The 40,910-nt window shown below is 42.3% G+C and carries 38 protein-coding genes and 1 other annotated feature; of the genes, 3 read left to right on the top strand and 35 right to left on the bottom strand.

The features are described 5' to 3' along the window. Window positions 1-441: 441 nt before the first annotated feature. The 28 genes from VK080_RS06615 to VK080_RS06750 form a co-directional block, all read right to left on the bottom strand. Window positions 442-1,344: an RluA family pseudouridine synthase gene (locus tag VK080_RS06615; protein ID WP_324223983.1), complete on the bottom strand. Its 903-nt coding sequence runs from the start codon at window positions 1,342-1,344 to the stop codon at window positions 442-444. After that, a complete protein-coding gene (lspA, locus tag VK080_RS06620; RefSeq protein WP_324223984.1) occupies window positions 1,319-1,807 on the bottom strand; it encodes a signal peptidase II in 489 nt (162 codons plus the stop codon). Before lspA ends, VK080_RS06615 begins: the two co-directional genes overlap by 26 nt. A 121-nt stretch (window positions 1,808-1,928) precedes the next feature. Beyond that, a complete protein-coding gene (gene ileS, locus VK080_RS06625) occupies window positions 1,929-4,685 on the bottom strand; it encodes an isoleucine--tRNA ligase (protein ID WP_324223985.1) in 2,757 nt (918 codons plus the stop codon). 69 nt (window positions 4,686-4,754) lie between these two features. Continuing rightward, window positions 4,755-4,985 (bottom strand) — a binding site (T-box leader). Between the two features lie 46 nt (window positions 4,986-5,031). Beyond that, on the bottom strand, window positions 5,032-5,547 hold the full coding sequence (locus tag VK080_RS06630; protein WP_324223986.1) for a DivIVA domain-containing protein: 516 nt from the start codon (window positions 5,545-5,547) through the stop codon (window positions 5,032-5,034). A 110-nt stretch (window positions 5,548-5,657) separates the two neighbouring features. Next, window positions 5,658-6,434, bottom strand: a complete 777-nt coding sequence (locus VK080_RS06635; RefSeq protein WP_324223987.1) for an RNA-binding protein — start codon at window positions 6,432-6,434, stop codon at window positions 5,658-5,660. A gap of 14 nt (window positions 6,435-6,448) precedes the next feature. Continuing rightward, a complete protein-coding gene (locus tag VK080_RS06640; protein WP_324223988.1) occupies window positions 6,449-6,712 on the bottom strand; it encodes a YggT family protein in 264 nt (87 codons plus the stop codon). Between the two features lie 5 nt (window positions 6,713-6,717). Beyond that, window positions 6,718-7,149, bottom strand: coding sequence for a cell division protein SepF (locus tag VK080_RS06645; protein ID WP_324223989.1), 432 nt, complete (start codon window positions 7,147-7,149; stop codon window positions 6,718-6,720). A gap of 15 nt (window positions 7,150-7,164) precedes the next feature. Further along, complete coding sequence (locus VK080_RS06650) at window positions 7,165-7,836, bottom strand: YggS family pyridoxal phosphate-dependent enzyme (RefSeq protein ID WP_324223990.1); 672 nt, start codon at window positions 7,834-7,836, stop codon at window positions 7,165-7,167. A gap of 24 nt (window positions 7,837-7,860) precedes the next feature. Then, complete coding sequence (gene pgeF / locus VK080_RS06655) at window positions 7,861-8,670, bottom strand: peptidoglycan editing factor PgeF (RefSeq protein WP_324223991.1); 810 nt, start codon at window positions 8,668-8,670, stop codon at window positions 7,861-7,863. Window positions 8,671-8,726: 56 nt separating this feature from the next. Then, on the bottom strand, window positions 8,727-9,026 hold the full coding sequence (locus tag VK080_RS06660) for a YlmC/YmxH family sporulation protein (RefSeq protein WP_414672224.1): 300 nt from the start codon (window positions 9,024-9,026) through the stop codon (window positions 8,727-8,729). Between the two features lie 184 nt (window positions 9,027-9,210). After that, window positions 9,211-9,990: an RNA polymerase sporulation sigma factor SigG gene (sigG, locus tag VK080_RS06665; RefSeq protein ID WP_324223992.1), complete on the bottom strand. Its 780-nt coding sequence runs from the start codon at window positions 9,988-9,990 to the stop codon at window positions 9,211-9,213. 121 nt (window positions 9,991-10,111) lie between these two features. Then, window positions 10,112-10,831, bottom strand: coding sequence for an RNA polymerase sporulation sigma factor SigE (sigE, locus tag VK080_RS06670; RefSeq protein ID WP_324223993.1), 720 nt, complete (start codon window positions 10,829-10,831; stop codon window positions 10,112-10,114). A 75-nt stretch (window positions 10,832-10,906) separates the two neighbouring features. Further along, window positions 10,907-11,827: a sigma-E processing peptidase SpoIIGA gene (spoIIGA, locus tag VK080_RS06675; protein WP_324223994.1), complete on the bottom strand. Its 921-nt coding sequence runs from the start codon at window positions 11,825-11,827 to the stop codon at window positions 10,907-10,909. Window positions 11,828-12,314: 487 nt separating this feature from the next. Further along, complete coding sequence (gene ftsZ / locus VK080_RS06680; RefSeq protein WP_324223995.1) at window positions 12,315-13,454, bottom strand: cell division protein FtsZ; 1,140 nt, start codon at window positions 13,452-13,454, stop codon at window positions 12,315-12,317. Between the two features lie 105 nt (window positions 13,455-13,559). After that, window positions 13,560-14,840, bottom strand: coding sequence for a cell division protein FtsA (gene ftsA, locus VK080_RS06685; RefSeq protein ID WP_324223996.1), 1,281 nt, complete (start codon window positions 14,838-14,840; stop codon window positions 13,560-13,562). A gap of 193 nt (window positions 14,841-15,033) precedes the next feature. Continuing rightward, window positions 15,034-15,834: a cell division protein FtsQ/DivIB gene (locus VK080_RS06690; RefSeq protein WP_324223997.1), complete on the bottom strand. Its 801-nt coding sequence runs from the start codon at window positions 15,832-15,834 to the stop codon at window positions 15,034-15,036. 287 nt (window positions 15,835-16,121) lie between these two features. Further along, complete coding sequence (gene spoVE / locus VK080_RS06695; RefSeq protein WP_414672225.1) at window positions 16,122-17,222, bottom strand: stage V sporulation protein E; 1,101 nt, start codon at window positions 17,220-17,222, stop codon at window positions 16,122-16,124. A 116-nt stretch (window positions 17,223-17,338) separates the two neighbouring features. Then, entirely contained in the window at window positions 17,339-18,688 is a 1,350-nt protein-coding gene (gene murD, locus VK080_RS06700; RefSeq protein WP_324223999.1) for a UDP-N-acetylmuramoyl-L-alanine--D-glutamate ligase, read from the bottom strand. After that, complete coding sequence (gene mraY, locus VK080_RS06705; protein ID WP_414672226.1) at window positions 18,685-19,665, bottom strand: phospho-N-acetylmuramoyl-pentapeptide-transferase; 981 nt, start codon at window positions 19,663-19,665, stop codon at window positions 18,685-18,687. The genes murD and mraY overlap by 4 nt, the downstream gene beginning before the upstream one ends. 39 nt (window positions 19,666-19,704) lie before the next feature. Next, entirely contained in the window at window positions 19,705-21,078 is a 1,374-nt protein-coding gene (locus VK080_RS06710) for a UDP-N-acetylmuramoyl-tripeptide--D-alanyl-D-alanine ligase (RefSeq protein ID WP_324224001.1), read from the bottom strand. Beyond that, on the bottom strand, window positions 21,075-22,547 hold the full coding sequence (locus VK080_RS06715; protein ID WP_324224002.1) for a UDP-N-acetylmuramoyl-L-alanyl-D-glutamate--2,6-diaminopimelate ligase: 1,473 nt from the start codon (window positions 22,545-22,547) through the stop codon (window positions 21,075-21,077). The genes VK080_RS06710 and VK080_RS06715 overlap by 4 nt, the downstream gene beginning before the upstream one ends. Window positions 22,548-22,690: 143 nt before the next feature. Further along, window positions 22,691-24,625, bottom strand: a complete 1,935-nt coding sequence (locus VK080_RS06720) for a stage V sporulation protein D (protein ID WP_324224003.1) — start codon at window positions 24,623-24,625, stop codon at window positions 22,691-22,693. Window positions 24,626-24,770: 145 nt separating this feature from the next. Further along, the gene (locus VK080_RS06725; protein ID WP_414672227.1) at window positions 24,771-26,984 is read right to left on the bottom strand and encodes a penicillin-binding protein; all 2,214 of its coding nucleotides are present in this window, start codon (window positions 26,982-26,984) and stop codon (window positions 24,771-24,773) included. 16 nt (window positions 26,985-27,000) lie between these two features. Beyond that, window positions 27,001-27,375 carry a cell division protein FtsL gene (gene ftsL / locus VK080_RS06730; protein ID WP_324224005.1) on the bottom strand — a complete coding sequence of 125 codons (375 nt, stop codon included), beginning with the start codon at window positions 27,373-27,375 and terminating at the stop codon, window positions 27,001-27,003. Beyond that, window positions 27,372-28,352: a 16S rRNA (cytosine(1402)-N(4))-methyltransferase RsmH gene (gene rsmH, locus VK080_RS06735; protein WP_324224006.1), complete on the bottom strand. Its 981-nt coding sequence runs from the start codon at window positions 28,350-28,352 to the stop codon at window positions 27,372-27,374. The genes ftsL and rsmH overlap by 4 nt, the downstream gene beginning before the upstream one ends. Before the next feature lie 24 nt (window positions 28,353-28,376). Beyond that, the gene (gene mraZ / locus VK080_RS06740; RefSeq protein ID WP_324224007.1) at window positions 28,377-28,808 is read right to left on the bottom strand and encodes a division/cell wall cluster transcriptional repressor MraZ; all 432 of its coding nucleotides are present in this window, start codon (window positions 28,806-28,808) and stop codon (window positions 28,377-28,379) included. Window positions 28,809-29,097: 289 nt separating this feature from the next. After that, window positions 29,098-30,723 (bottom strand): bacillithiol biosynthesis cysteine-adding enzyme BshC, encoded by a 1,626-nt coding sequence (gene bshC / locus VK080_RS06745; RefSeq protein ID WP_324224008.1) that lies wholly within the window; start codon window positions 30,721-30,723, stop codon window positions 29,098-29,100. A 116-nt stretch (window positions 30,724-30,839) separates the two neighbouring features. Beyond that, complete coding sequence (locus VK080_RS06750; protein ID WP_324224009.1) at window positions 30,840-31,184, bottom strand: DUF3397 domain-containing protein; 345 nt, start codon at window positions 31,182-31,184, stop codon at window positions 30,840-30,842. A 212-nt stretch (window positions 31,185-31,396) separates the two neighbouring features. Between VK080_RS06750 and VK080_RS06755 the strand changes: the two genes are divergently transcribed. Then, a complete protein-coding gene (locus VK080_RS06755; RefSeq protein WP_324224019.1) occupies window positions 31,397-31,873 on the top strand; it encodes an N-acetyltransferase in 477 nt (158 codons plus the stop codon). Between the two features lie 136 nt (window positions 31,874-32,009). Here VK080_RS06755 and VK080_RS06760 read toward each other — a convergent pair whose 3' ends face one another. The 4 genes from VK080_RS06760 to VK080_RS06775 form a co-directional block, all read right to left on the bottom strand. Then, window positions 32,010-32,501, bottom strand: coding sequence for an RsfA family transcriptional regulator (locus VK080_RS06760; RefSeq protein ID WP_324224010.1), 492 nt, complete (start codon window positions 32,499-32,501; stop codon window positions 32,010-32,012). 84 nt (window positions 32,502-32,585) lie between these two features. Then, window positions 32,586-33,356, bottom strand: coding sequence for an enoyl-CoA hydratase/isomerase family protein (locus tag VK080_RS06765; RefSeq protein WP_324224011.1), 771 nt, complete (start codon window positions 33,354-33,356; stop codon window positions 32,586-32,588). 109 nt (window positions 33,357-33,465) lie between these two features. Next, a complete protein-coding gene (gene rpmF, locus VK080_RS06770) occupies window positions 33,466-33,642 on the bottom strand; it encodes a 50S ribosomal protein L32 (protein ID WP_135108195.1) in 177 nt (58 codons plus the stop codon). A 37-nt stretch (window positions 33,643-33,679) separates the two neighbouring features. Next, entirely contained in the window at window positions 33,680-34,207 is a 528-nt protein-coding gene (locus tag VK080_RS06775; protein WP_324224012.1) for a YceD family protein, read from the bottom strand. 495 nt (window positions 34,208-34,702) lie between these two features. Between VK080_RS06775 and VK080_RS06780 the strand changes: the two genes are divergently transcribed. Then, a complete protein-coding gene (locus VK080_RS06780) occupies window positions 34,703-35,914 on the top strand; it encodes a nucleotidyltransferase (RefSeq protein ID WP_324224013.1) in 1,212 nt (403 codons plus the stop codon). 149 nt (window positions 35,915-36,063) lie between these two features. On the opposite strand, the gene VK080_RS06785 is transcribed toward VK080_RS06780, so the two are convergent. Further along, window positions 36,064-37,086 carry a SepM family pheromone-processing serine protease gene (locus tag VK080_RS06785; protein WP_324224014.1) on the bottom strand — a complete coding sequence of 341 codons (1,023 nt, stop codon included), beginning with the start codon at window positions 37,084-37,086 and terminating at the stop codon, window positions 36,064-36,066. Between the two features lie 268 nt (window positions 37,087-37,354). Here VK080_RS06785 and ylbJ point away from each other — a divergent pair, with 268 nt between their 5' ends. Further along, window positions 37,355-38,569 (top strand): sporulation integral membrane protein YlbJ, encoded by a 1,215-nt coding sequence (ylbJ, locus tag VK080_RS06790; protein ID WP_324224015.1) that lies wholly within the window; start codon window positions 37,355-37,357, stop codon window positions 38,567-38,569. A gap of 599 nt (window positions 38,570-39,168) precedes the next feature. Here ylbJ and coaD read toward each other — a convergent pair. After that, the gene (coaD, locus tag VK080_RS06795) at window positions 39,169-39,648 is read right to left on the bottom strand and encodes a pantetheine-phosphate adenylyltransferase (protein WP_324224016.1); all 480 of its coding nucleotides are present in this window, start codon (window positions 39,646-39,648) and stop codon (window positions 39,169-39,171) included. 18 nt (window positions 39,649-39,666) lie between these two features. Continuing rightward, on the bottom strand, window positions 39,667-40,218 hold the full coding sequence (gene rsmD, locus VK080_RS06800) for a 16S rRNA (guanine(966)-N(2))-methyltransferase RsmD (RefSeq protein ID WP_324224017.1): 552 nt from the start codon (window positions 40,216-40,218) through the stop codon (window positions 39,667-39,669). Window positions 40,219-40,910 lie beyond the last annotated feature (692 nt).

Raw genomic sequence — 40,910 nt, forward strand, 5'->3', positions numbered from 1 at the left:
CAAAGAAATTAAAAAAATTTTAGGAGAGACTAAAATAAGCTGATTTACACTACAAGTTTGTGACATAAGAAAACAGCCTGAAACCCAAGCTATATACGGGTTCAAGGCTGTTTTTTCTTCCTTTTAACTGCAAAAGTCAAGATATTTATTTGAGATAATTATGACAAAGTTCCCATCACCTGTCAATGCTTTTTCAGCACATTCTGTAAAAATTCTTTATGCCTATCCTTCCCTATGCAAAACATGGTAAAATAAAAAGAACAGTTAAAGAAAATGGGATGATAATATATTTTTAAGAATTAACTGTCTCTGTTTCTTCCTTCAATCACTGAAGACATGAAAATAGTCAAAAAAAGTGGGATCAGTTTCCGCTTTTCTTCATTTTCAAATGTGCTTCAAAGTACTAATCTTTTAGCCTGCTTAAAATGTGAGACATCGCAATTAGCGCTCAAGTTGTGCCAGCAGTTCCTGAAAATAGGACGGCGCTTCAACTTCAAACTGCAGCTGTTCATTCGTTGTCGGATGAATAAAAGACAATGATTTCGCGTGCAGTGCCTGTCCTCCAACATCCAGCGTTTTCCGTTGTCCATATTTCGGATCACCGACAATCGGAAAGCCGATATATTTCATATGAACACGGATTTGATGCGTACGGCCTGTTTCAAGCTCACATTCCACATGGGTGAAACCCCTGTAACGATTTAGGACACGAAAATGCGTAACAGCATGCCTTCCGTTATTGACAACACCCATCTTTTTCCGGTCGTTTGGATCTCTTCCGATTGGGGCATCAATCAAGCCTGTTTCATGCTGAATCAAACCATGGACAATGGCTTCATACCGCCGATCAATATCTTTTGTACGCAGCTGTTCAGCAAGACTGATATGCGTCTGATCATTTTTGGCGACAATCAATAAACCGCTCGTATCTTTATCAATGCGGTGGACAATGCCCGGCCGCTCCTCGCTGTTCACATGTGACAAACTTTCACAATGGTGGAGCAGTGCATTCACAAGGGTACCATGCTGATGGCCTGCTGACGGGTGGACAACCATTCCCTTTGGCTTATTGACAACCAAAAGATCGGAATCCTCATATACCACTGACAATGGGATATTTTCCGGTTCAATCGTTAACGTTTCCGGTTCGGGCACTGTCCATTCGACAACATCACCGGTATGACATTTGTAATTGGCTTTTACCCGTTGTCCGTTGACATGGACATGACCATCTGCTATCCACGCTTGAATCTCTGAACGTGATGCATCAGTCATCATGCCGGAGATCAATTTATCAATACGTGTATTCGCTTCAGTTTCAGTTACGCTGTGCTGTTGTGTCATTTTGCCGCTTTTCCTTTCGTTCATCAATGATGGTCATAATGATTACGATAATCACGCCCACTACCAGAGCTGAATCCGCTATATTAAATATCGGATAGTCATACCTGAATATCATGAAGTCAAAAAAGTCTATCACTTCTTTCCGGAACAGACGGTCAATGAAATTCCCTATTGCACCGCCGAGAATCAAACTGAGAGCAATTGCCAGCATTTTACGCTCTCTGGCATATTTTTGCATGAAATATATTAAGCCTACTACAACAATGGCTGTGACGACGTAAAAAAAGCCCATCTGCCCCTGGAGAATTCCCCATGCTGCCCCACTATTACGGTGTGACGTTAAATAGAAAAAATTCTCGATAACCGTTATTTGTTCACCAAGTTCCATTGTTTTGACGACCACCCACTTGGTCAGCTGATCGACCGCAATCACGAATATTGCCAATATGTAATACAAAAACATTTCAGTTCCTCCATTTGTCTTATCCCTTTACATTTTAAAGGTTCCTTCAGCATTTTACCATAAATAAGAGAAAAGCGCCTTCTCCCTTGAATGACTTCAAAAGGAATAGGCGCCTTTTGCTTTATGCGCTATAATGCACTTTTACGATATCGGCACACCGTGAACATAAATCCGGATGCGCTTTATCGTCGCCAACGGTTTCAGAAACCGTCCAGCACCGTGCACATGTTTCACCGGGATGTTTTTCCACTAGAACATCGACATACCGGTATTCATTGGCATCAGATGCTTCATTTGTTATATCAGCCTCAGATACGATGAACAGCTGATGGACGTTGGAAATGCCGTTTAAAACTTCTGCTGTCTGATCATCTTTAGGAACAACAGTTAATTTGGCCTCCAGTGATTTGCCAATAATTTTTTCTTCCCTTGCTTCTTCTAATGCTTTCAGGACATCATCACGGACATTCATGAAATGATCCCATTTTTCATACAAGGTATCAAATCCGGTGATCTCTCTTGGTTCCGGAATATCGGTCAGCTGCACACTTTCTTCGCGGACACCGGGGATGTATTCCCACATCTCATCTGTCGTATGCGGGATAATTGGCGTTAAGAGTTTTACCAATGTCGTCACAATTTCATAGTAAGCTGTCTGGATACTTCTGCGGCGGTGGCTATCCGCTGCCTCAATATACAATATATCTTTGGCATAATCGAGATAGAATGAACTCAAATCAACTGCACAGAAGTTATGAATTTGCGAATAGATTGGTGAATACTCATAAATATCATAGCTGTCCCGGACGTTCTTCAATAATTTCTGCAGCCGGTGCAGCATATAACGGTCAGCTTCTTCCATATCCGCCTCAGGAACGGTGTCTTTTGCCGGATCAAAATCAGCCAAATTGCCAAGCATAAACCGAACCGTGTTGCGGATTTTACGATAAGCTTCGGAAATTTGTTTCAAAATCTCCTGGGAAATCCGCACATCTGCCTGATAATCAACCGACGATACCCATAGACGCAGAATATCAATTCCAAGTTGTTTTTGAATTTTTAACGGATCCATAACATTGCCGAGTGATTTACTCATTTTACGGCCATTGCCATCCAATGTGAACCCGTGGCTGACAATCGCTTCAAATGGTGCCTTGCCGGTAACCGCTACTGCTGTAGAGATGGATGAATTGAACCAGCCGCGGTACTGATCGCTTCCTTCAAGATAAACATCAGCCGGACGCTTATGATCCTCTCTTCCCATTAAGACAGCTTCATGAGACGAACCGGAATCAAACCAGACGTCCATGATATCCGTTTCTTTCGTGAATTTACCATTAGGGCTATGTTCAGACGTAAATCCTTCAGGCAAAAGATCTTTGGCTTCCCGTTCAAACCAGACGTTCGAACCGTATTCAGCAAATAGTTTGGAAACGTGTTCGATGGTTTTGTCATTGATGATCGGTGTACCGTCTTCAGCATAAAAAACAGGTATCGGCACACCCCATGTCCGCTGACGGGAAATACACCAGTCTTCGCGGTCCCGCACCATGTTGTGCAACCGCGTTTCCCCCCATGACGGATACCAGTTGATGCGCTTAATCTCATCCAGGATATCCTGACGAAAATCCTTGATGGAAGCAAACCATTGTGAGGTTGCCCGGAAGATCGTCGGCTTTTTCGTACGCCAGTCATGCGGATACGAATGTGTAATAAATGACAGCTTCAGAAGCGATCCGACCTCTTCCAACTTTTCAGTGATCGCTTTATTAGCTTTGTCATAAAACTGTCCTTCAAAGCCTGGTGCCTCATCTGTGAAATACCCCTGTTCATCAACTGGAGAAAGTGGCTCAAGGCCATACACACGTGACATGTAGAAATCATCTTCCCCGTGTCCCGGTGACGTGTGTACACAGCCGGTTCCCGCATCTGTCGTCACATGCTCACCAAGCATCACAAGCGAGTCACGATCATAAAACGGATGTTTGGCAACAACTTTATTCGCTTCCTCCCCCTTGAATGTTTTGATGACTTCCGGGTTTTCCCATTCCAGCTCTTCGGTAATTGTTTCCAGTAGTTCATGAGCAATCACATATTTCTCACCATTGACAGCCACAACCGCATATTCCAATTCGGGATGCATGGCAATACCAAGGTTTGCCGGAATCGTCCATGGTGTTGTCGTCCAGATGATGATTTTTTCATCGCCATCAAGTACATCCTTGCCATCTTTAACGTCAAACGCCACATAAATGGAAGGTGAACGCTTATCATAATATTCGATTTCCGCTTCAGCCAGCGCAGATTCAGACGAAGGTGACCAATAAACTGGTTTCAGCCCTCTGTAAATGTATCCTTTTTTGGCCATTTCACCGAATACCCTGATTTGGGCTGCTTCATAGTCCTTTGACAGCGTAATATACGGATTATTCCAATCACCGCGGACACCAAACTTTTTAAACTGTGAACGCTGATTGTCGAGCTGTCCCATCGCATATTCAGCGCATTTTTGCCTGAACTCGGCAATGCTCATTTTTTTGCGGTCTACTTTTTTCTTTTTGGTTAGTGCAGTCTCCACTGGCAGGCCATGAGTATCCCACCCGGGAACATATGGTGCATGGTAGCCGCTCATAGATTTATACCGTGTAATAAAATCCTTCAAAATTTTGTTCAATGCATGCCCGATATGCAAATCACCATTCGCATACGGCGGTCCGTCATGCAGGATGAACAGCGGACGTCCTTTTGTACGTTCAAGATCCTTCTCATAAATTCGATTGTCATCCCATTTTTTTTGCCGTTCAGGTTCTTTATTCGGCAAATTCCCGCGCATCGGGAACTTCGTCTTTGGCATCAATAATGTTTCTTTATAATCCAATCTTTTTCCTCCTTGTCTTTAAAAGTTGAGCATTCATAAAGCCGAAACCAAAAAAGCCTTCCCATCCCCAAAAGGGACGAGAAGACTCGCGGTACCACCCTTATAAATTTAAAAATCGTCCTTCGATCCATTTTAAATTCACTCGAGATTCGTAACGTGAATGAACCGTCCATTCCTACTTACGTGTTCAGAATGGATACTCGGGAGTGATGTTCAGAATGTTACACTGCATCAGGCTTCCACCAGTTCCTGACTCGCTGGACAGCGACACACTCATACTGTCTCCGTCATCGTATAGATATTTATATAAAAAGATTATATGTAAAATACGAAAAGACGTCAAGGCCTATGCCTTTGTTTCCGCGTAGTCGGGCAAGTCTTCCGCTTCCCCGTCATCCTCCTCATCAAATAAATCGTCCCAGTCACCGGCATCAATGACATCAAGCTGGGCTTCCACAAGCATTTTCAAGCGTGTGCGGAACACTTTTGCCTGTTTCTTCAACTCTTCAATATCCATCTCAATTCTGCGGGATTTGTTCAAAGCTTCATTCACAATCCTGTCTGCATTTTTCTCGGCTTCCTTAATGATTAATTTGGATTCTTTCTGCGCATTTCCTTTCAATTCTTCGGCCGTTTCCTGTGCAATCAGAATTGAGTTATTCAATGTACTTTCAATATCAGTAAAATGCCCCAGCTTTTCATTTAACTGGTCAACTTTTTCCTGCAAATCTTTTTTCTCACGGATGGTCATTTCATAATCTTTGATAACCTGGTCCAAAAATTCATTAACCTCATCCTCATCATACCCGCGAAAACTTCTTGTAAATTCCTTATTGTGAATATCCAGCGGTGTTAATGACACACAGGCCACCTCCTCAAGTGGTTTTATCTGATTTAACTTTAAAAATGATATAAGTCCATATTATATATTATTTTGACAAAAAAACCACAAATCCTGCAAATTTATTTATATTATTTTAATCGGGCTGTTGTGATGCTGATGTTATCCTTTTTTGTCCGGCCGTTGATTCCAATCAGTTTACTTCTTCCTTTTCCTCTCACGGAGAGCATGTCACCGGCTTCCAGAATCAATTTGCGGTCGTCCGTCACTTTATAGTTTACTTTAACCAGGCCCTTTGTGATCATGTCAGCTGCATCTTTTCGGGATAAATTGTATATAGCTTTGATAACGGTATCCAGCCGGAGTGAAGATACAACCTGATTTGACTCATCCCAATTCATCTCTTTTTCCACAACAGATGAAAGCGGCTGTTCTTCCAGGCTGATCTTTGCTTTTTTAATGGCGGTCAGATTTGTAAGCACATATGGTGCAACTTCCTCTGCCATGATCATTTGGATCAGCCCATCTTCAGCCATGACATCGCCCAGTTTTTGCCGTTTAATCCCCAAGGACAAAAAAGCACCCATCACATCACGATGGCCGAGAGACACAAACTTGTCATGATAGGACCCTTGCAGTAAAGTAAGCTGAAAAGCGTCTTCCGTAACGTCTTCGTACATTGGCGCAATAATCACCCGCTGTCTTTCAGCATGTTTGCTGCCGCCAAATTTGCAAACCTTTAAATCTTCCATACTTGTCCTGGCAAGCGTTTCAACAATTTCCTGTTCTCTTGGGTCAAGGAAATCCGTCATTTTCGTTTGATAGTTTTTTTCAACACGATCAATCCATGACAATGCCTGGTCAATAAATGGGTGTTCATTTTTTCTATAATGCTGGTAAATTTCCATGTGTGTCTCCCCCGCTAAAACCAGCTGAACAGAACCGGCAATCCAAACGCTCTGGCAAAGTACAGAACAAAAATGGCTACAATCGGGGAGATGTCAAGCATACCTATCGGTGGTATAATCCGCCGGAATGGTTCAAGATATGGTTCGCAAATTTTGGCCAAAAAGACACCAAATGACGATTCACGCGCCCCCGGAAACCAGGACATGAATATATAGATGATCAAGGCAAAGCTGTAGAGCTCCAATGCCAGATATAATAAACTAAGTAGTGATTGCATGTTGGCTACCATCCTTTACTGTAATCGTCTTCTTCAACAAGTGATTCTGTTATGGAACCCGATACATCGACATTATCCGCTGTACATAGAAATGTCCCGGCACCGAGTTTTTGAATATCGCCGTTTATCGCATACACTGTGCCACTCAAAAAATCGACAATGCGTTTGGCCTGCTGATGATCAAGCCGTTGCAAATTAATGACGACTGCCCGTTTATTGACGACATTATCGGCAATCTCCTGTGCCTCACTATAACTGCGAGGTTCATATAACACGACTTTTGACGTCGGTCCCTGCATGCTTGTTAAACTGACAACATTCCCATTACCGTTCTTTTGGTTGACAGGTTCATAATCATTGATTTCTTCCTGCTGCTCAACATACTCATAGTCGTCTTCCATTGTGAAAAAGGTTTTGATTTTGTTTTTAATACTCATCTTTTCACCCCGTTATTAGGATCCAACCAGATCAGTGCCGATTCGGATATGTGTTGCACCCTCCTCTACAGCAATCTGATAGTCATTGCTCATGCCCATTGATAAGCCATCACATGGAGCATAATCCAACTGTTCAGCTTTTACGTTCTCCCTTAATGAGGCCAATTGCCTGAAAATACCACGAAGCCGGTTTTCATCATCAATATGCGGTGCCATGGTCATCAGTCCTGCCACACGGATGTTTTCAAACTCTTTCAGCTCTTTAATGAACGGAAGCGTCTCATCAGGGGCAAGGCCATGTTTCGTTTCCTCACCGCTCACATTCACCTGGACAAAACAATCAACCGGTTTTGCTGCCCGCTTATTGATTTCCTTGGCAAGCGACATCCGGTCAAGGGAATGAATCGCATCAACTTTACCGACGACTTCTTTGACTTTTCTTGACTGCAATGTTCCGATAAAATGCCATGATGCTCTATCTTGTATGTATTCGTGCTTTTCCAGGAAGCCTTCCAGACGATTTTCGCCAAGATTTTTGATTCCTGCATGAATCGCTTCTTCTGTCCGATCTATTGTAACATATTTCGTAACAGCAATGATGGTTATTTCGTCGGGATTTCGATTACTGTTTTTACAAGCTTGTTCAATATTTTGTCTGATACGGTGCAAATTTTCTGCGACATCCATTATATCCTCCGTCCTCCCCATCCATTATTTTCCGTAACCTATATAGCCGAGCATTCTGCCTGTTTTACCCTGATCACGCCGGTGTGAAAAAAATAAGTCTTCGTCACGGAATGTGCAATAATTTGTTATGTCTATATTATGACGTAAAACGCCCTGTTGTAAAAGGATTTCTGCGTTTAATTCCTTTAAATCAAGCAAAAAACGGTTATTTCCCTTAGGTGTCACTACCTTTTCGAAAAATTCGTCAGGGATATGGTTCACAACGCGTTCATCCACCTCATAGGCATCACGGGATATGCTCGGACCGATTGCCACAAGTAAATCAGCCGGATCTGCACCGGCCGATTGTAATGTTTCAACCATCTTTCGCCCAATTTGATGAACAGTCCCTTTCCACCCGGCATGCGCAATCCCAATATACCCGGTTTTTGGATCAGCGAAATAGACGGGAACACAATCGGCAAAAAATGCGGTGCACAATATACCTTTTTGATTGGTCATAAGCCCGTCAATTTGTTTAAGCGTCGTATCGTATCGTGTTGAACCTTTCCCTTTATCATCATTGGTCACCATATGAACGTTCGTCTGATGTGTCTGTTCTCCAGATACCCAGGATTCCAGTGGAACGTGAACGATTTCCGTCAGTTTCCGTCTATTGGCAATTACATTTTCTGAATGATCCAATACATGTAAGCCGAGGTTCAATGTGTTAAAAGGAGCTGCAGAAATCCCGCCATTCCTCGTAGTGAAACCTGCTTTCATACCAGGAATCAGCTGTTCCCATTTTGTTAAAGCTAAACTCGATTCTGTCACTTGCTGAAATGGTTCGGTCATCCGTTTTCCTCCTAATCAGCATCGTGTGCTAGTTTTATTCTATCATATTTAAGCCATTATTCGAGCAATTTCTGTTCTGTATAAAGGGAAGGAGTTTTCACTTCTTTGACCAATATGACATCCGTACCAATCACCTCAATATAATTCCAGGGAATAATAAGTTCATCAGATTTTCCGAAAAAACCCGACTTTTTCTCTTTTGCCATGATAACCAGCGCTGTAATTCTTCCGTTATCCCCGTCGATTTCCAAATCGGAAATATGACCTAACCGTTTGCCGTCATTCATCACAATAACTTCTTTTATTTGCAGCTCGGATAATGTTACCACATGTCTCACCTGCCTCTTATTAGACATGTATATGCATCCGGGTGGTGATAATATTATGTTTCCACTTTTTATTGCGCATAAATCCAGCCTGTGAAGGTACAGGCTGATGAGCATTCGTTGTATCATCCCCAACAAAAAACGGTGCCAAAAGCACTTGGCACCGTTTTTACATATTGACAATTCAGTTGTTCCTAGTCTTCCCCACATTGTTTTACTCGAACATTTCTTTGTTCATTTGGTCAATGGCTGCTTTTTCAAGACGAGACACCTGGGCCTGAGATATACCGATTTCATCAGCCACTTCCATTTGGGTTTTCCCTTGAAAAAAGCGTTTATTCAAGATGTTTTTTTCACGTTCGTTCAGCTGATACATCCCTTCTTTCAGCGATAGCTTATCAACCCAAAGTGAGTCCTTATCTTTATCATCGCTCAATTGATCCATGACATAGATCGGATCACCGCCATCATTATAAATAGGCTCAAACAGCGACACAGGGTCCTGAATCGCATCCATTGCAAAAACAATGTCGGAATGGTCCACATCCATCTCCTCTGCTATTTCCATTGCTGTCGGTTCTTTGGACGTTCTACTGATTAATTTCTCCCTGACTTGAAGGGCTTTATAAGCAGTATCACGCAAAGACCTTGATACCCTGATAGGATTGTTGTCCCTTAGATATCGTCTGATTTCACCTATGATCATCGGCACAGCATAGGTGGAAAACTTTACATTATGTCCTAAATCAAAATTATCAATCGATTTCATAAGTCCAATACAGCCTACCTGAAATAAATCATCACCATATTCCCCCCGGTTATTAAAGCGCTGAATGACACTCAATACAAGGCGCAAATTGCCGTTCACCAATTCTTCACGTGCTGATAGATCACCATCCTGCATCTTCTTGAATAATTCACGCATTTCATCGTTTTTCAGTACAGGTAATTTTGACGTATCAACGCCACAAATTTCAACTTTATGTTTTGTCATATTCTACCCTCCCAGTTGGAGATGCTGTTCATGAGCAGTATCTCCCCATAGGAGGGTTTTTATGCAATACCAAAAGGTTTATAAATGGCCTCATAATGGCTGTAAATCATGCCGGAGTATGTCAAACCATTTTATTAAATTCTTTTTGCAGCCGTCTTATAATTTTTTTCTCCAGCCTGGAAATATAAGATTGTGAAATACCAAGCATATCCGCAACGTTTTTTTGCGTTTTCGCTTCCTGGCCAACGAGACCAAAGCGAAGTTCCATTATCTGTTTTTCCCTTGGATTCAGCTGTGAAAGTGCGTTTTTAAGTAAATGTTTATCAACACTGGTTTCGATATCTCTTGTTATAATATCTTCATCTGTGCCCAGTACATCTGACAGCAATAATTCGTTACCGTCCCAATCAATATTCAGTGGTTCATCGAAGGAAATTTCAGATTTCAACTTATTATTTCTTCTCAAGTACATTAATATTTCATTTTCGATACATCTTGAAGCGTATGTAGCGAGTTTTATTTTCTTTTCAGGGTTAAAGGTGTTGACTGCTTTAATCAGTCCGATTGTACCAATGCTGATCAGGTCTTCAATATTAATCCCGGTATTTTCAAACTTCCGGGCGATATAGACAACCAGACGCAAGTTTCGTTCAATTAGCATTGCTCTGGCTGACTTATCGCCCTCCGGAAGAAGCTCCAGCAGGCGTTTTTCTTCTTCTTTGGATAAAGGCGGCGGAAGTGCTTCACTGCCGCCTATGTAATAAATTTCATCGGTTTTAAGTCCAAGTTTAAATAGTATTTTATACCACCATAAACGTATACGAAGTCTAATTAGTTTCAAAACAAGTCGCTCCTTTTCGTGATTTTTGATATATATGAATTTTTTACCTGACGTCGTAAATCACCTGAGATCCACTCAAGCTGAAACTGATGAGGCCCTTTTTATAATTTGCGGATGCAGCAGACAACGATAAGATTGATCCTTTGTCAGCTCAGCAAATTGAATCCCCACCAGCACTTTACTTGTTACAATTTCTTTCTCGTCATAAACTATTGTGATATCGTCCGGCTTAACAGCCAGCATAAATGAACGGCTGCCTCCAACACCCTGATATGGCACAATTTGAATTCGCTTTTCCCACTCATGGGGGAGTTCTCCAAAATCAAGGGTGTCATGGACATGCTTCAGCTCCTTCCAATCCGTTTCTGTAAACCATTGTTTTAAAAAATATTCGTCACAGATAATGACCGGTTTTTTTGTCAATGGGTCTGTCAGCTGATTGCCACTGTCAATGTAACCTGTCGTTGAATGACTGATGTTCTGAAACTTAATGATGACCTCACATAGTTGGTCATAACGAATTTTCTCAATAGCGTGCCTGTCCATGCGTGTTTTGGTAAAATACCAGCTTAACGGGAAACCTATCATGACAAACAACCAGCTGACAGGATCGCCATAACCGCTGTTGAATGTAAGAATTCCATTATCAGACAGGCCTACTGGATTCTGGAATAGAAAATGTATCGCGATCAATCCACCCCCTATCGAAAACGTTATAAAATAAAATAAAAGCAATAATTTCATCATCCGATAGATTGAATAAATTTTGAAGCTGCATAAAATAATAACAACTGAATATACCAGCTTACCTGGCAATGTATCCACTGGCGAATCGGGATAATAAATGGTAATCGGAACCAATAATGAAGCTATGAAGGCACCAAAAATAATCCTGCGTTTTCTTGTGCTGTCTTTGGCAAGTACCTGTGTAAGCATTAGCAGCATCATATCCAGAAAGAAATTCAACAGCCAGACAGCATCAAGATAGATCGTCACATTGTTCTTCCTTTCCTGTTTCTTTAACTTCAAATTGATTAAAAAGACAAATTTTAAGGCATTTTCAGTTTCCCGTTCTTTTGATCTTTCTTTTGAAAGCCTGTTACTAGGAAGTATAGTAGGATTGAAGAGAAAAGTCTGTCACTTCATGAAAACCGAATGGGGCTAATTTTAACGACTTGTCGGCTAATTTGTCACAATGTCAGGGAACATAAGAAAATCAGCTTTTCTAACAGAATCAAGCCCAAAATAAAAAAGAGCAACCAGATTAAATCTGACTGCTCGTTTCATATTTTCCCCGCATGTAATAGTCAGTAACCCGCCAAAAAACGGCGGGTTACTGACCAAAACCCGATACGGTTCGGGCTGCAGGATACAGGTCACAAAGGCATTGCAACACATCGCCCGAGTTTTTAGACTTTGTACCTCTTCTTCAGTGGAAAAAGAAAAAACATCCCTCTGAATGAAGTTTCACTTTAGTATTCACTTAACGGTTACGGTTGCGGTTCCGTAAAAAGGTCGGAATATCCAATTCATCCTCCTGTATATTCGGCCGGTTCTGTTTATTTTGTCCTTGCTCGCGCTGAGGCTGAGAATCTTCCACCGGCCTGGTCGCTGCATGCTGGTTATGATTGATTACCGGGCGCTGACGCGGCTGTTTATCCTCTTTTTGACTTTCATCAAATCCGGTTGCAATCACCGTTACAATAATTTCGTCTTTTAAGTTTTCGTTAATGACCGAACCGAAGATAACATTCACTTCATTATCCGCAGCTGAGGTGACCAAATCTGCTGACTCCTGAACTTCATAAAGACTTAAGTTGGCACCTCCGGTAATGTTCATCAGTATGCCATGAGCGCCATCAATGGACGTTTCAAGGAGTGGTGAAGAAATAGCTTTTTTGGCTGCTTCTGCTGCGCGATTTTCACCAGTGGCAATACCGATTCCCATTAAGGCGGATCCTTTATCAAACATAATTGTTTTCACATCCGCAAAGTCCACGTTGATTAAACCGGGCTTGGCAATCAGGTCCGAGATACCCTGTACACCTTGACGCAATACATTGTCAGCTTCACGGAAAGCCTCCAGCATTGGTGTATTCTTATCGACAATTTCCAGAAGACGGTCGTTAGGTATAACAATCAATGTGTCCACACTTGTTTTTAATGAATCAATCCCCGATACTGCCTGGGTCGATCTTTTTTTGCCTTCAAATGTGAAAGGACGTGTCACAACACCTACCGTCAGTGCACCAAGTTCTTTGGCAATCTGCGCAATAACAGGTGCAGCACCCGTACCTGTACCGCCGCCCATGCCAGCTGTCACAAAAACCATATCGGCACCCTGCAGTGCCTCTTCCAATTGTTCTTTATTCTCTTCAGCGGCTTTCCTGCCAACTTCCGGGTTTGCACCGGCACCTAATCCACGTGTTAATTTACCGCCGATTTGCAGTTTCGTTTCTGCTTTTGATAGATTCAAAGCTTGTGCATCTGTGTTGACAGCAATGAACTCAACACCTTCAACGCCATGTTCAATCATACGATTGACAGCATTGCTGCCGCCACCGCCCACGCCAATTACTTTTATTGTTGCCAGCTGGTCCATATTCGTTTCAAACTCTAACATACATCCGTTCCTCCTAATATGCAGAATTACAACGCATCAATACGATCCTCTTGTGGTCGGTTATACCCGAAAACACATCAATAATCTGTAAAACACGCCATTTGACTAATCAAAGAAATATTTAAATAAATTTGCAATTCCGGATTCTTTTTTCTTTTTCTTAGCCGGTGCATCCGAGTCTCCCGATTTCTTGGTACGTTTAGGTTTCACTTCACCCGGATTGGCTGCTACTGAGGGTAAAAGTTCTTTTCCCTGTATTTTCGCATTACGATAGGCAAATTGCAAGATACCGACACCAGCAGTAAACTGTGGCTCTCTGACACCTATGTAATCAGGAATGGCGACACGGACATTCGACTGGAATAAGTCCTGCGCAAGTTCCATAACGCCCGGCATTTTCATTGTACCGCCTGTCAAAACATATCCGCCGGGTAATTGCTGATAGCCCATCCGTCGGACTTCACGCTCTGCATATGCATAGATTTCTTCGAGTCTTGCTTCAATCATGTCAGCTATTTGCAGTTGATTATATGTTTCTCTATGGTTACTGCCGATGATTGATACGTCAAACGTTTCATCTTCCTGAGCATCATTATAGAAAGCATGACCATAATTCAGCTTAATATCTTCTGCTTCTTCAGTTGAAGTCCTTACGCCAATGGACAAGTCCTTCGTGATGTTGTCACCACCCAATGGAATGGTACTCGTCCCGGCCAAATGATCATTTTCAAAAACAGAAACGGTTGTGGAACCTCCTCCAACATCGATTAATGTCACACCAAGGTTTTTCTCATCATCGGATAATGCAACGGTTCCGGCCGCCAGAGACTGCAAACAAATATCCGAAATTTGGAGACCCGCAAGTTCCACACACTTCAGCATGTTATGCAAAACAGTTTTAGTACACGTAATAATGGTTCCTTCCATTTCCAGTCTTACACCTATCATACCACGAGGGTCAGTTATCTCATCAAGCCCATCAACAATAAACTGTTTTGGTATGACATCAATGATTTCACGTTCCGGTGGAATGGAAACGACTTGTGCACCATCGATCACCCGTTTAACATCTTCATCACCAATTTCCCGGTTGTTACTCTGAACTGCCACAACGCCATGACAGGCCTGCAATTGTATATGATTCCCGTTAACACCCACCACGACACTGTCAATTTGCATGCCAACCATTCTTTCCGCCTGCTCCACTGCATTTCGTATCGACTGAACAGTCTGGTCAATATCAACTATTGCACCTTTTTTCATACCATTCGATTTTGCAGTACCGACCCCTATTATATTCAGAGAGTCGTATAATACTTCTCCAATAATCACTTTAATCTTTGATGTACCTATATCAAGACTTACTAGTATTTCGCTGTTGTTCAAGGAAAGGCACCTCCGATAAGAAGCATCTGATATATAACGTTTGCTATGATCAGATGGTTTTTCTATTCTATAAAGAAAAAGCTACAATCTACTATTTTAAAAGAATCAGCACAAAAATAAAATATTTATTAATTAATTCGATAAAAAAACAATGAAATCCTTTTCTTTTCATCATTTTTGTTTAAAAATTTGCTCACTGTTGATTTTCATTGCTGGATTCCTCTTCGCCGGTATCTCCTTCTTCTTCGCCGGTGAATTCCTCAAAATAGGCGCCGGCCCCGATATGTATGATTCCCTTACTTTCCGGATCCAGCTGTGAAACGATTGACGGATAAATCCCCATGTTTTCAGAAAAATTTCGGATCGTCCCGTCAACCATGTAACCATCATTCATATACAGCACAATTTTACGCTCATTCTCATCACTCGGCTTCCAATGAATTTCTGATATCAGTTCCAAAATGCTTGTCGGCAGATTTTTCAGTTCTTGTGTCATTTGGTTTAAATAATCTTTATCGGAAAAACCAATAAGTAATGGCGCGTCACCGCTGACGTTTTGCTGTTCCATATCTTTAAGAACATTGCCATTTCCCAAAACGGGATAGTAACGTTCATTTTGCATGACATAGCCCACATGATTGAATTCGGTAACATCAATATTTATCGTCCACGGAAGCTTCCGATTCACTTCAGCCTGCTGAATGACCGGATTTTCACTGATAGCCCGACTTGCTTCCGTTGCATCAACTGTCCATATATTCTTATCTTTGGCAATGCCGCTTTGCTCAATCACCTTGTCATCCGGTACGAATGAATTACCGGAAACCACAATTGTTTTCACATGACTTAACGGTGATTGAAGATAAACGATTATGGCGATTAAACAGAAAAATATAGAAAGGTAAAAGATGAGGCGGCGATTAGCCTTCTTTTTACGTTCTTGTTTTAACGTCGGTATACGGTCTTCAATTGAAACGACATTCTTTTTCCCCATTTCTATTTCTTCCTTTATCTCATTGTAAAGTGCTTAGAAATACGCGGTATTAGCCTCGTCTCCCGGAATTCAGTGGTCAGTATCAGAAGTGAGAATCGAAGAAATCGGCGAACCAGCAGATTTCAATATTGAAATGACACCACGAAATTCATGCTCTCTAAGCTGAGAAGAAGAAAACGGCACCTTGCCATGCCGTTTCTCGACTGTTATTTCGAATTATATCATACATTTTGTTTGAATACGTAGTAAACTTGTACCAGATTCAATAAATTTTTGACCGATCAGCTTTAAAGTCTTGAATACCTGCTGATATTCAGCAAAATACCCGCTGAAAAAAGCGTTAATGTTAATGAAGAACCGCCGTAACTCAGAAATGGCAATGTAATGCCTGTAACCGGGATCAATCCAATGACAACACTGATATTGATCATAACCTGAATGGTCAGCATGGATACAATACCAAGAGCCAATAACCGTCCATAGGTATCAGGCGCCTCAAGTGCCACTTTAATACCACGCCAGAACAGCAGTGCAAACAGGCCGATCACAAAGGTGCCGCCCAAAAATCCGAGTTCCTCCCCCACAATAGCAAAAATAAAGTCATTTTGCGGTTCCGGCAAGTAAAAATATTTCTGAATACTCTCACCCAAACCAAGCCCCATCAGTCCACCAGGTCCGATTGCATACAATGACTGGATAATCTGGAAACCATCCCCCAACGGGTCTTCCCATGGGTTGATGAATGCCGTGATACGGCTGATCCGATATGGTGCTGACAATATAAGCAGAAGAAATCCGATAACACCAATGACACCAAGTCCAAAAAAATGCAGCAGTCTGGCTCCGGCTGCATAAATCATGACCATACACGTACCCACCAGCACAACGCCCGTGCCCAGGTCAGGCTGCAGCATGATAAGTCCAAAGGCTGTAAATACCAACACAAGTGATGGGACGAAACCTTTTTTAAGGGACGTTATATACTTTTGTTGGGCAGATAGATAAACGGCCAAAAAGATGATTAATCCAAGTTTCATAAATTCAGACGGCTGAATACTGAAGGCTCCAACGCCAATCCAGCTTTGGGCTCCGCCTCGTTCCATACCGATTCCCGGAACAAGTACCGCCAGTAATAACAGAAAACAGGCTAATAAAATGATTTTACTGTGTTTTTTCCATGTGCTGTACGGAATCGCCATAAAAAAGAACATTCCGATTACACCGACGCCACAAAACAATAACTGGCGTTTAAGGTAAAAAAATTGGTCCGCATACTTGTATTCGGACCACACGTATGAAGAACTGTAAACCATAACAGCACCGATCAACAAGAGCAGCAGTATAACGACCAGCAGCGTGTAGTCCGGTGTATAGCGAGTTCTGAACAATTTTCGCAACAAAACAACACCCCGTTTCCGGATGAATTGGAATAGGGGCTTTAACATCTCCGACTTATGTCTCTGACCTCTGATTTCCGGTATCTGACATCTGTTTATACAAGCCCCTACAATAATGTATGCACAGCTTGTATAAACATGTCCCCTCTCTCTTCAAAAGTCTGGTACTGATCCCAGCTGGCACAAGCGGGGGATAGCAATACGACATCACCTGCTTCAGACAGATCGTATGCCTGCTGGACAGCGTCATCCATTTTATCCGCCATTTTTATAAAAGGCACACCTGCTTCAAGTGCCACCCGTTTCAGTTTCTCTTTCGTTTCGCCGATCAGGACGATGCCTTTCACTTGTTCCAGATACGGCTTTAAGTCATCAAATTCATTTCCACGGTCAAGCCCCCCGGCAAGCAGGATAACAGGCTGGTTAAAAGAGGCCAATGCTTTTTGGGCGGCAAGTATATTAGTAGCTTTGGAATCATTATAAAATAAACGGCCGTGAACGTTGCTGACGAATTGAAGCCGGTGGCGGACAGCTGTAAAGGTCCTGAGTACATGACAAATCCCTTGATTAGTGGCCCCACTCAGCTTTGCAGCACAAATGGCAGCGAGAATGTTCTCCAGGTTATGATCACCTGTCAGCACAATTTCTGCTTTATCAATAATTTTTTCATTCTTGAAGTAGATGCTCATGTCATCTGCCCAAGCACCGTTTTTGACCTGTTTGTTTAACGAAAAGGGAATTTTGACCGAGTTTGCGGTTGTGACGGATTCTGCCACGGTCGGGTCATCCGCGTTATAGACCAGGTAATCGTCTGCAGTCTGGTTGGCAAAAATATTGCATTTTGCCTTTTTATAATTCTCAAATGTTTTGTGATAATCAAGATGCGCCCGGAAAATATTTAACAAAACAGCTATATTGGGTTTAAATGTTTGAACACCCATCAATTGAAATGAGGATAATTCCAGGACCATTTTTTCATTTTTTACCAATGATTGGGCAACCTCAGTCGCTACATAGCCAATATTCCCCGCCACCTTCACTTTCCTGTCGCTCGCTTTCAACATCTCGGTCGTTAATGTCGTTGTCGTTGTTTTCCCATTGGAGCCGGTTATTCCAATCATGCCTGTATCCGAAAGACTGCCGGCAAGTTCTATCTCGGTAATAACCGGTATATCACGCCTGCATGCTTCCTTCAGTAAGGGGGTATCGTAAGGAATTCCAGGATTTTTGATGATGATTTCCACCCCGTCCAATACGGACAAGGGATGAGAACCGGTTACGACTTCAGCACCCATTGATTTTAACTCATCAACAATCGCATCATCATCATTGGCATTTTTGTCATTCACACGAACTTTTCTGCCGTTTTGCAATAAAAGCCTGGCAGCAGCGGTGCCACTTTTTGCCAGACCTAACACAAGTACATGTACATACGGAAAATTTGCCAGTTCTTTCAAGCTATCCACACCTCTATATAAATACCGAGCGCCGCAAAAATCAGACCTACAAGCCAAAAAGTAGTCACAACTCGCCATTCAGACCACCCAAGCAGCTCGTAATGATGATGAAGCGGGCTCATTTTAAAAATTCGTTTACCCGTTGTTTTAAACGAAATGACCTGAATAATGACCGAAAGTGTTTCAATGACAAAAACACCGCCAATAATCACAAGCATAATTTCAAGCTTTGTTAAAATTGCAATTGCTGCAATGGATCCACCCAATGCAAGCGATCCTGTATCCCCCATAAATACTTTCGCGGGATGGGCATTAAACACAAGAAATCCCAATAATGCACCTACAACCGCCAAAGAAAAGATGGTGATGTCATTTTGCGGAAATCCATACCACGCTAAAATACCAAATGCCCCAAACGCTATGGCTGCAGTCCCGGCAAGGAGTCCATCAAGTCCATCTGTCAAATTCACGGCATTGGATGCACCGACCAGCATAAAAATGGTGAGCAGTGCATAGCCCCAACCAAGCTCCCACTGAATGGAAGTGCCTGGAATTTGAATATAGGTGGCATAATCGTTCAAGTGTAAAATAAAATAAAAGACAAATGCAATCAGTAATTGGCCTGCCATTTTCTGTTTTGATGTCAGGCCGAGATTCCGTTTCATGGCCACTTTGATGAAGTCATCCAAAAAGCCCAACAACCCGTATCCGACCAGTACAAAAATCAGCAGCCACAATTCATAGCCAATTGGACCATCGCTATATTTGTTCACCATGATAACGGCGGTAATGGCAACACTGATCACAATCATGACTCCGCCCATGGTTGGGGTTCCCGTTTTCTTGATATGTGACTGCGGACCTTCATCACGAATACTTTGCCCAAACTTTAAACGTCGTAAAAAAGGGATGAAAATGGGTGATAGAAGGACGGTAATCAGAAATGCTATGGCGATTGTCATGATTAATACGTACATATTCACTGTTTCTCCTCCTCTTGCAGTAACCGTCCATGTTTAATACGTTGGATCAACCACTTGATTAACTAATGATTCAAACTGCATCCCTCTGGAAGCTTTGAATAAGATTAACGTGCCTTCTAAAGTATATTCCGCCAAAGCAGCCATGAGTGTTTCTTTTGCTGTAAAATGGCGGCAGTCAATTGTCGGATGGCTCCTCTTAACAGCTGATGAAATCTCTCTTGCATCTCTACCCAATGTGAAAACGGCAGCTACAGATTCATCAATGCTGTCGGCAACCGATTGGTGAAGCGATTTTGAGTTTTTGCCCAGCTCAAATACATCACCCAGAACGAGTACTTTCTGCCTGAAGCCCTCCAAATGTCTCACAGCATTAATACTTGCCTTCATAGACGTCGGTGAAGCATTATATGCATCATTAATAACAGCTGAACCGTTTATGCCGTTTATTAGCTCAAATCGCATCGAAGTCAGTTTCAGCTGTGTCAGTGCCTGTTTCACCTTATTTTTTTCGATTCCAAGCAATCCGGCAATTGTAACGGCAAACGCTGCGTTCAGAGCATGGTGACTTCCAAGCAGCGGAATGGTATACACCTCATTATCTGAAAGTTTAAACTTTGTCGATTCATGGGAGATATTTACCTCTTTGATGGCAAGATCATTTTGGTCATCAAAGCCGCATGTCAGGACATGATCGCACTGATGCACCTGCTTCAACAGTATTTCGTCACCGTCAATGATTAAGTAACCATTCTTTGTCATGCCTTTTGTGATTTCAAGTTTTGCCTTGGCAATCCCTTCCCTTGAGCCTAAATATTCAATGTGAGATTCACCGATATTCGTAATGACAGCATAATCAGGTTGTGCGATCTTTGTCAGTGCTTCAATTTCACCAAAATGGTTCATGCCCATTTCCACAACCAATGCTTGTGTATCAGAAGACATTGATAAAATGGTAAGCGGGACACCGATATGATTGTTTAAATTGCCTTTTGTATGATGCGTTTTAAATGATGAACCAACGACTGACGCAATGATATCCTTCGTTGTTGTCTTGCCGTTCGAACCTGTTACGGCAATGACAGTCGGATTTACCTTTTCCCGGTAAGCCGATGCCAGCTCCTGTAAAGCTGATAACGTATCCTCAACAAAAAACACAGGAAAATCAGCCGGCAAAAAGCCCGGAAGATCTTTCTTTTTATGCCAAAGGGCAGCTGCAGCTCCTTGCTCCAAGGCATCTTTCATAAAATCATGACCGTTAAAGTTCTCACCCACTAATGGAATGAACAATGATTGATTGGTTTTTTTACGGCTGTCTGTCGTGATTTCATTAATCTCAATCGAGCTTTTTGCCGCACCTCTAAAATCGGTAAATAGTGATGTAAGCCAATCGGTGGTAAATAACATCATTGATTCTCCTTAGCCTGGATTGCTTCTTTTGCAACTTCACGGTCATCAAAATCATGACGGGTATGGCCAATTTCCTGATAGGTTTCATGTCCTTTGCCGGCAATCAACACAATGTCGCCTTTTGCAGCAAGGTTGACGGCATGGAATATCGCATCTTTGCGGTTCTCTATAACGTCATAATGATGTTCGTTTAATCCTTCCGTCATATCATCCAATATTGCCTGCGGGTCCTCTGTACGAGGATTGTCAGAAGTGAAAATGGCCCTGTCGGCATATTTCAGTGCAATTGAAGCCATCAGCGGGCGTTTTGTCTTATCACGGTCGCCGCCACAGCCAACGACAACATAGACATTATTTTCAGCAAATCCTTTGATTGTCTGCAGTACATTTTCCAGCGAATCCGGTGTATGTGCATAGTCAACAACTACGGCAAAGTCATGATTACCATCAACAGGCTGGAACCTGCCACTCACGCCTTGCATGTTTTCAAGCGCGCGCTTAATGACCTCAAGCGGAATCCCCGCACTAATGGCAGCTGCACTTGCTGCCAGCATATTGTAAACATTGAATTTGCCGATAAGATTGCTGTGTATCTCAACAGATCCGACTGGCGTATTAATTGTGAACGTCGTTTTCGTCACGTCAAGATTGATATCAGACGCCCTTACCTGTGCACCATGTCCGCAGCCATACGTGAGGATATGCTGAGCGGTACTTTTTTTCAAAAAAGCACTATTCGGATCATCGTCGTTTATGACGGCATATTTTTTCTGCTTTTCATAATAAGTATTCCCCAACTGGGCGAACAACAGACTTTTGGCATATAAATAATCGTTCATATCCTGATGATAATCCAAATGATCCTGTGATAAATTCGTGAACACAGCAACATCAAAATCACAGCCGTGAACACGGCCCATATCCAGTGCATGGGATGATACTTCCATAATGGCAGTATCAACATTTTGATCGTTCATCTGATGAAATGCTTTCTGTAAATATAACGCATCCGGCGTTGTATTATGTACAGGATAAGCGTCTTCACCTATTTTCATTTGCAGCGTACCAATAATGCCGGTTTTTTTCTTATATTCCTGAAAAATCGACTCCAGCAAGTAAGTGACCGTTGTTTTACCGTTTGTTCCGGTGACACCTATAAGCGGCAATTGACGCGTAGGATCGTCGTAAAACTTCGAGGCGATTATTGCCATGGCTCTTGATGTATCATCAACCTGAATAACCGGAACTGACGTGTTCAGCTCTTTTTCCGCCAATACAGCACATGCACCGTTGCGGACAGCCTGATCGACAAAATCATGACCATCCACCGTAAAACCTTCGATGCAAATAAACACGTTCCCTACTGCTACATTTCTGGAGTCCGACTCAACCCCGCTGACTTCTATATCATCTGCCGCCTGTGACATATTGTAAAATGGTAAAACGGAAAGCAATTCTGCCAGTTTCATCCTAACACCCTATTCTGCATTGATCTATTAAAAAGAAAGGTTAAAAGTTATGGAACCAGCCAATCAGCCGGCTCCGCTCAAATTAACTGCATCCTCAAACGTAACAGTAAAGCCTTCTATATTATAGCAAAAATTTAGCCTGTTCACGATGAATTTTTATCAGACAGATAAATTCTTATTTTTTGCCCTTGTTCGATTTTTGTTCCCGGACTCGGTGCCTGATCAATAATGTATTCACCGGAGCCGCTCGTTTCGATTGATAAATTCGTCTGGTATTCAATTAATTCGTTTTTTTTCAGTCCAATTAAATCCGGAACCTCAACTTTTGGCTGCTCCGGCCAGGTATACTCCTTTTCGGGGCCGCCTTCACTCGGTTCAACTCCCATTGCCCGTAAACTGTCCCCGATAATGGTTCCGACGATTGGCCCAGCAACAGGGCCACCGAACTGTACTGTACCTTTTGGATTGTCTATGGCAACATAAACAACAATTTGAGGGTCATCAGCTGGTGCAAACCCCATAAATGAAACGATGTAATTATTTTTTAAATAGTTTCCATCCGGTCCCACTTTTTGAGCTGTACCTGTTTTTCCGCCTACACGATAGCCGTCAACGTAAGCCGGGCGGCCGGTTCCCTTAGCAACAACACTTTCAAGCGCGTTACGAACTTCTTCGGATGTTGATTCAGAAATAATGTTTTCCTTTAATGTCGGTTCCACTTTTTCAACCACATCATTTGTTTGTGGATCAAGCCATTCCTCTGCAATATAAGGTTGGTATAATTTACCGCCGTTAACGGCAGCTGAAACGGCCATCACTTGCTGGATAGGCGTTACGGATACACCCTGACCAAAAGAAGTGGTTCCCAGCTCTACCGGGCCTATATCTTCAGGATCAAACAGAATCCCATTTCCTTCGCCACGCAAATCAATACCCGTTTGTTTACCGAATCCGAAGTCTTCAATATAGCTGAACAGCCTTTCCTCACCAAGATCTGTTCCCATTTGCACAAATCCGGGGTTGCATGAATTTTGCACAACTTCGAGATACGTTTGTTGACCGTGTCCGCCGCTCTTCCAGCAGTGTAGTTCAGTACCGCCCACTGATATATCGCCATCATCGTGAAACTCATCTTCCTCAAGGTTCACCAGGTTTTCTTCAAGAGCAGCTGCCAGCGTAATGATTTTAAAGGTGGACCCCGGTTCATATGTGCTCCATATAGGCAGATTCCGATCATATATCTCAGGGTTAACGTTCTGATAATTTTCGGGATGAAAATTTGGCCGTGCAGCCATTCCCAAAACCCCGCCGGTATCCGGGTCAACCGCAATGGCCATAGCACCATCCGGATTATATTGAGACACTGCCAAGTCAAGTTCACGTTCCATAATCGTCTGAACTTTGGAATCAATCGTCGTTTTTAAATTCAAACCATCTTCCGGCGCCTTATAATCATCCGCTATTTGTTCAAGTTTTTTTCCTTTAGCGTCAGAATAAAATGACAGACTCCCTTCTTCACCGTTTAATTTATCATTATAAAACAGTTCAAGTCCCATCAAACCTTGATTATCGATACCCGCAAACCCCAATACATGAGATAGGTAATCATTGAACGGATAATGACGCTTTGAATCTTTTGCCAGATATACACCATCCAAATTTAAGGACCTGAGTGCTTCTTCCTGTTCATCATTTATCTTTCGTCCTTCGGGGTGTATTCTTGTATACACGGCGTCTTTTGTAACATAATCATATGCATCCTGTTCGGAAATGTCGAGTATATCGGCCATTTTACGGGCTGTGTCCTGAGGGTTTTTCACTTGTTTGGGCACAACAATGACAGAAGGAGCAGTAACATTCTCCGCCAGTACTTCTCCGTGCCTGTCCAATATCTTCCCGCGCTCAGGTTCAAAAGATATATCCCTACTCCATGATTCATCGGCCAGTTTCATCAGCTCATCACCCATAACAAACTGCACAAAGCCAAGCCGGACATCGATTATCACAAAAAATAATAATCCAATCAGAAAAGCGGCAATAATTCGTTTACGTACCGTTACAGAAGACACACGTTTCATATTCTATCCCCTTTTCCATATTCATAGATAGGCTTGTATCCACTATATGAATCCTGAAAAAAGAATAGAACACTGTTTGTCAGGCTGAAACAGCAAGCCACGTCCTCAGGTGTAATCGGACGTGGCATAGTCGCTTCTATTCAGTTTATTCACTTGTATCATTCGGTGCTTCGGCCTCTTCTGTATCATCATTTGTTTCCTCCGACTCTTCTGCGGCGGAACCGGGTTGTTCCAATTCAACGCCTAAATAATCATTCTTTTTAAGTGGTTTGCCTTCCTCTATACTTTGTGTCGTGACATAACCATTACCGATTGGTTCAACATCCAAATCCATCAAGTCGGCCAATTGCATGACATCCCTTAATGACCAGCCGGTAATATCGGGCATTTCCGGTTGATCCGTTATCAAAATAATTCGGTCTCCCGGCAATAATTCGTCCCCTTTGGCTGCACTCACCTTTTTGATCGTATTTCCGGAACCGATAACCGAAACATTCAAACCATGGCTGGCTAATTTATCACGAACCTCGGAAGTTTTTTGCTGCTTCATTTCCGGCAGCTGGACAGGCTCAATATGCTCGGTTGCTTCTTTATCAGGCTCAATATCCAAGTAATGGAGGCTGTTCTGCATGACATTTTTAAATATGAACGATACAGGTACAGACCCGGTTTCGTCATATTCAATCTCAGGCTGTTTGACGGACACATACATCATCAGCTCAGGATCTTCTTTTGGTGCCATGCCGAGAAACGAAAATATATTGTTCCCGTGACCGGTTAATAACCTACCATTTTCATAGATTTGCGTCGTCCCGGTCTTGCCTGCAACTGAATAATCATCGAGTTTATATTCCTTTCCTGTTCCGTTTTCCGAAGAGACAACTGATTCCATAAGATCGAGCATTTGCTCGGACGTTTCTTTTGAAATCGGCTCGGATACGACTTCAGCCGTTTTTTCATTAATTGTCTGACCGGTGGTTGAATCCACTGTTTTTGAAATGACATAGGGTTTTACCATTTTACCGTCATTGGCAATGGCACTTGCCGCCTTCATTTGCTGAATCGGTGTGATGGTACTCGCTTGTCCAAATGCTGTCGAGATTTTATCGCGCGGATAATTGTAGACGAGATTTCCGGATTGTTCACCAGGTAAGTCTATACCTGTTTTTTCATCAAAATCGAATGCCTTCCAATATTCCAGAAACTCCTCAGGGCCAATTTTTTCCCATAAAAGTTTGGCTGCAGCAACGTTCGAGGAGCGGGTAAACCCTTCATCATATGTGATCGCGCCCCAGCCTTCTCCACCGTTATGGTCCCTGACCGGCTCCATGCGGTCACTTATTTTGTATGTACCCGATTCAAGCCATTCGTCACCTTGATAAACCCCTGCTTCGATAGCAGCTGCCCACGTGAACATCTTCATAGTTGATCCCGGTGCAGTTGGTGTAGCAATGGCATCATTATACCAATTTTCTACATCAGTCGGATTATTCGGATTATAACTTGGGCGATTGCTCATTGCCAGAACTTCCCCTGTTTTGGGATCCATTACAACAGCTGTCATACGCTCGGGATGATATGCTTCATCCATTTGTGTCATCGCATCTTCCAATAACGTCTGTATTTTCTGATCAATGGTTAAATAAACGTCCCCGCCGTTTTCCGGCTGGTTGATCACTTCATTCGGGTTTAATAATTTAGCATTGTACTGATCTCGTTCATATGAAATGTATCCATCTTCTCCGCTCAGCAATTCGTTCATCTCATTTTCAATTCCGGTAACACCGTTAATGGCGTTATCTTCTTTTTGGGCAAACCCAATAATATGTGATGCGAACATACCATTCGGGTAATAGCGGATTGGTTCTTCTGTAAATTTGATTCCAGGAAGTTCAAGTTCTTCAATCTTCTCCTTTGTTTCCTGGGAGAGTTCTTTCCCGGCACTGCCGAATTCCACCTGAAACCGATCTTCCTGAATTCCTTCTTTCATTTGTTTCAGGAGATAATTTTCATCTGCTTCTAATATGGGCGCCAGTTTTTCCGCCGTCTTTTCAGGGTTTGTCACATGCAAAGGGTCCTCTTCGTTTTGCGTATGTGATTCCCCCACAATGGCCTGGATGCGATATGACGGACGATCATAGGCTAATGTCATACCATTCCGGTCATAAATTTTGCCCCGTTCTGCATCAAGGGTGTAAGTTGCAGTCCGTTTGTCCTCAGCCCATTCCTCCAGCGAAACACCATCGATCTCTCCAGTAGCCTGAATATACAAGAATCTTCCGGATATAAGCAGAAATATACCGGCAAATAAAACAATCAAAACACCGGACATGATATGTGTTTTTTTATTTTTTTTCATCATACTTCCGCCTCGCTCAGTTGTTATGATAAACTGTTGCTTGCTTTACGCGGGCATCCTGTATTTTCAGACCATTTTCTTTAGCAATTCGGGTGATGCGCTCAGGTGTACTCAGCTGCTTTTTTTCATAAGTAAGTCCTTCATTGGTAACTTTCTGTTGCTGTACGGTTTGTTCAAGTGATTCAACTTTTCTGTTCAGCGAGTCTGTAGAAGAAGCAAATGACACAACGTAAATACTGGCAGCGATTAGCATTCCCCCGACTGCCGAATATAAAATCTTTTCACCTTTTGTAATCCAGCTCTTCTTGCGGACCTTGATTAACGTTTGTTTTTCACTTGTTTCGGTTGGCGTGTATGAATGTTTCCAGCTGCGGGCAAGATTTTCATTCATGATTTTTTCCACCCTTCTTCATATGTGAATTCTTCATTCCACTGTTGAACCTTTTCAGCAATTCGCAACTTAGCTGATCGTGACCGCCGATTGTCATTAATTTCACTTTCACCCGGAACAATCGGCTTTTTATTGACCAATTTAAATGGAGCACGATGATCTTCAGGTATTACCGGCAAATTTTTGGGAACCGGTTTAGGTGTACTCCATTTTTTGAATGCCTGTTTACAAACTCTGTCTTCCAGTGAGTGAAACGTTATGACGGCTACCCTTCCATTTATATCAACAACACGTGCCGCTTGGTGAAGCGCGTCATTAAAAGCAGACAATTCATCATTGACGGCAATCCGTAAAGCCTGAAAAATGCGCTTGGCCGGATGGCCGCCTTTTCTGCGTGCCGGTGCCGGAATGGCGCCTTTAATGATCTCAACCAATTCATAAGTCGTTTCAATTGGCTTTTCTTTCCTGTTCGCTTCAATTCTTCGGGCTATTTGCTTGGAAAACTTCTCCTCACCATAACTGAAAAAAATGTTTACCAGCCGGTTATATGGCCACTCATTAATGATTTGATAGGCATCCAGGTTTTGATCTTGATTCATACGCATATCTAACTTAGCGTCGTGCTGATAACTGAAGCCTCTTTCACCACGGTCCAGCTGTGGCGAAGAAACACCAAGATCAAACAGGATACCATCAACACTTCTTATTTGGCGGATTGCTAATTGTTCTTCCAGTTCCCTGAAGTTGGCATGAATGAATCGTACACGATCTTTATATGGCTGCAGCCGTTTTTCTGCTGCCTCTAATGCTTCGAGGTCCTGATCGAAGGCTATCAGCAGCCCATTCTCATTTAAGCGGGAAGCAATCCGTTCTGCATGGCCTCCACCACCGACAGTACAATCCACATATGTACCTTCTTGTCTAATGGCGATTCCTTCGAGCACTTCTTCTTCTAAAACACTGTAATGGTCAAACATGATCGACACCTGTCTTCTATTCGGTTAAATATCAAAATCCATCAGGTTTTCAGCAATCTCAGCGAAAGATTCTTCTGAGTCATTGAAATAATCCTCCCAATTTTCATTTGCCCAGAATTCAACCCGATTGGAAACACCAATCACGACACATTCCTTGTCCAGCCCGGCATATTGCCGTAATGGCTGCGGGATGTTTATTCTTCCCTGCTTATCCACATCACATTCAACAGCTCCGGAGAAGAAAAACCTTGTAAAAGCACGGGCGTCTTTTTTGGTTAGTGGAAGTTTTTTCAGTTTCTCTTCAAGCTGTTTCCATTCTTCCATTGGGTACGCAAACAAACATTTATCAAGTCCACGAGTGACAACAAAGTTATCCCCAAGACCTTCACGGAACTTGGCAGGCACAATGATTCGTCCTTTTGTATCGATATTGTGCTGGTATTCACCCATGAACATAGCGTACGCCCCACTTTCTTATACACTATCTTACCACATTCCCCCACAATTCACCACTTAATTTAGATTTTTTCCCAACGAATTTTTAAAATGAGTCGGACGTGCTATAAAATAGCAAATTAAACCAAAAAAGGTATGTATTTCTTATCATCCAAACCTCTGTCATGATGGATATTTAAAACATTGAACATTAAAAAATCCACCTGCTTCCACTTGTTTTAAAAAAAGTGGGAGAAGGTGGGGCATTATAAAAAGCCAATTAAGCAAAACTTCATCCAGTTTTCCGTTTTTATAAATACACGATATGATGTTCTTCCGCAAATGAACATCGCTGGTTTGTCAGCTCTTTGATAAAGTCACTTCCATAAACATTCAGCCAGGGGAGCGGGTTCCATGTGCGCTCCTGCAAGCCATTTCTGGGATGGATAGTATTTTGTATCCGGTCAAATTCATTCAGCTGCATTGTATGCTTCTCTTCCAACCCTTTCATGATGCGGTCTTCCAAGTATTTAATATCTTCATTCAAATAGTACAGGTTTTTATCAGCCAGCTCACCTAAATCTGAGCGTATGCCTCTGGCGATATCCCTTAGAGGTTTATGCGCTGTATCAATAACCCGTCTGATTTCAGCGGCAACCTGCTCAACAGGCGGGCCGTTCTGTGCAGCCAGCCACTTGATTTTGAGAGGGTTGACACCATCATTAATAGCTTTCTCTTCGTCAATTCCAAACTTGTGCAACAGTTTTTCCAAATGACGGTCAATAAATGTAAACGATAACCGCGGCACAACAGGCGGCATTTCCATACCGACTGCCTGGAAAGCAGGTTTTAATGCCGACCAATAACCAACTTCCCCGGGGCCGCCAATAAATGCCAGGGTCGGAAATAAGCATTCCTGCATGATCGGTCTTGTCACGACATTATTACTGAGCATTTCCGGATTATTTTTCACTGTATCCATGATTTCTTCTGTCGTTAACAATACTTCCTGCTGCTTGCCTGCCCAGTTTCCTTCATCATCCCTAGTCAATAATATCCGGTTATCCCCGAGATGGTAAAAAAGATGCGCATCATCAGGATCTGCCTCCAGTGTGACCGTATACCCCTTTTGGTTCAGCTGCTGCAAAGCCGTATAGACACCTGAGCTGATTTTCCGCTGATTTTCAATTAAGGTAATGAAATGCTTCCGCTCCATCTTACGCATCGCGGGATCACCAGAATCAGCAAGTACAATGCCTTCATCATCGAACAATCGGTGAATAACCCTTGCAAAAAAGTCAACATATGTATCCGATTGCTGCAGGCAATCCTGTATGGTCTGATAGAGACTTTTCGTATGCGCTGTTTCCGTCAGCTGCGTAAATAACTGATCCACCCACTGAGCAGCAGCGGATCGATCAATTGATATATTTGAAACAGGGGATTTATCAGACACCCGCTGCTCTAATTTGTATTTTTTCATATGATTATTTTCCGGTAAAAAAACATGATTGATTTCCTCAAAGTCGTGATCCTCACCAGCTATCCAAAAAACCGGCACGACCGGTATCTGGAGTTTGGTTTCCTGCTGTTTAGCCAATTGAATGATCGATATGATTTTGTTGATTGTATACATCGGTCCTGTCAAAAGACCTGCCTGCTGTCCTCCAATAACAACAACACTATTATCATCCTTTAACCGTTCTATATGACGATATGTCGTCTCAGGAGCATCCCATCGTCTGTTCATCGCGGCTAGTGTTTTTGTCAAATGTTGACGGTCAATTTGCTTATCCTGTAATGCTTGTGCTCTCATCTGATACGATGTTCCCGAGTATGGATCATAATCAAAATGCGCCAGAATCTCCGGCTTTTGATTTCGATAGTCATGTATAAGTGCATTTTGGTACTGCAGTGTGATTGGCGTGATCCGCATTTATCGCATGCTCCTTTAATCATAATCAAATATATCCATTACACATTCTACATAAAAGAAGAGGGGATTGCATTCAATCTGTTTTAAAGGAACGAAAGCAAAAAAAGATCATATGTTTAAAGCATATGAAACATAATACCTGTCAAAGCAAGTAAACAGTTGAGCAATACAAACAATAAAAAGCAAATACACCAAAATACTTTAAATACGTTACTGAAGGTAACTTCTGTAGACACTTTCCACTGAATAACAACGATCGCTGTGAATATCGTCAGTAATATCAGCACAACAGTCCCGGCAAACGAACGCCCGAAGTTCATTTTAAACATTATTACCGCAGCTATGATGTAAAGAAGCGTTGTCCAATTGACGGCTGCATGAATGGCTTTCCATTTATGTCCATACATTTTCCAACCAACTGAGTAAACAATCACGGTTGCAAGGACTGGTACCGTAATCATCAATCCTTGAATTCAGCAACAAATGTCAGTAACATACACCCTCGTGTATCCCCTTTTCGTTTTCACCGTATCCGTTTTATATTATATTGGCAGAATAAACAGCAATTTGCTGTCAGTCTTATTTTCTTTCATTCCCTTTCCGGTTTTTTTATATTATAATTAATTATAAAGCAATTTTAAATACTTCTGTTTTAAGGGGGAAAGTTAAAATGATGAACAGTATAAAGGTCGAGAAACTTTTGATCAACTATAAAACATTGGAGCAATTTAAACGGTTTAAAGAATACGGGAACCAGGAACTTTCCATGATCGAAGACTTGCAAAACAACATTATCGAGAATGACAGTGAATCACCGTTTTACGGAATCTATATCGGGCACAACCTGATTGCCAGAATGAGTCTATATAAAGTCAGGGCAAAGTATGATGCCTATTTTGAACCGCCTCAGGATTACCTGGAACTATGGAAACTTGAGGTTTTGCCTGACTACCGGGGAAGAAATTACGGAAAAGCACTGGTTGACTTTGCCAAGAGTTTTCATTTGCCAATCAAAACGAACCCCCGGATAAATTCACACGGATTTTGGGAAAAAATGGGGTTCCAAAAAGCAAAATATGAAATGGAAAGGGATCTCGGAGAAAATCCACTCATATGGATGCCTGAGGGTGTCAAAGAAAAAAACGTTTGATTTAAATAATTGCTGCTGACTTACACCAGAATTCCGGTGGCTCATCAAACTCACATGATTTTTATCATTTACCTTTCTACTAATTCATTAAAATAAAGACATGAATGGCAAATCCAAACATTCATGTCTTTATGATTCATTTTCGGGGTTCATTCACCCAGGCCCACAATTTTCCCATTTCTGTCCATGCCTGTTCATAGCGGCTCAGCTGTGCTTTCAGTGCTTCATTCTCTTTCAGCAGCTCTTTTCGTGTTATCTCATCTTCTTCATTATAGAATAGTTGATTGTCTCGATCGATGTGATTCTGATGCCGCATCTTCTCCAGCAATGAAATCGCCGTATCGATCGGATCCTGCTCCTCATGATGTTCTGTGCCATAGTGAACCACTGTTTTTTTCCGATTATTTTGTTTACGCTCTTTCTTTGCATTTTCAATCGCTTCCTGATATTGCTTCCGGATGGAGGCATTCCAGCGAAAACCGCATGCAGCCGAGGTTCTGGATAACTGTTTTGCAACGTCCTTGAATGCTTCGAGCTGTGTTTTTCCTTCTCTTATATGACGAAGAACGGTCTCTGCCAATAATATATCTTCATCTTTCGTCCATGCATCCTGACGTGTTGCATTCATAACATCCCTCCTTACACATTTGCTATCAATGTATGCAAAAGGTAGGAGTGATAGAATCGAACGCTTGTAATTTTTTCGAAAAGGTTACCTAGCCTTCATGCCGGGAAAAAATTGCCGGACAGCATCTTTATGCGCTTTTGTTTCCCATAATTCAGCACAATTTCTCACTTCTTCGTCCATTTGTGCAGAAAGCGGCAAAATCGATAATTTTTTCTTATATTGCATTTTTAATACTTCCATCTGCTCCTGTGACTTAGTCAGATATGGTTTCAGGAGGCTTTCCCGATCGTTCCATTCATTGTCGCCAACAATATTTTGAATCCAGCCCTGTGTTTGCAGAAAACTTGCTTCGTACATTTCCGCTTCCATAAGCCACTGAAAGGCAAAACTGGGATGCACTTTTTCGTACAGAAGTTCCCCGCCGCCCCATCCCGGTGTGATACCAAGCTTCGTCTGAACAAATCCATATCGGGTGTTCTTTTTCGCGATTCGAATATCACAGGCTGTTGCAATTTCGCATCCACCGCCCAATGCATCCCCATTTAATAAGCATACGGTGGGCACCGGGAAAGATGTAAGTTCATAAAGCACTTCTTTCATAGAATATAATACAGTATATGCCTCATCAGAATTCATGTCACCGTGTAAATCCTGCAGGTCTCCTCCGGCACAGAACATACGTCCACCAGCAGCTGTAATGACCAAAAACTTGATCGGCTGCTGTTTTGCAGTTTCGATGGCACGTCTGAATGACCGTGCCATCTCGTTTGATATAGCGTTCAGTTTTTCCGGACGGTTCAGCAGGATTTCTCCGTAACCCTGTTTATCCGTTCTATACTGGACCAATTCTGTCATTTGTCTGTTTTCCTTTCTGAATCAATAATGGCTATTTTTTGCGGTTTTTATGTATACAAAAACAGATCACCATTAGTGTGATCTGTTTGAATTGATTTGCCATTACAATTTAATCATTCGCGACAACTTCCCGGCCATCATAATGTCCACATGATTTGCACACATGATGCGGTTTGGTCAGTTCACCACAATTCGAGCATTCCACCATGCCAGGTACGTGCAATTTTTTATGCGTACGACGTTGGTTTTTCACCTTTTTGGATGTTCTTCTTTTTGGTACTGCCATGCTTACACCCCCTTCAATCATGAAAGGAACGGAAACGCTATTCCTTTTCCTCTTTATCTTCCAGTAAAGATTCCAGTTTTTTTAAACGTGGATCTGGTTTTTGCTCTTTTTTGTCTTCTGAAATAAATTCCCAGCCATCCCCTTCAATTGGAGCCTGGCTTATAGCATCTTCATCATCCGAAAATACACGATAAGGAACTGCCAGTAAAATATTTTCCTTTATTAATGGCGTTAAATCAAGTACTTCCTTATCAATGGGATGAATGTCGTCATCCGAATCATCTTTTTCATATGGTGATTCCGAAAAAATTTCAACTGTGTTAATCTCAAACGGATAGGGTACATCGACCAATGTACGGGCACATGGTAAAATCATGGTGCCGGCAATCGTAAACGTAAACATGATGTCATCGCCCTGATCCATTGCTGTTCCACTAACATGAACAGAGCCAATCTCTCGGATATCATTGTTCATCGTCTCCAGTTCGGAAACATCAACCTGATCATCAAAAGCAAAAGGTTCATTGCTTCCATTTCGTTTAATTTGACCTAATGAAAATTTCATCGTATCACCTCAAGGCAACAAGAGTTATTTTAAAAGGAAAACGGGATTTTGTCAACATATTATCTTTACACAAGCTCTACTATCAGCATACCCTTTTTATGAACAATGAACCATGCACCACAACACTTTTTTTGATACAATAAAGTGAAGCTTCAATCAGCGGAGCGTTTTTCTCCGCTGATTGTTAGCTGAACCGAATCGGGCATTTAGGGGCAGTTAGCCGCCGTTTTCCGGCGGGTTACTGGCCGTTAATGCGGGGAAAAGTGAAGCTTCATTCAGCGGAGCGTTTTTCTCCGCTGATTGAAGAGGAACAAAGGCTAAATTCGCAACGTCCTGTTGCAACGCCTTTGTGACCTGCATCGTGCAGGCCCGAACCGAATCGGGGATTTAGGGACAGTCAGCCGCCGTTCTTTGGCGGGTTACTGGCCGTTATATCCGGGGTAAAACTTCATTCAGTGCAATGAAATGAATCTATTCAGAAGAGGATGGAATTATATGCAAGCATGTGGCTTAATTGTAGAATATAATCCATTTCACAATGGACATGCCTTTCATATAGAAGAATCGAGGAAAGCTTCCGGGGCTGATTGTCTGATCGCTGTCATGAGCGGATCATTTTTACAGCGCGGTGAACCGGCCATCATCGATAAGTTTCACCGGACAAAAGCCGCGCTGTCAGCAGGGGTGGATATCGTGGTGGAGCTCCCTTATCTGTATGCTGTACAGAGCAGTGACTTATTTGCCCAAGGTTCGGTTCAAACCTTAAATGAGATTGGTGTTTCAAGCATTTGTTTTGGGAGTGAATCTGGTGATATAACCCAATTCACCAAAAGTTATGACATATTAAAACAGAAAAATGCCATCTACAACAATACACTTCAGAAAAAATTGGACCTGGGTTTTTCCTTCCCGGAAGCCAGCCGCTTGGCCTATCAGGATATTGGTTTGGCTGCATCGGAATTTGACTTGACAAAACCCAACAATATCCTCGGATTCAGCTATGTAAAATCGGTCCTCGATTATAGTCTGCCGATAACCCCCCTGACGATCACCCGAATCAATAATGATTATCACGACCAGACAATAACTGGTTCTATAGCAAGTGCGACAAGTATCCGAAGAGAGCTTCTAAAAGAGCAGGACATCCCGGAATCGGCAGCCAGCGCCCTTCCGAATGAAACGCTTCTTCAGCTGCGGGAGTATAAACTAAAAGCAGGTGTTTGGCATTCATGGGAGGCTTATTTCCAGCTGGTCCATTACCGAGTGATGACGATGACCGAACATGAGCTTGCTAAGATTCACGGCGTTGATGAAGGTCTGGAAAACCGCATCAAAAAAACAGGACAGGACGTCACATCTTTTCACGAATGGGTTAATAAAATTAAAACCAAACGATATACATGGACAAGGCTGCAGCGCATTTTCGTTCATATCTTAACAAATACAACAAAAACTGACGTACATCAGATCAAAAATGCTGCCTCCGTCCCATATGTACGGCTATTAGGTATGACAGAAACCGGGCAATCCTATTTAAACACTCGAAAGAAAAATATGAACGTACCGCTTATTTCATCACTTGCTCAGGGAAAGCACCCACTATTGTCCATAGAGGAGGCGGCCAGTCATGCATATTACAGTATTCTTCCCGTTGACAAGAAAAAGGCGTTTCATCATCAGGAAATCGAGCCGCCTATCAAGGTGTAAATTTATCCGTCTCTTAACGATCTTCTGCTGGAATCAGACTGTGGGCAATTAACAAACGAAGGCTGCCAAAAACAGAAGCCTTCGTTTTCCTTATTTGTGATTTATATTTTTTGAAGATCAAAGTTAACTGCTTTCAGGTATTGCTTTACCTAAGCAGGTTCAAGATTCCGCAAGTATTGTAGGGCATCATCAAATGTGTCGACAGGTACAATTTCCATATCGGTACCAATCTCCTCTGCTGCTTGCAAGGCTGATTGATAGTTCGAATCTGCTGCTCCGTTTTCATTTGCTGCAAAGAAAATATCACAGCCTTCCTGATCTGCCGCAATGACCTTTTTATCAATGCCGCCAATCCGAAGTACATTTCCCTGATAGTCCACTTCTCCCGTGCCGGCAATTTGATAACCTTTTGTCAAATCCTCTTCCGTTAACTGATCATATATTTCCAATGAAAACATGAGCCCTGCACTTGGTCCGCCGATACTGCCACTGGAAAAGTTCACTTCCGGATCAACTTCAACACTTCTGTCGGTAACAAGCTGGATGCCAATACCAACTTTATTATTTTGTTCGGGGAATGCCGCAAGTGTAAGATTTTTTTCAAGTTGCTTATCATCACGTACAACGTCTAATGTTATTGTCTCTCCTGCTTCTTTGTTTTCCACATATTCGATTAAATCGTTGGATTCTTCGATCGTACTGCCATCAATCCCAACAATACGGTCACCTGTTTTCAGGATATCTTCCGCTGGCATGTCCTCCACAACGGAAACAACATAGACGCCATTGTAATCAATTGAAATATCTTCTTCAGCCGCTTCATAAGCAACGACAGTTGAAGCCTCCTGGGAACTTTCCATCATTTGCAGCTGTGCATGAAAATATTCGTCTTCTGACACACCTTCCGGCCGAACCTCATGTAGTGGCAGGATCTCCTGATGCGGGAGGATTTTTGCCCATAAATACTGGACGGGGGTTGCCTGACCACCACGGACTGTAACAAGATGCATGTCCCCTTCGCTCTCATAACCGTCTTCCACTTCCACAATTGGATTAAGGGCATCTGCGCCGCCTGGCTTATAAATATAAAAGGGAAGTTTATATGCTGATATGAAAAACGCAATCCCAATCACTAAGATTAAGTAAATGATATGCTTCTTTGTGAATTTCACTCGAAGTCTCCTTTCCATCTTACCGGCGCACTTATTCTATGGCATGTCAAAAGTGTATGTCATAAAAGTGCGATGTATGTGCGTATATTGGTATAGACTTGTACCAGCTTTATGATCCCGCATTTAACGGACACTTGAGCACTTCTTCTTCCAGTGAAGGAATTCCTATTGAATGAAGTTTCGCTTTATAAAAAAGAAGCTAGCATTATTTTACTACTATCAAAAATAGAAGTACAGGATCACCCATCATCCATTAGGAGGCATTACGTTGAAACAAAAAGTCAAAACATTGCTTCTCTCCGGAATCACTGCTTTTATTGCCATCTCCCTTATTAAATATCCTGACCAGTCATTGGAAGCCAGCATACGCGGCTTAAACATGTGGTGGGAAGTTGTCTTTCCGTCATTATTGCCGTTTTTTATAACGGCTGAGCTGCTGATAGGTTTTGGGTTTGTTAAATTTATTGGTGTGCTTTTTGAGCCAATTATGCGGCCATTATTTAATGTGCCTGGTGTTGGAAGTTTTGCGTGGGCAATGGGCATGGCAAGCGGCTATCCGACCGGGGCCAAAATATCAGCACGGCTGCGTGAGGAAAAACAGCTGACACAAATCGAAGCTGAACGGCTCGTATCATTCACCAATGCCTCCAGTCCGTTATTCATTTTTGGAGCTGTATCAGTCGGATTTTTTTACGATGTGAAACTAGGAGTCATTTTGGCTGCTTCTCACTATATTGGCAATGCACTGGTCGGTGTATGTATGCGTTTTTACGGACGGAAAGCCGAAAAGACCAGAACGAAACCGGCTAAGAGAAAAGTATCGATTATCAGAGCATTCCGGGAAATGCATCATACCAGGCTCAGAGACCCCCGCCCATTTGGAAAAATTGTGGGTGATGCCGTTCTAAATTCAATCCAGACACTGGTAATGGTTGGCGGATTCATTATTTTGTTTTCCGTTTTCACGAAGCTTCTTTACATAGCGGGCGTGACTCCGGTTATTGCAGCGTTATTTAAGTATGTTCTGCATCTCTTGACGTTACCGGTAGATCTGGCATTGCCTTTATTATCCGGATTATTTGAAATAACATTGGGTGCCAATTTAATTTCCCAGGACGAAACAGCCAATTTACTGGAGAAAATAATTGTTGTCAGTTTTATACTGGGGTTCAATGGCCTTTCGGTTCAAGCGCAAGTGGCCAGCATTATCGCACCGACAGATATTCGTTTTGCGCCTTACTTTTTTGCAAGAATCATCCATGGGTTCTTTGCCGCTATACTGACAGCACTATTTTATACACCTTTGTATCTAAACCGGACATCATTCGATTTTAAAGGCGTGCCTGTTTCAAGTGGCAATCACGACAACCCCTGGTATCATTTTTTATTTGGTTTAGCCGAAATTGGCCCGTTCATAACGCTTGCGGCGTTATTGATTGCTGTACTTATCATCCTAAATAGGTTACGGAAACATATAAAGTGAAAAAGATGTTGTCCATTGACATAAGCAGTTCATTTTTGACAGCAAAAACTGAATTTACAAATCAAAAATAGTATAGTGTTTGGTATGCTATTTTTCATTGATAAAACAGTCATTAACCCTAAATAACATCGTTTTTAACATCAATAATAGTCCACAAAATTTGAAGAACGCTTGGATAAATGATTGATCCAAGCGTTCTTGTTTTTAAATCAATTGGTCAAATGGCGTTCAAATAAACTATCAAATAAACTATATGCTATTTGTTAAATTTTATATTTTCTCCAGAAGGCTGGGACAAAGCGTTTTTATGAATGAAAAAATCTGAACCAACTGGAAATTATCGTTGGTGATATAACCCGCTCCGGAGATATACTTAGCGCTCGTCGTGTTGCAGGTTTTTCGGTGAAGCAGCACTCCTCGCAACTCGAAGTTTACTCGGTGGAAGTATCACTCGTCGCACGACGCGGTCTCACCTATACCTTCCCCCCCCCGCAGGATTCTACGTATATTTCCTACGCTAAAGGAGTGTATTGTTCGGCTTTAGAGTTGGCTATTTTAGTTATATCCCGGCCCCATTGACAGTATCTTTTCCCCGGTGACTATTGATATTTCATACGCAGTGCTTCCTCAACCGGAGATGGCACTAAATCAGAGACATCAGCCTTATACTTGGCAACTTCCTTGACAATGCTCGAGCTAAGGAAAGAATATTGATTATTGGTCATCATAAAAATTGTTTCGATGTCTTCGTCCAGCTTTCTGTTCATTGACGTAATCTGCATTTCATACTCAAAATCACTGACTGCCCTCAACCCACGTAATATGGCATCAGCATTATGCTTTCGTGCATAATCAATCAGCAGCCCTTTGCTCGTATCAACTGATACATTTGGCAAATGCTTGGTACTCTGCTCCAATAAAGCCACGCGTTCTTCAACAGAAAATAACGGTTTCTTGGACTGATTATTAAAAACAGCAACAATCAGCTGATCGAAAACGGTCGCACCTCGTTCTATTATGTCGAGATGTCCATATGTAACCGGGTCAAAGCTCCCTGGACAAATAGCTAATTGGGACAATTGAAATCCCCCCTTCCATTATCTTTTGTAGATGGTTATTCCCGTCGTGTTGTTATACGTTTGCTGTTTCATGACAAACCAATCATCAACATCCATTGGTAATTGATTGGCGGCATTGTGTTCACAGTAAATCATGCCATTCTCCTTCAACAGCTGTAATTCTACGATAACCTCCAGCAGCTCCCCATAATTTACCTTTTGATAAGGCGGATCAAGCAAAATCAGGTCAAACTGAAACCCTCTTTTAGCCGCAGCATTCAATGCCTGAACAGATTCTGTCCGATAAACTTCGGCATTACCTTCCAATCTGAGTGTCCGGAGATTTTGGTTAATCGTATGTATTGCTTTTGGATGTTTATCAACAAAAATCCCCTTTTCCATGCCTCTGCTTAACGCCTCAATTCCCAATGCGCCACTGCCAGCAAATAAATCAAGGCAAATACCCCCTTCAAAAAAAGGGCCCATCGTCTGAAAGATAGCCTCCTTCACTTTGTCTGACGTGGGTCTGGTCATTTTACCCGAAACCGCTTCCAGCTGACGTCCTTTATGGATACCGGCAATTACACGCATACAACCACCTCAATAAATCATGATAAAGCTATCAAAATAAAATCGCAAGCGTCGAAAAATGATGGAAAAACTTTTTGGCATGAAACATCTAACTTTCACGAAAAAATGATGTATATAAAAACCTCTGCTGGTCATAATAACATAGTGAAACAGCTCATAAATGCTTGGCTGTTTCAAAACTCGGAGAAGACTTACACTTCCCCATAAGTTCTTACTCCGGTTTCTCCTCTCCCTTTGCCTTTTTGTTTTCTGACAAGAAAACAAAGGGACCTGCAGAAATATTTCTGCAGGTTTTTCTTTTTTATAGACTGTTTTCTAAAAGTTTGTTGCTGTATTAATGAAATCTTAAATTCCATAAACTGCGACGTAACTTTAGGCGGAAATTGGCGCTTTTTCTACCGCTCCGGAAATACACTTCGCTTTCCGCGGGCGGCTGGTGAGCCTCCTCGTGCTTGCGCACTGCGGGGTCTCACCTATGCCTTTGCTCCCGCTGGAGTTTTCGTGTATTTCCTCCGCTTGGGTGATGTGCTTTTTAAAGGCAAACAACAGCTATCCACTCTGTAGCTGGTTGATTGGAGTGGAGGCCAGTCGACTCCTGCGGGAAAAGCAACAGCTGAAGACCCCGCAGGAAGTGCTTTTCTTCCGAGGAGGCTGAAGCGTTGCCCGCGGAAAGCGACTGGCCGGAACGGAAA

Origin of the sequence: Lentibacillus sp. (assembly GCF_035301925.1) — a bacterium.
Lineage (GTDB): Bacteria > Bacillota > Bacilli > Bacillales > Amphibacillaceae > Lentibacillus.

Bases quoted from the DNA above. Each gene is read 5' to 3' on its own strand.
- rpmF (WP_135108195.1), bottom strand. From the start codon at position 33,642: ATGGCAGTACCAAAAAGAAGAACATCCAAAAAGGTGAAAAACCAACGT.
- VK080_RS06755 (WP_324224019.1), top strand. From the start codon at position 31,397: ATGAACAGTATAAAGGTCGAGAAACTTTTGATCAACTATAAAACATTG.
- bshC (WP_324224008.1), bottom strand. From the start codon at position 30,723: ATGCGGATCACGCCAATCACACTGCAGTACCAAAATGCACTTATACAT.
- VK080_RS06780 (WP_324224013.1), top strand. From the start codon at position 34,703: ATGCAAGCATGTGGCTTAATTGTAGAATATAATCCATTTCACAATGGA.
- VK080_RS06765 (WP_324224011.1), bottom strand. From the start codon at position 33,356: ATGACAGAATTGGTCCAGTATAGAACGGATAAACAGGGTTACGGAGAA.
- VK080_RS06645 (WP_324223989.1), bottom strand. From the start codon at position 7,149: ATGAGTATTAAAAACAAAATCAAAACCTTTTTCACAATGGAAGACGAC.
- VK080_RS06760 (WP_324224010.1), bottom strand. From the start codon at position 32,501: ATGAATGCAACACGTCAGGATGCATGGACGAAAGATGAAGATATATTA.
- VK080_RS06690 (WP_324223997.1), bottom strand. From the start codon at position 15,834: ATGGGGAAAAAGAATGTCGTTTCAATTGAAGACCGTATACCGACGTTA.
- lspA (WP_324223984.1), bottom strand. From the start codon at position 1,807: ATGTTTTTGTATTACATATTGGCAATATTCGTGATTGCGGTCGATCAG.
- VK080_RS06660 (WP_414672224.1), bottom strand. From the start codon at position 9,026: ATGTCTAATAAGAGGCAGGTGAGACATGTGGTAACATTATCCGAGCTG.
- VK080_RS06710 (WP_324224001.1), bottom strand. From the start codon at position 21,078: ATGATGTTATTTACCACCGATTGGCTTACATCACTATTTACCGATTTT.
- VK080_RS06750 (WP_324224009.1), bottom strand. From the start codon at position 31,184: ATGATTACGGTACCAGTCCTTGCAACCGTGATTGTTTACTCAGTTGGT.
- mraY (WP_414672226.1), bottom strand. From the start codon at position 19,665: ATGTACGTATTAATCATGACAATCGCCATAGCATTTCTGATTACCGTC.
- VK080_RS06650 (WP_324223990.1), bottom strand. From the start codon at position 7,836: ATGGATGTCGCAGAAAATTTGCACCGTATCAGACAAAATATTGAACAA.
- VK080_RS06640 (WP_324223988.1), bottom strand. From the start codon at position 6,712: ATGCAATCACTACTTAGTTTATTATATCTGGCATTGGAGCTCTACAGC.
- ftsZ (WP_324223995.1), bottom strand. From the start codon at position 13,454: ATGTTAGAGTTTGAAACGAATATGGACCAGCTGGCAACAATAAAAGTA.
- VK080_RS06775 (WP_324224012.1), bottom strand. From the start codon at position 34,207: ATGAAATTTTCATTAGGTCAAATTAAACGAAATGGAAGCAATGAACCT.
- rsmD (WP_324224017.1), bottom strand. From the start codon at position 40,218: ATGCGTGTAATTGCCGGTATCCATAAAGGACGTCAGCTGGAAGCGGTT.
- pgeF (WP_324223991.1), bottom strand. From the start codon at position 8,670: ATGACCGAACCATTTCAGCAAGTGACAGAATCGAGTTTAGCTTTAACA.
- VK080_RS06635 (WP_324223987.1), bottom strand. From the start codon at position 6,434: ATGGAAATTTACCAGCATTATAGAAAAAATGAACACCCATTTATTGAC.
- VK080_RS06720 (WP_324224003.1), bottom strand. From the start codon at position 24,625: ATGAAACGTGTGTCTTCTGTAACGGTACGTAAACGAATTATTGCCGCT.
- sigG (WP_324223992.1), bottom strand. From the start codon at position 9,990: ATGACAAAACATAAAGTTGAAATTTGTGGCGTTGATACGTCAAAATTA.
- VK080_RS06615 (WP_324223983.1), bottom strand. From the start codon at position 1,344: ATGACACAACAGCACAGCGTAACTGAAACTGAAGCGAATACACGTATT.
- rsmH (WP_324224006.1), bottom strand. From the start codon at position 28,352: ATGTTTGACCATTACAGTGTTTTAGAAGAAGAAGTGCTCGAAGGAATC.
- VK080_RS06725 (WP_414672227.1), bottom strand. From the start codon at position 26,984: ATGAAAAAAAATAAAAAAACACATATCATGTCCGGTGTTTTGATTGTT.
- mraZ (WP_324224007.1), bottom strand. From the start codon at position 28,808: ATGTTCATGGGTGAATACCAGCACAATATCGATACAAAAGGACGAATC.
- VK080_RS06715 (WP_324224002.1), bottom strand. From the start codon at position 22,547: ATGAAACTGGCAGAATTGCTTTCCGTTTTACCATTTTACAATATGTCA.
- ftsL (WP_324224005.1), bottom strand. From the start codon at position 27,375: ATGAATGAAAATCTTGCCCGCAGCTGGAAACATTCATACACGCCAACC.